Origin of the sequence: Gilliamella sp. CG13 (genome assembly GCF_046635805.1) — a bacterium.
Lineage (GTDB): Bacteria > Pseudomonadota > Gammaproteobacteria > Enterobacterales > Orbaceae > Gilliamella > Gilliamella apicola_I.
On the sequence record NZ_JBIDFM010000002.1, the window covers coordinates 1 to 57,671 of the forward strand.

The window sequence follows — 57,671 nt, forward strand, 5'->3', positions numbered from 1 at the left end:
AACATCGTTTGCATCGATAATGCACCAATAATGTAACTTTCACCACTACTTTTTATTTTTCGGATATTGCCTTCACTACAGGCTAAATCCTTCGCTATTTCACGTAAATTTTTAGGTTTGATAATTAATGTCGACGATGTTTGTGTTTTGCTTCGTTCGATATAAAGATGATCATCCACGATCATTTCGTCTCCATAATAAAATTTAATTAAGACTTTTGCTTCTTCTTTTATTTTCGTAATTTTACTGTTTTTCATCGTCGAAATAATGCCATCTATTATTAACCCGTCTTTATCTAAACAGACCTGTTTATATTCCTTTTTTTGGGATTGATATAAACTAAATACTTTGCGTTGTTGATAGGCTTCTTTTCGAGCCCAATTACCCCAACGGGTTAATACTTGAGTGATATCATAATCAGCATTCAAACTCACTTTATTAAGCCATTGTGTCGGGTTTTGATATTGTTCAACATTGATTTGTTTTGCTAGCATTATTCACCTCAAGTAGTTTCATTTTATTAACGTTAAATTAATAACTAGTAAAAGAATTAATTATCAACATGTTTTCATTCATGTTTTATCTCTCTTTCAGTATTAAAGTTATTTTTTATATCTCTATTAGCACTGATCATGACAAAGATATTCTTGAAAAATTCCTTTCAAATAACTATTATTATTAATAATAACAATAGTTATCATAAAAATCAATAACCAATGTTATTTGAATGATGATAACTTGAGTTATACAATAAAGTACTTCATTACAATGGGATAAAAAAATGACGACATTTACAGAAAGATTAAATTCAGCATTGAAACAATCTGGTATGTCTCAACATCAATTAGCTGAAAAGGTTAAAATTAGTCAGCCCGCCATTCAAAAATTACTGTCAGGAAAATCCAATACATCAAGAAAAATTGTTGAAATAGCCAACGCGTTAAATGTTGATTTATTGTGGCTGACAAAAGGCATTGGCAAAGCGAAATTAACTAAAAATAGTGCCAATGCGACAATGTTAGGTGCTATCGATGAATGGGATAGTAAAACACCACTTGATGAGGATGAAGTTGAAGTGCCATTTTACAAAGATGTTAGGCTTTCTGCAGGTAACGGATTTGCTGATGATATTGAAGATTATAACGGATACAAACTGCGATTATCACGGTCAACAATGCGAAAATACGGAATTGATAAAGACTGTGCCGTATGTTTAACTGTTTATGGAGATAGTATGGAACCTGTTTTTAGAGACGGGTCAACTGTCGGTATCAATCAAGCAGACACCAATATTCGAGATGGAAAAATATACGCAATTAATCATGACGGGTTATTAAGAATAAAAATATTGGAAAGATTGCCTGGTAATCAAGTCAAAATCCGAAGTTACAATTCAGATTATGATGATGAAACTGTTTCTTTGGATGATATCACCATTCTAGGAAGAGTCTGGTGGCAATCATCGATATTGGATTGATCGACACATAACATTTACCGCTTCGGCGGTTTATGTTCCTACCATTATACCCTAACATTTTAATTTTTTATCGTAACCTCATTTTTATTACTTTTGTTATTGACTTTTTTGATAACTTATATTATCATTATGGTTATCAAAACTAATCAACTTACCATAAAGTTAGCAATACCACGAGTTACTAATGGGGTAACAAGATTCAAGTAGCTAGCAGGGGCTTACGAACATACTGCGGTTTTGATGAGATATTCAATACAAGTTTGTGTAAACCAATTTATTGAATATCTGACAACTGGAAAGACAGTAATATTCTACACCCTTTTGCCCCGAAATCGGGGCTTTTTTAGAGGTTAATATGACGAATAGAGATTTTGTTAAGATGAAAATAAAAGATCGTTTTCATCCTGATTATCAATTAACGAATAGCGAAATCAATTTTTCTTTTATTGGTATTTTTATTTTAATCTTGTTTGGATTATTGCTTTTTTAGTTGAAATAGATAAACAGCAACGAGGTACGTGATGCATCAATTACACCGATTAGTTGAAAACGCATATGAAGCTGATTTTTGCAAAATGCTCGATAGAATTGAAAAACAAGATGCAAGAGATGAGTGGATCGATAAACGGGCTAGCGAACTTATAAAAAACTTTAGCAATGAGAATGACTGGCAACTTCTAGAATTAATTAAACTGAAACTTGATAATCACGCAGTTGATGCTGAGATTTATGATCAGTTCGTTTTGGATATTTGCTATTCTCAAGCAAGAGAAGAATCAAAAGCACAATTTAGTAACGTATAGATAATAAAAATTGATACTTTATAATCAATATCCTAAAAACTAAAATGTTGGATAACGCTGTTTTAAACGTAAAGTCCAGCAAAAATCGAGAAGAGATGGCGGTGAGGAAGGGATTCGAACCCTTGATACGTTGCCGTATACACACTTTCCAGGCGTGCTCCTTCAACCACTCGGACACCTCACCTAAATTATAAAGCCTGCTTTTTAAAAGCAGGCGCATACTATAATCGTCACAAAACAATTTTTCAAGTATTTTTAATTCATACAAACAATCACACCAAATGCAGCAATTAAACTGAGTATGGCAACTGTACTAAATAATGCATATTTTAAATTTGAACACATATTTTTATCTCCAATTTTAATTATTCTATTGATCAACCGAAATGTTTAATGGAATGACATCACTGTTTACTTGTTCTTTCGCAATTTTGGAATATTTAGGCGCAAAATCAAGCAGTATTTCAACAGCTTCATCTAAATAAGCATCGGGTCGTTTATAATCTTTTGGTAAGTCTTCTAATTTCGCAATTGGAGCCAAACCAGCACGACTCAAACGCTCATTCATGCGTTTCAAATCTCGGTCATCATCGCTCTTTTGTTCATCTTCACGATATTGTTTATTTAAAGAAACAATATAACGACTATCCTTTTTATCATTGAACCGTTTAATATCATCTTGAATGTAGATAAACTCAGGATTTTTGGCAATTCGAGCTAAATGGTTGGCTTTAAGTTCTGAAAATAAAGGTGCGATATTTGCAACTTTTGAATATTGCGCTGAAGGTATTTTATCCCATGGCAAAGCATTATCTAAATATCTTTCACCGGTTTCGTCAACATATTTTTCATTGATCATATCAATGTCAGGATCAACCCCTTTAAGTTGCGTACTCCCACCATTGATTCGATAAAATTTTTGAACAGTATATTGCACACCGCCTAATTCAGGCCAATCCGGATGTAATCTTGCATCTACCGGATAAGCTATATTTCGTGAGGTTTGCACCGTTCCTTTACCATATGTCGTTTCTCCAACAATCAACGCTCGACCATAATCTTGCATTGCGGCAGAAAAAATTTCAGAGGCAGAAGCACTGTACCGATTTATCATCACCACGATTGGCCCTGAATATTTGATACTTTCATTTTTATCATCATAAACATTGATTTTTTGTAGATTGTCACGCACTTGAACCACAGGCCCTGTATCAATAAATAGCCCAGTTAATGCAATAACTTCTGCTAAAGAACCACCGCCATTATCGCGTAAGTCGATAACAAGCCCTTGCAGATTATCTTGATTAGCTTGCGTTAATAGTGAATTGACTTTTTGAGTTAATCCTATATAAAAACTCGGAATTTCGATAACACCAACCTTCCCTCGTTGATTGTCGATAATTTTTAGTTTAGCTTCCCTGTCTTCAAAATGAATTTTATCACGTGTTAGTTCAACAATTTTAGGTTTGCTACTATTGCCTGCCGGTAAAATTTCGAGTCGGACAACAGTTCCTTTTCGCCCACGAATTTTTTCAACAACATCATCGAGACGCCAGCCAATAACATCTTCAATGGCTGAATTACCTTGTCCGACACCAATAATTTTATCACCAATGGTTAGTTGTTTACTTTTTTCAGCCGGTCCACCCGTTACAAAAGACATAATCTCGGTGTAATCATCTTTTTGACTTAAAGTGGCTCCAATACCTTCCATTGATAAATTCATCTCAGCATCGAAGTCTCGTTTCTTTCGTGGCGCCAAATAGCTGGTATGAGGATCAATTTCGCGTGCAAATGCATTCATAAACACTTGGAACGCATCTTCAGTTTTGGATTGTAACAATGTTTTTAACACACGATTGTAACGTTTAGTTAAAACTTCACGTATCTCTTTCTCATTTTTACCGGATAATGAAAGACTTAACTCATCATATTTGACTCGTTTATCCCAATAATTATCAAGCTCTTCTTCGGTGCTTGCCCATGAAATATCTTCTCTTTTAAAATCAATATTTTCATTAGTTGAAAAATCCATAGGGCGTTGTAAAACTTTTAAAGCATATTGAAATCGGTTATATCTTTTTTGAATAGAAAGATTATAAATGTCATAGGCCATTTTCAAATCGCCATCTAACAGCTCTTGACCTAACGACGCTTGTTTATCTCTAAAACTATCAATATCACGCTGAATAAAAAAAGATTTATTGCCATCTAATAGTTTAAAATAGCGGTCAAAGATTTTGGCTGAAAATGCCCCATCTAAATCAAAATTACGGTAATGGGCTTGAGTAAAATAGTTAGTTACCCTATTTGCCACAATTTGATGAATTTGATCTTGTTTAAGCGTAGGTAATTGTTCTGTAACTGACGAATTAGTCTGAACTGCTTGGCAAACGATACTTGGACTAATAACACAAAGAACAAGTAACGATTTTCTTATACCTTTAAATAAATTACTCATTGCCATTCTCTATTGATTAATTATGTGCTCTGGTTTAACTGTTAGTTGCATACCTGAACCAACCTTCACTTTGATATGTTCTTTTTCAATATCAATGATCTGCACTTTTAATGGTTTATTGCCCATCGTAACCTTAACAAAATCACCAATTTTTAAAACTCTATTTTTTTTAGGTGGAGTATAAGCTCTTTTAGGTTTCGATTTGTTTTGTTTTTTAAAGTGCTCTTTAGCTTTACTTTTGCTCTCTTTAAGCTGTTGTTGTGCATAATCCATCTGTTCTTGGGTAATGACTTCATTGAGATTACCATCTAAATCAACACGATGCGAGCCAACTTTTATACTATATAAGTAACGCCAATTATTGGTATAAACACGTAAGGCAACACGTAGTTTCGTTTTGCTTAATTCTTGGTTTCCATCAAGACGTGAAAGTATGTCCTGAAATATGCCGATTTTCAAGGGTTTTGCTTCGCCCTCAATAGTAAAACAATTAGGAAATTGTTGGGCTAAATATACAATAATTTCTTTACTATTTGTCAATTGAAACTGTTTTTCCATCTGTTCTGCCGTAATAATTAAACTGTTGGGTTGTGAATGAATTGCGTTATTGTTTACTTTGGGTTGTTCTTTAAAGGATTCTATCGTTTTTTCTTTACTTTCTATTAGTTGTTGCTTAGCAAGATTCATCTGTTCCTGAGTTATGATTTCATGGGGATTACCGTCTAAATCGATCCGATAAACCCCAATTTTTATACTTTCTAAATAATGCTGACTATTCATGTAGAAATCTAACGCATCATTGAGTTTAGCTAAGCTTAATTTAGGGTTTTCATTTAATCGGGAAATAATGTCGTAAACAATGCCCTTTTTAAAAGGTTTGACATTATTCCCAAACGCAAAAGAATCTGGAAATTGCTTAACTAAATAAGCAATAATTTCGTCATTTGTTGTTAATTGAAATTGTTTTCCCATTTACTTTTCCGTAATAACTAAATTTTATAAGCGCTAAAGTATATATCAGCTAAATTAATAACACTAATCTTCTTTATTTTGTTTATTGATGAAACTGATGAAATCTTTTATACCATTTCGCATTAGCCATGAAGAGACAATCGATTGCTCATCGGGTGTCAATTGTTCAAAAGCAGTCATCCAAAGTTGAAGAGGTTCAATGGGTGAAATTACATAGCTTGCACTCTCTTCCTCAATATATAATGCTTTTTTGACATCTGACGGTAAACTTCCAATATGATATTCGACAGCTTTACCTCGAACACCTGAACGTTTACGTGCAGTCCATTTTTCAGCTCTTGCTTTTCGATTAATACCTTGTATTGTTGTAGGCATCCCTGCAATGCTTGACAGCTCTTTAGATGAGAACCATTCTTTCATTTTAACCATCCTAATTTTAAATAACCAGAAAAAAATACAGAAATTAAAGAAATCTTGTTATACTAAATAAGAAACGAGTTATTATCACAAATTAACTTGAATAATGAAATTACTCGTTTCAGTAATTTTAGAGCATAGCATAGATAAAATAAGTTATAAACTAAGAGGGAACAAAAAATGGAAATAAAATTCAGCGATTGGCATCACGCTGATATTATAGCTGCACTAAAAAAGAAAGGGACAACACTATCTGAATTATCCCGCCGATCGGGTTTTAGTTCGTCAACTCTTGGTAATGCGCTTGTTCGACCATGGACAAAAGGGGAATTTATCATTGCTAAAGCCCTTGATTTAGATCCGTCCGAAATTTGGCCTAGTCGTTATATTGATGCAAAAACAAATCAGCCAATTAAGCGTGTTGTTTATGAAAAGAAATTAAATTTTGAATCATCCGGTTTAAATCAAGAAATGATTGAAGAAATGATAGAAAAAATAAATAAAAATAATCAGGAAACTTAAGAAATATTTCAATGAAATATATAAAGATTAAGTTCATTTGTTTCTAAATTTTATGTATTGACTGATATTTTCAACAAAATTAAAGTATTAAACTATATTAATTTTAAGTGACTTCTTATTTTGTTTAAAAATAGTTTTTTAGTTTAATTAGTGAATGAATTAGGGAGTATATGATTACTCATTTTTTTATTGTGACTTCGCAAGTTGCATCATTATTTTTAATTTAGTAAAACTAGAGATAAAAAATAGTTTAATTGAGTTTAAAAACCATTCTTTTAAACAGATATTCTTATTAGTGATGCTAAAATCATGATGCTGTGCTAGACAAAATGATACTTTACGCTATACTAATCTGCGAAATTAACCAGACAATCGCTGCTTTGTTGTAGTCCTTGTAAAAGTGGAGACAAACAGAGGGGAGGAAAGTCCGGGCTCCATAGGGCAGAGTGCCAGGTAACGCCTGGGGAATTTTGGCGTGAGCTAAAATTTACGACTAGTGCAACAGAGAGTATACCGCCGATGGCTTATAGTTAAGATCAGGTAAGGGTGAAAGGGTGCGGTAAGAGCGCACCGCGCAACTGGTAACAGTTGTGGCACGGTAAACTCCACTCGGAGCAAGGTCAAATAGGGATTCATTGGCGCGGCCCGCGTTGAATCCGGGTAGACTGCTTGAGCTAATGCGTGAGTATTAGCCTAGAGGAATGATTGTCCACGACAGAACCCGGCTTATCGGTTAATTTCAATTTTCTTCTTTTTGATTCTCAATTTCAGCGACATGCACTTGTTTCTTTTTGTTTAACCAACGTTTTAACGCCAGCCAAATAGAGAAGATCAAACCTAAAAGCAATAACAATACAGGAATTAACATTAAAAGTGACATGATCTGCTTCTCATAGGTTTTAAAAATCGGCGACAAACCGAATAGATAACCTAAAGTCACAATCAAGAAAATCCATAATGTTGCACTAATCCAATTATAAATATGAAATTTTCTACTATGTAGATTGGATAATCCAGCCATCATCGGTAATAATGTTCGTACAAAAGCAATAAATCGACCGATAAACAACGCTTGTAATCCATATTTATGGAATAAAACTTCGGATTTACGGTGATATTTTTCAGGCAGGTGTTCCATCCAACCTTTTACAATTTTGGTATTACCAAGCCAAAGCCCTTGTAAATAACCTAACCAAGTTCCCAGGGCTGCTGCTGCAATTAAGATGACATTGATTAACCCGAAATGGAAAACATCAAGACTAATTAGCACACCAGTTAAAAAGAGCAAGCTGTCACCCGGTAAAAAAGCTGCCGGTAAGACGCCATTTTCTAACAATATGATGACAAATAACATACCATATAATGTCCATAAGACATTAGGGTTTGATAGTGTTGCAACATCCATATTAATAAAAGCTTGATAAAGAGTAATGATTGTTTCCATCTATTTTAAAATCCTATTCATCTAAGTTATTGGTGATTAATAGTACCACCTACAGTTAAATTATTCACTTTCAATGTTGGTTGCCCAACACCTACCGGTACACTCTGCCCTGCTTTACCACAAGCACCCACACCAGAATCTAATTCAAGATTATTCCCGACCATTGATATTTGTTGCATGGTTTCGATACCGGAACCAATTAATGTTGCCCCTTTTACCGGCGTCGTTATTTTGCCTTTTTCGATTAAATATGCTTCTGATGTGGAGAAAACAAATTTACCAGAGGTTATATCAACTTGACCGCCAGCAAAATTTGGTGCATATAAACCATAATCAACACTACTGATAATTTCATCGAACGTTGAATTGCCTGATAACATATAGGTATTCGTCATTCGAGGCATCGGAAGACAATCATAGCTTTCACGGCGTCCATTACCTGTAGATTGAGTATTCATCAATTTTGCATTGAGTTTATCAAACATATAGCCTTTTAAAATGCCATTTTCTATAAGTACTGTTTTTTGACTTGGCGTTCCTTCGTCATCAATAGAAAGTGAACCGCGTCGATTTTCCATTGTACCGTCATCCACTATAGTACAAAGTTCTGAAGTGACTTTTTCACCTATTTTTCCTGAAAATACAGAGCTATTTTTACGATTAAAGTCACCTTCTAAGCCATGCCCCACCGCTTCATGTAATAAGACACCTGGCCAACCTGCGCCAAGAACAACTGGCATTGTTCCTGCTGGTGCTGGTTTAGCAGATAGTGAAACTAATGCTTGGCGTACGGCTTCACGTGTGTAGCTATCGGCAATGCTTTCCCCTGTTTTAGGGTGAATAGTTAAAAAGTAGTCATAACCAAAACGACCACCACCACCACTACTACCACGTTCACGCTTGCCATCTTGCTCGACAAGAACAGAAACGGATAATCTGACTAATGGTCTGATATCGGCACAATAAGTCCCATCAGTAGCCGCAATAAGGATATCTTCATAACTGCCAGTCAAACTCGCCGAGACTTCTGTAACTCGTGAATCAAGCGCACGTGCTAACTGATCGACTTGCCTTAATAAAGCTATCTTTTGATCTTGATAAAAGCCATTAATTGGATTAATTGACGGATATTTTAAGCTATTTTCCAATGTTTTAAGGGGAGTAATTTTAATTGGCGTTTGTAAAGTTGTAATGGAATTTGCCGCCAAGACACTCTGCTCTAAGCGATTTAAAGCAAGTTGATCGGTATAGGCAAACCCTGTTTTTTCGCCAATGATAGCTCTAACCCCCACACCTTGATCACGATGATAAGAAGCATTTTTGATAATACCATCTTCGATTGCCCAACTTTCATAAAAGCCCGATAAAAAGTACAAATCGCCATAATCAATTTTTCTTGAACCTAACATATCCAATAAACGCATAATATCTGAATGATTTAGGTTATTTGGACAAAGTAGTCGTTCACTTACTTCAGTTACAATCATAGATTCCTTAATTAATATTTCAACTTTAATAATTTTTAAAGTTCACTTGTTATCAATATATTGTTAATTTTTCATATCTCAAGGCTTTGAAGCTTTACATTAATACCACATCATATTGTTCTTGAATATAAAGCGGTTCAACTTTGACTTCAACACGTTTACCAACAAACACTTTCACTTCTGCTAAAGCATGTGATTCATCATTATTTAAAGCATTGGCAACCGCTGCAGACGCATAAACCAATAAGTATTCAGAACGATGTGCTTTATGAACACGGACAATTTCACGCAATATTTCATTGCATATGGTTTCTACGGATTTGACGATACCGCGACCTTTACAGGCTGGACACTCTTCACATAAAATGTGCCCCAAACTTTCACGAGTACGTTTACGCGTCATTTCCACTAAGCCTAAAGTCGAAAATGAATTTACAGTCGTTCTTGCTCTATCTTTGGCTAAAAAATCTTGTAGTGATTGGAGCACTCGTTCTCGATGGACATCTTCTTGCATATCGATAAAATCGATAATAATAATACCACCTAAATTACGTAATCGTAATTGACGCGCAATAGCAATAGTTGCTTCGATATTCGTATTAAAAATTGTCTCTTCAAGATTGCGATGCCCAACAAATGCGCCTGTATTAATATCAATTGTCGTCATGGCTTCGGTTTGATCGATAATTAAATAACCACCTGATTTTAATTTAACTTTACGATCCAGTGCTCGTTGAATTTCGTTTTCTGTATCATAGAGATCAAATATTGGCGCACTACCTCGATAGTGCGTTAGCTTATCAGTAACTTCAGGCATGAATTCTTGCGTAAATTCAACTAATAGATCATACGTTAATTTTGAATCAACCAAAATGCGCTCAATAGGATCGCCAACAAAATCACGTAATACACGCTGAGAAAGTTGTAGTTCTCCGTAAACCAGATTTTTACTGATTGGCCTAGCCATACGCTCTTGTATTTTTGACCACAGTCGTTTTAGAAAATTAGCATCTTGTTCTAATTCATGCGCACTTGCACCTTCAGCTGCCGTACGAACAATAAAACCACCTTGATCGGTAACATACTGTTCAACAATTTTTTTAAGTCTATCTCGTTCTTCTTCACTTTCAATACGTTGAGAAGTCGCCACGTGAGCTGAGTTTGGACCGGGCATTAATACTAAATAACGAGAAGGCAATGTAATATCTGTAGTTAACCTTGCCCCTTTTGTTCCCAACGGATCTTTAACGACTTGTACCATCAAGTCTTGTCCTTGGCGAACAAGTTCAGAAATATCTTTAACTTGAAATTGCTCTTGCTCAGTATCCGATACACATTCCGTATGAGGCATAATGTCTGAAGCATGTAAAAAGGCTGCTTTTTCAAGACCAATATCAACAAATGCTGCTTGCATGCCAGGTAAAATGCGGATCACTTTACCTTTGTAGATATTTCCAACAATACCACGCCGAGATTCACGATCGACATGAATTTCTTGTAATACACCATCTTCAATATAAGCGACACGAGTTTCAGAAGGTGTTACGTTCATTAATAGTTCAACTGACATAAAGATTCCTGTTAAATAGATCGCTAATTAATTGATCGCAAAGCTCCGTCTCACTAGTCGTAAAAATAGGTAAATTACTATCCATAATACTCCGTCAACAAAGCTTGATAGTAAATTTAATGGGGACATTGTTATAGTATGATAAATACTGACCTGAAATAAAAACATCAATAAATTATAACAAATTGATATGCCAAAAATAATAAAGCATTGTTGCCATAATGCTAAATTACGTATCAACTGGTATTTAAAAATCAGTAAATAAGCAATAATAGAAAAAATAAATGCATGGATACCGATTATCGTACCGGAAAAGAGATCCATAATAATGCCTAGAATAAATGCTGTCCCTATACCAACACGATGCGGAAGCGCAATTAACCAATAAGCTAAAAAGAGCATTAGTACATGTGGCTTGTATATATTATAAGATGGCGTCCAAGGTATAATTTGTAAACATAAACCTAAAAATAACGTTATCCAAATAACCAGTATTCCTCTAGGGTTTTTCATGTTGTTCTCCTTGATCGCCCCATAATAGTAATAGATAACGTAGTCGTTTTAAATCAGCAGTCGGAGTAGCTGAAATAATGGGTGATGAATCACTGATATCAATTTTAACTGAACTTACTACCGCAACAGGATAGCCTTCTGGAAATCGACCATCTAGCCCCGATGTGACAAGAACATCACCAACTTTAATATCAACATTATTCGGTAAAAAATCGAGTGTTAAATCATTATTACATCCATTACCGACAGCAACCATAGCAATATCATTTCTTTGCACTTGAACAGGTATGGCATGTTGAAAATCACAAACTAAAATAGCTCGACTCGTGTTTTGAGCTGTCTCATAAATCTGTCCAACAATACCTTTTTCATCAATCACAGGTTGCCCAACATATACTCCTTCATGTTGCCCTTTATTGATAACGATCTGATAAGCGTAAGGATTAGTATCAGCTAATAAAACTTGAGCAGCCATTTTATGCTCTTCATGCCATAAAGGTGCTTTCAATAATTCCCGTAATCGATTATTTTCGTGTCTTAAATGTGCAAGTAGTAGCAGATCAGCTTTTTTATTTAATAATTCTTCAGATAATCTTTCGTTTTCATTGACTAATTCTTCTCTGGATTTCGACATTTCATAGAGTGAATCATACGATGCTGCCGGTGAATTAGAAATGTAATAAAGTGGCGAAATAATAGTATCAAGATAATATCGAATTTCTTTAAATGGACGATAATTAACATCAAAAACTATTAAAATTAAAGCAAGTGCCATAGAAATAAATAGTTGCACACTAAGCGGTGAACGATTAGAAAAAAGTAATTTCATTGTTCAATACTTACCTGTTATATACTTAAGCGCTATTGATACAAAGATGTGACTCCGTCGACAATGTCGACGGATAAGAAAGTATGATATTGAATAATTTACCACTTTATTGCACTAAATGAAATGGTAACTAAGACAAATCTTAATCTTCACTGAAAAGATCACCACCATGCATGTCAACCATATCCAGTGCTTTTCCTCCGCCTCGTGCTACACAAGTAAGCGGATCTTCAGCGACAACAACATGGATACCCGTTTCAGCGGCTAACAATTTATCGATATTACGTAATAACGCACCACCACCTGTTAATACCATACCATGTTCAGAAATATCAGAAGCAAGCTCTGGCGGACACTGCTCTAAAGCGACCTTGACAGCACTCACGATACCACTTAATGGTTCTTGTAACGCTTCTAAAATTTCATTCGAGTTCAACGTAAAGCTACGAGGAACACCTTCTGCTAAATTTCGACCACGAACTTCAATCTCAAGAACTTCATCGCCCGGATAAGCGCTACCAATGAAATGTTTAATTTTTTCGGCTGTTGCTTCTCCAATGAGAGCACCATAATTACGACGAACATAGTTGATAATAGCTTCATCAAATCGGTCACCACCTATTCGAGCAGAAGCAGAATAAACCACACCATTAAGGGAAATCACCGCAACTTCTGTTGTTCCGCCGCCGATATCAACCACCATCGATCCCGTTGGTGACGAGACGGGTAAGTCTGCACCGATAGCGGCTGCCATTGGTTCTTCAATTAAATAGACTTCACGGGCACCTGCCCCTAATGCCGATTCCCGAATAGCACGACGTTCAACCTGTGTTGCCCCAACAGGCACACAAACAAGAACACGCGGGCTAGGTCTTAAAAAACTATGGCTGTGCACTTGGCGAATAAAATACTGTAACATTTTTTCTGTGACAGAAAAGTCAGCGATAACACCATCTTTCATTGGTCTAATAGCTGCAATATTACCTGGAGTACGCCCTAACATCTGTTTCGCAGCCTGTCCGACAGCAGCAACACTTTTCGGTGTTCCAGAACGATCTTGTCGAATGGCAACAACGGAAGGTTCGTTTAATACGATCCCTTGCCCTTTTACATAAATAAGTGTATTGGCTGTACCTAAATCAATAGATAAATCATTTGAAAACAAGCCGCGAACTTTTTTGAACATAATAAAAACTTTTCCTAGAATTAATCTTGTTTAAGTATATTTAGAGTTTGAAGCAAGCTAATTATAAAATATAATTTTCTTGTAAAATCGGTCAAAATAATATCTTATTTAGTCTGTCAATTCCATAGCAAGCCTCAATAATAATTGAGTTATAATATTGTATCGCAATTATAAAATAATACCTAGAAAATAGTATAGCAATAGATTGTAAAGGAGATATATAATGACAAATTATATTTTACAGTGTATCCTGCGGCGTTAATGTTGAGTTACTGCCTTATTATCACGTTAAAAGATTTCTTTTAAGATATTAAGGATGCATTAATTAATTGTTACTTATATCAAATAAACACGGTGTAATTCATGGATATACGCAAAATTAAAAAATTAATTGAGTTAGTTGAAGAGTCAGGTATTTCAGAACTTGAAATCTCTGAAGGTGAAGAATCAGTACGTATTAGCCGTTCAGTGGCAACAACAAGCTATTCTGCGCCTGTACAAAATATTCAAATTCCTCAAGCTGCTCCTGTTGTAGTAACATCAGCTTCTTCTAATGGAGAAGTGGCTAATGAAGTCGAGCCTGTTGCTGTTTCTGGAACAATAATAAAATCCCCAATGGTTGGTACTTTTTATCGTACACCTAGCCCTGAATCAAAAGCGTTTGTTGAAGTTGGGCAAACAGTGAATGTGGGCGATGTACTTTGCATTGTCGAAGCGATGAAAATGATGAATCAAATTGAATCAGAAAAAGCTGGGACTATTAAAGCTATTTTAGTTGAAAATGGTCAACCCGTTGAATTTGATCAACCATTATTCATTATTGAATAATCAGAATTTATTAATTAATTTTTACGATTAAGAGATTGAATATGCTTGATAAAATTCTTATTGCTAATCGCGGTGAAATTGCGCTACGTATATTACGTGCATGTAAAGAACTTGGCATTAAAACTGTTGCTGTTCATTCTTTGGCAGATAAAGATTTAAAACATGTCTTACTTGCAGACGAAACTGTCTGTATCGGTCCTGCAGCGTCTGCCAAAAGCTATCTTAATATACCGGCATTAATTTCAGCGGCCGAAGTTACCGGTGCAGCTGCGATTCATCCTGGATATGGATTCTTATCAGAAAATGCTGATTTTGCAGAGCAAGTTGAACGTTCTGGTTTTATTTTTGTCGGTCCAAAACCAGACACGATTCGTTTAATGGGTGATAAAGTATCTGCGATTGAAGCCATGAAAAAAGCAGGTGTGCCTTGTGTACCTGGTTCTGATGGTCCATTGAGCAATAATATTGATACAAATAAACAGATAGCCAAAAAAATAGGTTATCCCGTCATTATTAAAGCCTCAGGTGGCGGTGGTGGTCGTGGTATGCGTATTGTTCGTGATGAGAAAGATCTAGAACAATCCATTAAAATGACCAAATTAGAAGCCAAAACTGCTTTCAATAATGATATGGTTTATATGGAAAAATTCCTTGAAAATCCACGTCATATTGAAATACAAGTGCTTTCTGATGGTCAAGGTAATGCAGTTTATTTAGGTGAGCGCGATTGTTCAATGCAAAGACGTCACCAAAAAGTGGTAGAAGAAGCTCCTGCTGTTGGTATTACGCCTAAAATGCGTAAATTTATCGGGGAACGTTGCGTTAATGCTTGTATTGAGATTGGTTATCGTGGCGCAGGTACATTTGAGTTTTTATTTGAAGATGGCGAGTTTTACTTCATTGAAATGAACACGCGTATTCAAGTAGAACATCCTGTAACTGAAATGATAACTGGCGTTGATTTGATTCGAGAACAAATTTTAATTGCCGCTGGCAAACCACTTTCAATCAAACAGAGTGATATTCATATTAAAGGTCACGCGATTGAGTGTAGAATTAACGCAGAAGATCCAAAAACATTTATGCCATCACCGGGTAAAATTACTCGTTTTCATGCGCCGGGTGGGTTTGGTATTCGTTGGGAATCTCATATCTACGCTGGTTATACCGTACCACCATATTATGATTCAATGATTGGTAAATTAATTGCCTATGGTGAAACTCGTGAAGTGGCGATCGCTCGTATGAAAAATGCGTTAGCTGAACTCGTTATCGATGGTATCAAAACCAATATTGATCTTCACATTGAAATTATGAATGATAAAAACTTCCAAAAAGGTGGAACAAATATCCATTACTTAGAGAAAAAACTAGGTATTTATGAGTAGTCCATTAATGTCTAATCTCGACAATAATATTGTTATTTTAGCGTGTTAATTGCTTGATTTGTCCAATCATTAACATAAAACTTAACGGTTCTACTTATCCGCCGACTTATGTCGGCGGTGTTATTTTTACTGCTTAACTTCTTAATCCTTTACCACTTTCAATCAAACGCCATACAGCGATATATAAAATCACCACAAACAAGATAAGCATTGAAAAAGTGATCCATAGTGAAACATCTGTGGTACCAAGAAAACCATAACGAAAACCATTAATCATATAGACAATAGGATTTAATTTAGATACCCATTGCCAAAATGTTGGCAGTAACGTGATTGAATAAAATACCCCCCCAAGATAAGTTAACGGCGTTAACACAAATGTTGGCACAATACTAATATCATCAAATGTTTTAGCATAAACTGCATTTAACAGTCCAGCTAACGAGAATAGTATTGAAGTTAATAGTAGTGTGAAAATAACGAATACCCAAGAATGAACTTCATAAGTCACAAAAAAAAGGGATACCATTGTCACTAAAGCACCAGTTAAAATACCTCGAATAACGCCACCACCAACAAATCCCCAAATTAAGATATGTGTTGGTACAGGTGCAACTAAAAGTTCTTCGATATTACGTTGAAATTTAGCACTAAAAAATGATGAACAAACATTTGTATAAGAGTTGGTAATTACCGACATCATAATTAATCCCGGTACAATAAATGCCATATAACTATGACCACCCATATTGCCAACTCGTGACCCAATTAAATTGCCAAAGATAATAAAGTAAAGCGACATAGTTATAACAGGAGGAATTAAGGTTTGAATCCAAATTCTTAAAAATCGTATCACCTCTTTACGCCAGATACTTTTTAGGGCTATCCAGTATAAATTATTCATCATCGGCTCCTTTTGTTTGAGTATCATTACGCACTAAATTAACAAATAACTCTTCAAGTCGATTGGTTTTATTGCGCATACTGATAACTTTGATTTGTTGTTGATTAAGTTGCTCAAACAATTGATTTAATCCATGCTGTTTATCGACTTTAACTTCCAACACGCCTGGCTCTACATTGGTAAATGCATAATCGTTTAAAACTATAGGCTGATTGGTTGGTAAATAATCGATAATAATCGTTTCAGATTGACTATTCGCCAGTAAATCACGCATAGAGGAATTAGCAATGAGTTCACCATGTTGAATAATACCAATATGCCGACATAACATTTCTGCTTCTTCTAAATAATGTGTGGTCAAAATAATCGTAATACCCTGACGATTGATTTCTCTTAAAAAATCCCACATAGAACGTCGTAATTCAATATCAACCCCCGCCGTTGGTTCATCAAGAATTAATAATTTAGGTTCATGAACTAATGCTCTTGCTATCATGAGTCGTCTTTTCATGCCACCTGATAACATACCTGCTCGGCTATTACGCTTATCCCAAAGATCTAAAATACGTAAATATTTTTCAGCACGTTCAAGTGCTAATTTACGGGGTAATCCGTAATATCCACCTTGGTTTGCAACAATTTGCAGTACTTCTTCAAACTGATTGAAATTAAATTCTTGAGGCACTAACCCTAACTGCCTTTTGGCGTTGACAATATCTTTATCTAAATCAAATCCAAAAATTTTAACTTGACCCGATGTTTTGGTAACCAAAGAACTTATGATTCCAATCGTAGTGGATTTTCCAGCACCATTAGGCCCAAGCAGTGCATAAAAATCACCAGCTTGTACAGTTAAATTAATACCTTTTAATGCTTCTACACCATTTTTATAAATTTTTTTGAGTTCAATTAACTCAAGTGCAGGAATAGATGACATGAATGTATCCTAATTGAATATTTTATAATTAAATTGCTATAAAATCCTATTTGATGTGAATTAATATTGACAATATAATTATTCATTGTAAAGCGCTTTTTAGCATTATTTGAATTGATTATATGGCACCCCATTAACAAAACATAAAAAAGATTAATGTTTGTTTAAATCAACTCACTTACGCTTAAACTAAATTAAGTTAAAATAAATCATTAAGTAAGGAAAGAATATTATGATTAAGATTGGGTTGGTTTCGGTATCAGACCGTGCATTTAATGGTGTATATGAAGATGAAGGAATTCCATCTTTGATTACCTGGTTAACAAAAACATTAAAAACCCCGTTTGAAACCCTACCGCGTATTATCCCTGATGAACAACCGTTAATTGAACAAACCTTATGCGATTTGGTGGATAAATTACATTGTGATTTAATACTGACAACTGGCGGAACAGGGCCAGCTTTAAGAGACGTCACACCCGATGCAACAATAGCGATAGCCGATCGTATTTTACCTGGCTTTGGTGAACAAATGCGTCAAATTAGTTTGCATTTTGTGCCCACTGCAATTCTATCCAGACAAATCGGTGCAATACGAAACAAATGTTTAATTCTGAATCTACCTGGCAGACCTAAATCTATTCAAGAAACATTAGAAGGTGTGAAAGATAATGCTGGGAATGTGATTGTAAATGGTATTTTTGCCAGTGTGCCTTACTGTATTGAGCTATTAGAAGGACCATACATCGAAACACATGAACATGTTGTTAAAGCTTTTCGACCGAATAAACCTGTAAAATAGAAACTTTAGTTTTATGCAACTTTGATGCATAATTATCTAATAAAATAAACTGCTTTTATTTCTCCATTCGATAAAAGTTTTTGTGCAATAAAAGATAACTTCTGACTTCTATATTGTTATATCTGATTGATTTTAAAATTTTAAGCAATGTTTATAAATAAAATTGAATGTCAAAACAGTAAAACATTTAATCCAAAGGAACACTATGAAACAAGATGATTTCACTCGCGTATTTAAAGAGATGCTAAGTCAAGAAAAATTCAGTTCACAAGTTGAAATTGTTCAAGCTCTTCAAGATCAAGGTTTTGACAATATTAATCAATCTAAAGTATCAAGAATGTTAACTAAATTTGGTGCCGTGAGAACACGAAATGCCAAATCGGAAATGGTTTATTGTTTACCCGCTGAAATCAGTGTTCCAACGACAAGCAGCCCATTAAAAAATTTGGTTTTAGACATTGATTATAATAGTTCAATGGTCGTCATTCGAACTAGCCCAGGCGCTGCGCAACTTATCGCAAGATTACTTGATTCAATCGGAAAATCAGAAGGTATTTTAGGTTCCATTGCTGGCGATGATACAATTTTCAGTACACCAACGAAAGGATGTACGGTGAAAAAATTATATCAAATTATTCTTGAGCTATTTGAACAGGAATTATAAAAACTGATCAGTTAACTTTTTTGTTATTATTTGAATTTTTAATATTTAACCTATTGACACAATTAACAGAATCGTTAATTCTATACATACTGATTTTGTAATTTAAATCACAAGAACGAAGAGGCGCATTACTCAGGTAGATTATTTTAGGGGCTGGAACCGTTAATAAATGATTGAGGGGATGTAATGCCGAGATTTAATTGATAATCCAGAACTCAGTTAGATCGACTGCAAGGGCTGAATCCCTTGGGTTGTCACCCTAACAGGTGGAGCGCTTCAGGGTTTTACTCATTTTCCTTAACGGTAAATAAGTCATGACCTCGCTCTAACTCTGTTAAAAATAATAATTTTTAATATGAGGAATTCATGGAAACATCATTTGTAATTGCTAAATTTGGTGGTACCAGTGTTGCCGATTACCAATCTATGGTAAACAGTGCAAATATCGTTGTCACCAATCCGAATGTCAAAGTTGTGGTATTATCTGCCTCTGCAGGTATTACAAATTTATTAGTAGCTTTAGCTGAAGGGCGAGATGCTGAAGTAAGAGCACAACACATCGCGAAAATTCAATCTATTCAATATAGTATTTTAGAACAACTTCCTCAAAATCCTACATTACGTGCTGAGATAGATCAGATAATTGCTAATATTGCCTCTTTATCAGAAGCCGCTAGTCTCGCTACATCATCCGCCCTAACCGACGAACTTGTCAGTCATGGCGAAATTATGTCTTCTAAACTTTTTGTAGAAATATTGAAAGAAAAACAGAAAAATGTGTTATGGTTCGATGTGCGTAAAGTCATGCGGACGGATAATAAGTTTGGTAAAGCCACACCAATAATTGAAGATATTAAACAACTCTGTTGTGCACATTTAAAATCATTGTATGCCAATAACATTATTGTTACACAAGGATTTATTGGTTCTGAAAGCACCGGTAAAACCACTACCTTAGGTCGAGGTGGTAGCGATTATACTGCCGCTTTGCTTGGTGAAGCATTAAATGCAACACAAATCGATATTTGGACAGATGTTGCAGGTATCTATACTACCGATCCTCGAATTGCGCCATCCGCTAAACGCATTGACGAAATTTCTTTTGCTGAAGCGGCTGAAATGGCAACATTTGGCGCTAAAGTGTTACATCCTGCAACACTGGTGCCAGCTGTTCGAAGCAATATCCCTGTATTTGTCGGGTCGAGTAAAGCGCCACAAGCAGGCGGAACAATTGTTTATAATACCAACAGTATCAAATCCGATCTGCCATCATTTAGAGCATTAGCATTGCGCCGCAAACAAACCTTACTTACGTTAACTAGTTTAAATATGTTACATGCACAAGGCTTTTTAGCGAATGTGTTTACAATACTGGCTAAACATAATATTTCGGTTGATTTAGTCACAACGTCAGAAGTCAGCATTGCATTAACCATTGATACGACAGGAACCAACACCAATGGCACCAGTTTATTAACTAAAGCACTATTTGATGAGCTTTCCACACTTTGCCATGTCGATGTTGAAGAAGATTTAGCTCTAATTGCCATTATTGGTAATAAACTGACTTCAACCAAAGGTATAGCCAAAGAAGTATTTGGTGTCTTAGATGATTTTATCATTCGACTTTGCTGTTACGGTGCTAGCACGCATAACCTTTGTTTATTATCAAGAAGTAATGATGCGGAAGACATCATTAAAATTCTCCACAAAACAATTTTTGAATAATACTCTCTATGAGGAAGATAATCTCTTCCTCTTTATCTGCTAGTTCAAGATAAAATCCATACTAAGCTAAAAAATAAATTGTAAAGCTTAATAAAATATCTAAACATTTAATAAAAAAAATTATAGAATATAGCTAAATTATTTTATGCCGTACGTTCATAAAACTGTTCTCTATTTATCAATTGTCATCAATCTTCATCTAGTTTTGTTATTAGTAATTTATACGTTTAAAAAGTGTATTACTTTTTTTAATTCAATTTACTACATCTGTAAACTAACATTAAATACAACAAAATAAGGGTAAATTATCATGGGTATTATAAGTTGGATTATTCTAGGATTAATTGCCGGTTGGATTGCTAAATTTTTCATGCCTCTAGGCAGTGTTGGGGTGGTGAAAACCATTCTACTCGGTATCGCGGGAGCCTTGGTAGGAGGATATATAAGTACTTTCTTCGGCTGGGGAAGCGTCACTGGATTCAATTTCCCAAGTTTGTTTATCTCAGTATTAGGGGCGATTTTATTAATCTATCTTTATCGTCTTTTCAGATAAAAAATTCGTTTCAAATCAAAATTGGCGGATTTCTTCCGCCAATTAATTAATGCAATTATCAAAATAATTCTTATCGATAATTCAATGAATTTTATTTTTTGGTTTAGCATCAGTTACCATACTCACCGCTTTTAAACCTACGCTTGTAGCATCAAAAAACCGAATGACATAAATTAGATTCCTTTCATTTTCGTTGTAAAGATGTGAATAAGTAATTTCGTCGTATGGCGATTTTTGTTATATTAATCTCCAAAATCACTTATTAATAAATAGTAAACTAGAATGCTTAAAATATTCAATACATTATCTCGAGAAAAAGAAGTATTTCAATCCATTACCCCCAATAAAGTCGGGCTTTATGTCTGTGGTGTGACGATTTACGATCTTTGTCATATTGGTCATGGGCGCACTTTTGTCGCATTTGATGTTGTTTCTCGTTATCTGCGTTTTTTAGGTTATGACTTAACTTATGTCCGTAACATTACCGATATTGATGATAAAATCATTAAAAGAGCCCTTGAAAATGGCGAAACCTGTGAACAATTGACCGAACGTATGTTACAAGAGATGTATGCTGATTTTGATGCATTGAATATTAAACGTCCTGACGTTGAACCTCGTGCAACTCAACATATGCAACAAATTATTGAATTGGTTGAAGAGTTAATAAAAAAAGACCATGCTTATATTGCTGATAATGGCGATGTAATGTTTTCCGTCGATAGTGATCCTAATTATGGTATTTTATCTCGTCAAAATTTAGAACAGCTACAAGCGGGTGCCCGTGTTGATGTTGTTGATGTAAAACGCAATCCAATGGACTTTGTGTTATGGAAAATGTCTAAACCAAACGAACCAAGTTGGGATTCACCATGGGGTAAAGGTCGTCCTGGTTGGCATATTGAATGTTCAGCAATGAATAGTTACCAATTGGGTAATCATTTTGATATTCATGGTGGTGGGTCTGATTTGATGTTCCCACACCACGAAAATGAAATTGCTCAATCAACTTGTGCTCATGATGGACAATATGTAAATTATTGGATGCATTCGGGTATGGTAATGATTGACCAAGAAAAAATGTCAAAATCACTAAATAACTTTTTCACGATTCGTGATGTATTAAAGCATTATGATGCAGAAACAGTTCGCTATTTCTTATTGTCAGGTCACTATCGCAGTCAACTCAACTATAGTGAAGAAAATCTAAAACAAGCCAGAATGGCACTAGAGCGTTTATATACAGCTTTACGGGATACCGATCCTAATCATCCTCATAACACACCAGACAGTGATTATTACCGTCAATTCTGTCAAGCAATGAATGATGACTTTAATACACCTGAAGCCTATTCCACACTATTTGATCTCGCGCGTGAAATTAATAAAGCAAAAGCGGAAAATGATATGGCGCATGCCAATGAATTGGCAGCCGAATTACGCTATTTATCCGCTGTTCTAGGTTTATTAGAACAAGATCCAGTCAAATTTTTACAAGGCGAATCACAAGACGATGTTGATAGCACCTTAATTGATGCTTTGATTCAACAACGTAATGAAGCCCGCGCCAGTAAAAATTGGGCGTTAGCCGATGAAGCCCGAGATAAACTAAATGCTATGAATATCGTGCTTGAAGATGGTGCGAATGGCACGACTTGGCGCAAAAAAAGTTGATGATATAAGCTAAAACACCCATTTAAAAATGGGTGTTGATAATCATCTATCTTAATTTTTTATCCACTGACGTTAAAATACCCCGTAAAATATTTAACTCTTGTTGCTCAATCCGTGCGCGAGTAAATAACCGACGTAAGCGCCCCATAATTTGACCGGGGTGATTAGCATTAATAAATTCAGTTTTCAACAAAGTTTGTTCTAAATGCTGATAGAAACGTTCGATGTCTTCATCTTTGGGAAACTCAATACTATTTATATCAGCCTCTTGTTCAGTTAAAACAGAACCAATATTTAACATCGACATTCGTATTTCATAACAAAGCACTTGTACTGACATCGCCAAATTCAATGAGCTATAAGCTGGATTTGCAGGAATCCCAACATGATAATGGCACTTTTGCAACTCCTCATTAGTTAATCCCACTCGTTCACGACCAAAAACCAAAGCAACATTTGCATCATTATTAGATGCTTCTTGAATAATTTTATCACCACACTCTTTTGGTGTTAAATTCGGCCACTGTAAACTGCGAGGACGAGCACTAGTCCCGATCACTAACCGACAATCTGCAATCGCCTCATCCAAAGATGAAAAAATTTGGGCTTGTTTTATAATATCACTCGCTCCAGCTGCTAAAGAAATAGATTGAGAATCTGGTTTTATTACTGGGTTAACCAAACAAAGATGCGTTAATCCCATTGTTTTCATTGCTCTAGCGGCTGAACCCATATTACCAGTATGCGAAGTTTCAACTAAAACAATCTTCACGTTATCTAAATAATTCACAATATCCTCATTAAAAAGTATCGAGTTCCTATTAGAACCAAATAGTTAACAGTATATAGGAAAAAGATGGCAAAATGCAGATTTGAAATCTGATTGATTAAAATCAGCAGAAATTATTTTGAATGTTAATCACAAAATTTACAGAATAAATAAATAACTGATTGACGAAACTGCAATAATTTGCCAATGTAGAGGTAGAAATCCCCCATTGAGTTAGCTCAATTTGTTAGCGAATTTTTTAGTAAACTTTTTAGTAAACATAGTGGAGGTCAATCATGACGTTAAGTATTACCAGTAAACAAATGGACATTACTCCTGCAATTCGTCGTTATCTTGAAGATAAGTTTTCGAAACTAGATAAATGGAGAGCACTGTTAATCAACCCTCACTTTATATTATCGAAGGAACCTGATGGATTTATTATTGATGCCACCATTGCAACCAAAGGCACACCGTTAGTTGCTTCAGCTAAACACATTGATATGTATGCAGCAATTAATGATCTTATTGGAAAACTCGAAAAACAACTCAATAAGATTCAGCATAAAGGGGAATCTCGCAGAGCCTTTGATAGCATCAAAGGAGCCGTACTGGAAGAGCAAGTTTAGAAAATAGATGATCACAAATAAATTAAAAGGCACTTTGATAGTGCCTTTATTTTTTTGCTTGTTATAATATTACACATCTATTTTTTACTTAATTAAGCCAAATGACTGTTAATCCTTTACTACCCTTGCGAGATAAAATTAATGAAATTGATGCGAAATTATTAGAGCTTGTAGCTAAACGTCGCCAAATTTCAACACAAGTCATTCAAACAAAAATTGAAGCCAACATTCCTGTGCGTGATTTAGAACGTGAACGCTCATTAATCAATTCACTTATTCATCAAGGAAAAGACTATCATCTTGATGATATTTTAATAAAACGTCTATATCAGGTTATTATTGAAGATTCCGTTCTACTACAACAAAAGATCTTACAAGAAAAACTTAATCACAACACCATAGCGACGGCAAAAGTTGCTTTTTTAGGGCCCAAAGGCTCTTACTCCCACTCTGCTGCGCGACGTTATGCGAGTGCTCACTTTGAAGAAATGACGGAATCTAGTTGTTCAACCTTTAAAGATGTTTTTGAGCAAGTCGAAAAAGGAGTGGTGGATTTTGGTATTTTACCTATCGAAAATTCAAGCTCTGGTTCGATTAATGAAGTTTATGATCTTTTACAAAAAACCAATTTACATATCATTGGTGAACTTTCATTACCTATAGATCACTGCGTACTTGCTATTGCTGATGCCAAACTGGAGCAAATTGACACTATTTATAGTCATCCACAACCATTTCAACAATGCAGTAACTTTTTAGAAAAATCACCTCATTGGAAAATTGTCTATTGCGACAGTACCTCATCAGCTATGGAGATGGTAGCAAGCCTCAATAAGCCAAATGTTGCAGCAATGGGTAACAAAGATGGCGGTGAATTATATGGACTACAAGTACTTGAACATGATTTTGCTAATCAAAAAGAAAATATAACTCGCTTTATTGTGTTAGCTCGACAACCTGTTGACGTTTCAAATCAGATACCTGCTAAAACAACTATCCTAATGAAAACAGGTCAACAAGCAGGGGCTTTAGTTGATGCATTACTAGTATTGCGCAATCACAACATTGTCATGACGAAGTTGGAGTCTCGACCAATTCATGGTACGCCATGGGAAGAGATGTTTTATATCGATCTACAAGGTAATCTAAATTCTCATGAAATGCAAACTGCGCTCAAGGAACTCTCAGCTATTACCTTATACACCAAAGTGCTTGGCTGCTATCCAAGTGATTCCATTTCTTCTCTCATGTAATATATTATTGACATTATGCAAAAATTTTCAAATGCCGTGCTCAAGTGGTATGAACAGTACGGCAGAAAAACGTTACCATGGCAAATTGAAAAAAGTTCTTACCATGTTTGGTTGTCTGAAGTGATGCTCCAACAAACTCAAGTTGCAACTGTCATCCCCTACTTCAATCGTTTTATTGAGCATTTTCCGAAGATAACCGATTTAGCACACGCCCCGATTGATGATGTGTTACATTTGTGGACTGGATTGGGTTACTATGCTCGAGCCCGTAATTTACATAAAGCGGCGAAAATGGTTACTGACAAGTTTAAAGGTCACTTCCCTACTTTATTTGATGATGTCGTTGCCTTACCCGGGGTTGGGCGGTCAACTGCTGGCGCAATTTTGTCGCTATCTCAAAACCAACATTACCCTATTTTAGACGGTAATGTAAAACGGGTTTTAACACGCTTTTTTGCTGTTGAAGGTTGGACTGGCAATAAAAGCATTGAAAACAGACTTTGGCAATTGAGCGAACAGGTCACACCAAAGCATGATGTAGCAAAATTTAATCAAGCGATGATGGATATAGGCGCAATGGTTTGCACTCGCACCAAACCTAAATGTAACTTATGCCCACTACAAAGTGATTGTATCGCTTATCAAACAAACAGTTGGCAACAATATCCTACCAAAAAAACGAAAACAACAACTCCTGAAAAATCGGCTTATTTTTTGATGCTAGAATACAACCAGAGTATATGGCTTGAAAAACGACCGCCATCGGGTATCTGGGGCGGTTTATATTGCCCACCACAATTTGCTACAAAGCAAACATTAATCAATTGGCTAAACGATTGTGGAATTCAAACAACTCCACCACAACAATTGATTTCTTTTCGCCATACTTTTAGCCATTTTCATTTAGATATCATACCGATTCATTGCATCATGGTTAACAACACGAAATGTTTAGATGAAAGTAATGGCTATTGGTATAACTTAACAACAGAAAATGCGAAAATTGGCTTAGCTACACCCATTTACAATTTATTGAAGCAATTGAATTCATGATTGATTAAATGAGCTTAAAATTGATCGGTTGGTTAACTATCGGTTAAATTAGCGATATTATAGCTTAATTATTCTTCACAAAAAGTTGAGAATCTATTGTTCACCAATAATTTAAGGAATTCTATATGGCTAAAATATCTTATTTAAATACACCTTTTACGATTAAAAAATTATCATTAAAAAATCGTATTCTTATGCCTCCAATGTGTCAATATCAAGCTAAAGATGGTTTACCAAATGATTGGCATTTTGTTCATTACGTTTCAAGAGCTGTTGGGGGCGTTGGTTTAATTATTGTTGAAATGACGAATGTTGCACCAAATGGACGAATCTCGCCAAATTGTCTAGGCTTATGGAATGATGAACAACGTGATCAGTTTAAACGCATTGTTGATGCCGTTCACGCCCAAAATGGTAAAATAGCCATTCAAATTGCCCATGCAGGTCGAAAAGCGTTGGGAGCTGATGATGTGGTATCTTGCTCTCCTCTTCTTTATGACGGCACTAACGAGGCAAATAAACAGTGGCAATATCAAATGCCAAGAGAATTATCAAAAAATGAAATCGCTGACATTATTCAAAAATTTAAAGAATCAACCCAACGGGCCGTTGAAGCTGGTTTCGATGCAATTGAAATCCATGGCGCACATGGTTACTTAATACATCAATTCAGTTCACCTAAAACCAATTTACGAACCGATGAATATGGTCAAGATAAGTTACTCTTTGGAGAACAAGTTATTAAAGCCGCTAAATCGGTTATGCCACCTGACATGCCGTTAATTATTCGGTTTTCAGCGCAAGAATATGGTAAAGATGGATATAGTATTGATTATGGATGCAAAATAGCTAAACGTTTTGCAGATGCGGGCGCTGACGTTTTAGATGTGAGTGGTGGCGGTGACGGACAACTTGATCCAGCTCACACCCCTGATTTTCATGCCGGTTATCAAGTTTACTTGGCTAGCGCTATCAGACAATCGATAGATTTGCCAATAATAGCTGTTGGTATGCTTGAGGATCATTACTTAGCCGATTACGTTTTAAGCCGAGGTGATGCAGATTTGATAGCGATTGGTCGAGGCTTACTCAATGATCCTTATTGGCCTTTGCGTATCCCTTCATCGCCATTTGTTCCAGCATCTTATCAAATCGCCTTTAAATAACTTAAGCTAAAATTTTACCTCCTGTAGCACACGCTACAGGATAATAAACATCAGCAAATTTATATCTTCATGGCATATTTAATTAACTGTTTTTTTAATGGAGAACAATAATCAATAGTATTCATGCCTACCGTTCTTAGTGCCTTCTTGAATAAATTATCCCCATTAAACATATCTTGAATAGTTTGCATTGCAGTTAACATCACCACCGCATCTTTACAACGCGTAAACTGAAATGATTTTAGATTACTGACTAAACCAATATCCTGATTTGCATCAATTAATTTTTTTATTGTCGATACTAACAAGGCCGAATCTTGAAAACCTAAGTTGACTCCTTGCCCGGCTAAAGGATGAATTGTGTGCGCTGCATCGCCAACTAAAACTAAACGATGTTTAATAAACTGCTTGGCAAAGCGTGCTTTTAATGGAAAAATCATTCTTGGGTTAATTAACTGACAGTGGCCTACTTTATCACCTGTTAATTGAAATAATTGATGAGAAAAGTCGGTTTCAGATAACAAAGCTAAATTAGCTGCATTATCAGGTTTAGTTGACCATACTAAACAACTTTTATTAGGATGATAAAGCGGAAGAAAGGCAACAATACCATTGGGATAAAAAATTTGTTTTGCACAAGCATGATGGGGATATTCGGTTTCAACGGTTGTAATTAATGCGTGATGAATATAATTACGTTCTAAAACAGAAATGTTTTCATGCTGACGAATCCATGAATTTGCACCATCTGCACCAATAATAAGTTTCGCTGGTAAAGTAACCTGATCTGCCAAGGTCAAAAAAGCACTATAATCATCGAATACACTATCTATCACTTCTTGACTATAAATCGTTATGTTGTTACTAGCTAAAGCATAGTGATATAAATAATGAGACATAACGTGATTTTCAATGATATAACCTAAATTTTGATAACCATAATCCTTAGCCTGTGCTGATAAATGAGCCTGCCCATTCTTTTCCCACACATCAATTTCGGCAAACTCTTGCACACGACCACTTAAGCAAAGTGCATCCCATACACCAATTTGAGCAAAATAGCGCTGGCTAGCACTATTTAGCGCTGAAGCTCTGACCCCAATCTTATCCTTTGGCAAACTTTCACGTTGGTGAATATTTTTATCAATAATGGCAATTTTCAAATCATAATGACTTAAAGCACAAGCCGTTGCCAAACCTACTAAGCCACCCCCAACAATGGCGACATCAAATTGAATACTCATAGCTCAATTATTTATTATCTAATTTAGGATCATTCTTAGATTCAATATCTTCACTCATCTCCTTTTTAAACCCTTTCAGCGCAGAACCTAAATCAGATCCTAAGTTTCGTAGTTTTTTAGTACCAAATAACAAGACGACAACAGCAAGAAAGACTAAAAGATGTGGGATACTAAATGACATAATAAAATCCTCTTTATTAAATTTTATTAATTCGTCTAACAATAGAATTGTAAACAAATGGTATATATATTTATACATTATACCTTTTAAGGGATGATTTCATAAGAAGTTTAAGCAAAAAAAAAGACCTGCATATAAATATACAGGCCAACATGAAATATAAGGAATATAAGGAAAGAAAACAATGAAAAATCCTTACACTGCTTATTATCCATTTTTTTTCGTTTCAGTCAACGTTTTTATTTGTTTTTTTATTTATTTTAAATTTTAAAAGAAAAAGGTCAAAAACAAGAATTAAATCTTTTAAAATCAATAAATAAATAAATTTAACGTAAGTAACTCATGAAAATAAATTAATTTGACATATATCAAATATAAAATAAAAAACATTTAAAAAGCAGACAAAAATCTTTTTTTCTCGTGGAAATAAACAAAATTCCAACAGAAAAACAAAAATAAAATATTTTTTTAAAAACACTATATTTTGATTTTTTAATACGCAAATTGATATAATTAACTTGCTATAAAACGAACAATTCAGACAAAATTACAAAAAATTACTTTTTTATATTAGCTTTTCATTTAATGTTGTATGTAAAACTTATAAAATATCTACTATAATTTGAAAAACGGATGTAATAGGAGAAACAAATCAGAAATGAATATGATTAAAAATAAAAATGTAAAAACATTTAAAGAAAGATTACATAGCTCAATGCAAGGTTTATCTGTCTCCGCCTTCGCTAAAAAATGTGATATGTCTGAAACAGTGATCAGAGATTATTTATCAGGAAAAACTTATCCATCTTTGACACGTCTAGAAGTGATTGCTGAAAAATGCAATGTTTCATATAACTGGCTGGCAACAGGCTATAAATTAGAAGTTTTAGATCCTAAAGAAGATGAAGCAGATGTCTACAACGAGAATATATACCGTATTCCCGTCTATAAAAAACAGTTACCAACCAAAGAAGAGGCGCAATCACAACGATATATTCGAGAAACACCTCCTGTCATGAACTATCCCGTTGTTGAAGGTTGGGCTTCTCATCGAGGATTAGATATCAAAAAATTAATCATTTATTGGGCTAAAGGGGATCTCATGTCGCCTGAAATCAACAATAATAATGGTTTAATTATTAATACGGAAATCGTTGAAATTATTGATGGAGCAATCTATTTAGTTGAATATGAAGATATTACCTTTTTACGTAAAGTTCGATTAACGCAAAATGGATGGGTTTTAATTTGTAACAATAACCAATTCCCTACCATTGAAGTCTCTAAAGAAAATTTTGATAAGTACCATTTTGTGGGTCGAGTTGTACAAATTATTAAAGATATTTTTTAGTCAAAAAATAGGCAAATATCGTTATTCAAGATATAATTGAAAAGCAAGAAAGAATAAAAAATGAACTCTTTCTTGCTTTAGTTTTTAATATTTTTAGAATCTGCAATAATAGGTAGTAAAATGTTGTTAAATTTCATAACTATCCATCAGTTTTAGGATATCTAACTCTATTCATTCTACTCGCAATGTTAATATCAACGATTCAATTTAATGAAAAATAGCAAATAATTAGGTCAATTATGTATCGATTTTTTGAAAAATTGGTGTCACCTTATCCTAAAAGTGAACCGCAACCAGCAGCTAAAAATTTTCTAGGTTTTATATGGCAATCAACCCAAGGCACTCGAATATTCATGCTGCTTTTAATTATATTTAGTGCACTCAGTGGCGCATTTGAAGCTTTTCTATTCGCTGCCCTTGGCAAAGTGGTGGATTGGCTTGCGATTGTCGAACCTAATGAGCTTTGGCAAAAAGAAAAAACTTCGCTATTAATCTTAACCTTAATCATTTTATCCAGCACTTTGATTATTGGATTACAAACAATCATCAAGCATCAATGTTTAGCGGGAAATTTTCCAATGCGAATGCGTTGGAATTTACATCGACTAGTGCTTAATCAAAGTATGCGTTTTTTTCAAGATGAGTTTGCCGGAAGAATATCGGCAAAAGTTATGCAAACTGCATTAGCCGTTAGAGATACCTGCTTTCTTGTTGCTGATATCTTAATATTTGTGTTGATTTCGTTCATTACTATGGCTGCGGTAATCGGTCAATTAGCCCCTTGGCTATTGCTGCCATTCTTTGGGTGGTGTGTCCTTTATGGCTTAGCCATGTACTATTTTATTCCTCGCTTAAGTAAAGTTGCAAGTATGCAAGCAGATGCTCGTTCTACCATGACTGGACGTGTAACGGATGCTTATACAAACATTATGACGGTTAAACTGTTTTCTCATGCCGGTAATGAAGCAAAGTATGCCCAAGAGTCTATGGATGAGTTTTTGATTACTGTCAATAAACAAATGCGACTAGTCAGCAGTTTTGAAATCGTGAATCATTTACTATCTATTCTACTTATTTTATCAACGACTGGTGTTGCCTTGCTGTTATGGACAAATCAATTAGTTGGAATCGGTGCTATTGCAACAACCACAGCATTAGCGCTTCGTTTAAACGGTTTATCACATTGGATTATGTGGGAGCTTGCAGCTTTATTTGAAAATATTGGGGTTGTGAAAGATGGTATGAATACATTTTCAACTGCAACAACCATTGTTGATAAACCCAATGCCAAAAATCTAAATGTGACTGATGGAAAAATCGAGTTTAAAAATATTTATTTCACTTACGATGAAAAGATTCGAAATTCGGTAATTAACGATCTCAATTTAACTATTAAGCCCGGTCAAAAAATAGGGTTAGTTGGACGTTCTGGCGCCGGAAAATCCACATTAATTAATCTGTTATTACGTTTTTATGACTTACAACAAGGTAAAATTCTTATTGACGGACAAGACATTACCGAGATTAATCAAGAAAGCTTACGGGCGCAAATTGGTATGGTTACACAAGACACGTCCTTGTTACATCGAACTGTTCGGGAAAATTTACTTTATGGTAATAATCAAGCTACTGAACAAGAGATGATAGATGCGGCTAAAAAAGCCCATGCAGATAAATTTATTCAAACATTAATCGATGCTAATGGTAGAACCGGTTATGATGCTCATGTTGGTGAACGAGGTATAAAACTATCGGGTGGTCAAAGGCAACGCATTGCCATTGCTAGGGTGATCTTAAAAAATGCACCAATATTATTACTTGATGAAGCAACCAGTGCATTAGATTCAGAAATTGAACAAGCTATTCAAGAAAGTTTATATGCACTAATGGAAGGCAAAACTGTTATCGCTATAGCTCATCGTTTATCAACTATTGCCGCAATGGATAAACTGGTTGTTTTGGATGAAGGAAAAATTATCGAACAAGGTACACATCAAGAATTACTGGATAAAAATGGTTTATACGCTCAACTTTGGAAACATCAAAGCGGTGGTTTTTTACCAGATAGTCTATAAGTGCGTTTAACGGTTTGGCACCTTTGTTCTAGGTGCCAATATCATTTTTTATTCACCAATCACAAATTTTTTATAAAATTCAGATTCGAAACGCATTATTGCACTATTTTTAGGCTCATCCCTTCTTTCAGGATGATACCCCGAAAGTAACTGAACAAAAGCGATAATTTTTCCATCTGACTTCTCAATAAATCCAGCTAAATTATAGCTGCCTTGTATATATCCCGTTTTTGCTCGTATGGTTTCTATAAAAGGCGGTTGATTAAAGCTTTTGCGATATTGTAATGTTCCATCCTTCCCTGCAACAGGAAGTTTTTCAATAATTTTGAGATCGCGATCATGAGCTGAAATATATTGCAGAATTTCCATCATTTTGTCTGCACTGACAAGATTCAATCTAGACAAACCTGAACCGTCAACAATCACCAAATTTTCGAGATCAATACCAGCTTTTTTAAGTAAAATTTGTTTAACCGCATCCCCACTATTTCGCCATGTACCTGGAATTTTAAAGTAATGAGCCCCAATTGTTCTAAAGATAGCATCAGCGTACAGATTGTTCGATTTTTTCAACATTACGGTTAACAATTCTGATAGCGGTGCAGACTGGCTTGAAATTAATAATGAAAGTTTGCTATTTATTGGCTCATTACGTGCTGAAATCGCACCATTAAACGAAATTTTCTGTTGTTTTAACTCATTTTTCAAAACACTTGAAAAATAATCCACACCATTAAGTACAGCAAATTTTAATGCTATTTTATCCGATCCTGACGCAATACATCCGGATAATTGATAGCGATTTTTGTCAGTATAACTGGCATCAAGCTCACAGTATTTATCATTCAGATCTTTACTGTTTTTAGCTATTGTTTTAACATTACCTGTCACCGTGACAGGAATATTTGAGGAAACAGAAATAGAGGCTTTAGCACCGACCTTACCCGGTTTGATTGTCACATAAAAACAATTATCATCGATAATTGCAGCTGACGGCGGTGCATTGTAACAAGCGGTTAAATTATTCCAAGACCAACCTTCTGCTTTATCGTGACTGGTAAATATAGAAGTATCTAAAATGACTTTTCCTGTTATTTTTTCAATCCCTTTCCCACGTAAACTTGCCAGCATATTTTTTAACTGTCCACGCGTAAAAGTTGGATCACCACTCAGTTGAATAATCAAATCACCATTTAATTGTTTATTGGCAATTGAACCATTAGTTAACATTTTAGTTTCAAATCTAAAATCCGCTCCTAATTCAAGTTCTGCTGCAAGTGCAGTGATCACTTTTTGGGTACTGGCTGGCTGTTTAAATTGATCGCTTTTATATTTAGCTAATGTTCTTGGTTTGTCATCAACAGATTGAACTAAAATTGATATATCACTACCTTTGGGTAACGAAGATACATAAGACTCAACTGACTGAGCTTGCAATATAGCGGAAAAAAAAGAAATAATAAAAAAACTTACTACTTTGAAATTTTTCATCAAAATCAGCTCAAAATTATTTTAATTAATGGGAAGGGATATTGAAAACAAATATATCTTTTTTTGTTATTGCTATCAATATATACTCAACTACTTTTATATATATGTTCTGTAAAAATAGTTAAATTTTGTTATTAAAAGATCATGACATAACTACATATTAGGCGATAAATTATGATTCACAACTCATTAGGCTTTCCAATTGAAACGGTCATCGTTTTTATTGTATTAGCATTAACAGCTATTGTTATTGATTTATATGCACATCATAACGATAAACCCATAAATTTAAAAAATGCTGTATTATGGTCACTATTTTGGATTGCTGTAGCTTTAGGATTTACTCTTTATCTATATCTTCATCATGGTAGTGCAATAGCGAGCTTATTTATCACTGGTTATGTACTTGAAAAGGCTCTCTCTGTTGATAATTTATTTGTGATTATGGCTATCTTTTCATGGTTTTCTGTACCTGAAAATTATCGTCATCGCTTGCTTTATTGGGGAGTAATAGGCGCCATCATATTCCGTGCTATTTTTGTTATCATTGGGACGGGTTTATTAGCTTTAGGGCCTTGGATGGAACTCGTTTTTTCCGTTATTGTTGCTTTTACCGGTTTGATGATGTTAAAAAATCAAGGTGAAAATGAAGAAATAAAAGATTATTCAAACCATTTCGCTTATCGAATAGCAAAACGTATTTTTCCCGCTTATCCTAAAATTGTCGGGCATCATTTTTTATTAACCTCTAAACAGTTAGATCAAGAACTTGCAAAACCAGAAAACAGTAACTTAATTGGCAAATTACCTAAAAGAGCTTTATACGCAACCCCGCTTTTTTTATGTATTACTGTAATTGAACTTAGCGATGTGATGTTTGCCTTTGATTCTGTTCCTGCTGTCATCGCGGTTAGCCAAGAACCACTCATCGTTTATAGTGCCATGATTTTTGCAATTTTAGGTCTCAGAACCATGTATTTTGTTTTAGAAGCCATGAAACAATACTTAGTTCACTTAGGAAAAGCGGTTATTTGTTTACTGTTTTTTATAGCAATCAAATTAGCATTAAATGCAAGTAACCATTTATTTGGGCATGGTATTGATATTAGTCCTATAACAAGCCTTTATATCGTATTAGGCATTTTAGCTATCGGTATTATTGCCAGTATCATTTGGCCTGAAAAAGATCACCACAAAGCCGATTAATCATCAGACAATGAGTAGGAATTCATCCTACTCATTATAGTAATAATTATTGACGTTTTAGCGAACGTATAAAATAGCTTATCCCTAAAATTACAAACCAAATTGGTGTTGCAATCAATGCTTGACGAGTATCTTTTTCAAAAGTAAGTAAGACAATAACAAATATAAAAAACATCAAGCTAACCAAGCACATCAAATTACCACCTGGCATCTTAAATTGAGATTGTTCGTGCAAATTCACTTTTTTACGTCGATAAGCCATATACGATATCAAAATCATCGACCAAATAAACATAAATAATATGGCGGAAATCGTCGTTACTATGGTGAAAGCTTCCATCACATTAGGAACTAAATAAATCAGAACTACACCACCGAATAAACAAGTACATGAAAAGAGCAAACCATTGGCAGGAACTGAACGACGTGATAATTTTCCAAAAGGCTCTGGTGCATCTTGTTTTTTAGCCAAACCAAATAACATTCGGCTGGTAGAATAGATACCACTATTAGCCGACGAAGCAGCCGATGTTAATACCACAAAATTAATAATGCTTGCTGCCGCTGGTAAACCAATTAGGGTAAATAACTCAACAAATGGACTCTTATTTGGTGAAATAAATGACCATGGTGTCACACTCATAATGATAATTAATGCAAACACGTAAAAGAAGATAATACGTGCAGGCACAGAATTAATGGCTCGAGGTAAATTTTTATTTGGATCGACTGTTTCAGCGGCGGTAGTACCAACCAGTTCAATTCCCACAAAAGCAAAAATAGCTATCTGAAAACCGGCAAAGAATCCCATAAAACCATGAGGAAAAAATCCGCCATAATCCCAAAGATTCGAAAATGCAGCTGTGGTATTCGTTTGATCTGAGTGGTATGCTGTGAAAATTAATCCTAATCCAATACCAATCAAAGCTAAAATCGCAATAATTTTAATCATTGAAAACCAAAATTCGGTTTCGCCAAACATTTTTACTGTTAATAAATTAAGTGTTAACAGTAAAACGACGGTTAATAACATCGGGATCCAAGATTGCAAATCAGGAAACCAATGCTGTGCATAACCGGCAATAGCAACCACATCAGCAATACCTGTTACCACCCAACAAAACCAATAAGTCCAACCAGTAAAAAAACCTGCCCAAGGGCCGAGTAGATCATTGGCAAAATCACTAAACGACTTATATTTCAAGTTTGAAAGCAAGATTTCACCCATTGCTCGCATAACAAAAAATAAGATAAAACCAATAATCATGTAAACAAAGATGATCGACGGTCCAGCAAGGCTAATTGTTTTTCCTGATCCCATAAATAAGCCTGTACCAATTGCACCACTGATTGCAATTAACTGAATATGCCGATTAGAAAGGTTTCGTTTTAGGTCATTGTTTGAGGATGTATTGCTCATCACTATTATTACCTTTTATTCCGTAATTTTCGATTTTTAAGGAATATAGGACTATAAATTCAATATTGCTAAATCGCAAGCTGATTTTTTATGAAAACTTTTTATTGTCCGTTAATAATTATGAGTAGTTTCTTATAATATAATTGTGTAGCATATTCAATACTGTTTATTATTGATAATAACTAATTAGATGAAAAAAAAACTTAATCATTATCTTTTCATTGTTTTTATTGCCTTTTTTACACTTTCGCTGTTAACCAGCTGTCAAGATAGACCCATTAAACAGGGTCAACAATACTCGGACGGGCGATTACCCTTATCACTTAATATCAGCTATCCAAATTTAGATACGCCTGTAAACATAACAGACTACATTATGCAGGTGGAACAAATAAAAACCGCATCGCCCGCATTATACAAACAAAATGAACATATTTATAAAGCTGTTGATGATTGGATTAATGGCTTGCTTGCTTCTAATGAATTTCACAAAGTAGGATTAAATAGTTATGAAATGGCAGGTCAAGATGGATTTGGAAACGTGCACTTAACTGGTTATTATACCCCAATTATTAAAGCCAGACATAAACCTACTAAAGAATTTAAATATCCTATTTATAAAATGCCGGTTAACTACAAAGGTCAATTACCAAGTCGACAACAGATTTATAAAGGCGCTTTAGCTGGCAAAGGACTTGAAATTGCTTATAGTAATTCATTAATTGAAAACTTCATTATGGAAGTTCAAGGTAGTGCCTATATCGATTTTGAAGACGGTGAACCTTTGGTCTTTTTCAGCTATGGCGGTAAAAATGGACATGGCTATTCCAGCATTGGAAGAATTTTAATTGAACAAGGTGAAATTGAAAAAGAAAAGATATCGTTACAAGCAATTAGAGATTGGGCTACAACTAAAACTGAAAAACAGCTCAAAGCCTTGCTAACCGAAAACCGTTCCTTTGTCTTTTTTAAGCCCCAATACAATGCTGATGTCAAAGGAGCAGCAACTGTACCTTTGGTTGCTAATGCATCGGTAGCATCAGATAAGTTACTTGTCCCTCTTGGTTCGGTGGTGTTAATGGATTTACCATTACTCGATGAGGATGGTCAATATAGTGGTAGACGAGAAACTCGTCTAATGGTTGCGCTCGATGTTGGAGGCGCCATAAAAGGCCATCATTTTGACCTTTATCTTGGCGTTGGAAATGACGCAGGTAAACTTGCTGGATACTACAATCATTATGGTCGGGCATGGGTAATTAAACCTTAATTTACGAACATCGACGGCATAACAAGAAACTGTTAAAATAGCAGGATAGAGGCTCAATTAAGGATAACTCATGAGATTATGCGATCGAGATATTGAAGCATATTTACAAAACGGTAAATTAAAAATAACACCTCAACCAGCACCAAGTTCAATAAATGGCGCAACAGTTGATGTCAGGTTAGGTAATCAATTTCGGACTTTCCGAGAACATACAACTCCCTATATCGATTTAAGTGGACCCAAAGAAGAAGTTTCCGCAGTATTAGAACGTGTAATGAGTGATGAAATAGTACTATCTGAAGGTCATGTTTTTTACCTTCATCCAGGAGAACTTGCATTAGCCGTTACACTTGAATCTGTGACGATTCCTGATGATTTAGTTGGCTGGCTTGATGGACGTTCTTCATTAGCCAGACTTGGTCTTATGGTGCATGTAACTGCACACCGTATTGATCCAGGTTGGCAAGGACAAATTGTCTTAGAGTTTTTTAATTCTGGAAAAATCCCATTAGCACTTAGACCTGGGATGACTATCGGAGCCCTAAGTTTTGAGACTTTAACAGGGCGAGCGGCGAGACCTTACAATCGTCGACAAGATGCAAAATATAAAGACCAACATGGCGCTGTAGCCAGTCGTATTGATAAAGACTAAATCAGCATATAACCTTACTATAGGAACACTAATATGATAAAAAAAATATTGGTTACTCTTTTTATTTTAATTCTGATTATAGCTATTGGGATCATTTCACTGATTGTTTTTGTCGATCCTAATAATTTCCGAGGATTTATTTCTGATAAAGTAAGAGATAAAACAGGTTATGAATTAACTATTGAGGGTGATTTACGTTGGCATATTTGGCCACAAGTCAGTATATTAACCGATTCGGTAAAACTGAATGATACCGGTGCGCAAAAACCTATTTTGACCGCAGACAATATGCGACTAGATGTTGAACTGCTACCACTTTTTTCGAAAAAGTTGGTAGTAAAAAATGTTTTTGTTAAGTCGGCTGTCATCAATATTACCGATGATAGCAAAGGTGAAATGGCACATAAAAAAAACGCCAACAATATACCTCATAAACCTAATGAAGATAAACAAAAGAATGGAGAGCAAAGCAAATCAAGTTGGCAATTCACATTGAACAAATTTGAAGTTGCAGATAGCACTTTAGTACTACAACAAAAAGATACGCTAATCAATTTTAGGAACATTAACTTAACGGTTGAACAAAAAGCGGATAAAAATCTCAATGTTGATTTCAAAGGAAATGTTGATAAAAATCAACAGGATTTATTTTATGTTGCAAATGCCAATATTGATTTAAGTCAATACCCTGAACAGGCGACAATCGATCTGAAAAAATTTGATTATACGTTAACAGGTATCGGCATCCCTAGTGGCGAAATAAAAGGTAATTTGAAAACTGTTTTACATTATCAAAAAAATCCGCAAAGCGTGAACACGCAAGATCTTCTATTATCAGTTAATGGTAATACATTTACAGGCAACGTTAGTCTCAATTTAGCTAACAAGCCTTATTTAGCGTTAGATCTCAATGCTGATAAATTAAATTTAGATCCGTTTATTACGGCCAAAGAGAAGCCTAGCGATAATGAAAGTAGTCCATCACAGCAAACTACACCTGTTGTATCGACAGTTCAAAAAACTAATAATGAACTTGATTTCCTAAATAGTTTTAATGCGAAAGCTAAGTTAAATATTGGGCAAATCATTGCTAATCAAATAACACTTGATAATGTTCATGCTGATATCAGTAATAATGATGGTATTGCAACGTTTAATAACCTGAATTTTGATTTTGCCAAAGGGCATATTACGGCAAATGGTTATGCCAGCGGCAAACAAAAGAATGCATTAATTAAACTGAGCAGTAAAATCAGTAATATCGATTTAAATGAATTCTTTAATCAAATCAATACACCAAATGATTTAGTAGGCGTATTTAATGCAAACGGAGAATTAGAAGCAAGCACCATTTCCACGGCTAACTTGTTATCCAGTTTACGAGGAAACGTTGCTATCAACATAGCTAATGCTAGATTGGATAATATTAATATTCAAAATATCATTCAAAATGCGGCAGCGAAGTATAGTAAAGATGTGCTGACAACCGAAAATCAACAAAAATTCACCGAGTTTCATCAAATTTCTGCTAATGGTAATATAAATAATGGTAATTTGGATGTCACGACATTAACCGCTAATTCAGAAACATTAGATATTATAAATGGTTCGGGAAGAGTAGGACTAGTTCAAAAAGACCTCGATATCAATTTAAATGTCAAAATGCTAGGTGGTTGGAATGGAAAAAGTGAAACCATTGCCAAATTACAACAATTAACGATTCCACTACGAATTTATGGTGAATTTACAAAACTTCATTATCAAATTGATATTAGCCAAGTCTTTAAAGATGTTCTTAATGATAAACTACAACAAGGATTAGATAAACTTCGAGAAAAACTCGAAAATCGAAATTCAAAAGATGATTCTAAATCAAAATCGAAGCAAAAAGCGACCGATATCTTAGGTCAGTTATTTAAAAAATAGTGCTTGATCTGCACGTTAAATTGATTGTTGTGACGATCAATGATGTTAATAAAAAAGGTGAGATTAACTCACCTTTTTTTATTCGATAAAGAACATTTATTTATAGAATAAATTTACTTAAATCTTCATCAGCAACCAGTTTATCTAAGTGATCGCCTACATATTTAGCATCAATAGTAATAGTTTGACCACCTAACTCACTTGCATCAAACGAAACTTCTTCCATTAATCGTTCTAACACAGTATGCAAACGACGAGCGCCTATATTTTCATTTTGTTCATTCACCTGCCAAGCAGATTCAGCTATTTTACGGATACCATCAGGCGTAAATTCGATATTGACACCTTCTGTTGCCATTAATGCTTTGTATTGTACTGTAAGCGAGGCATTTGGCTCAGTTAAAATTCGCTCAAAATCTTCAGTTGTTAACGCCTGTAATTCAACCCTTATAGGTAAACGCCCTTGAAGTTCAGGGATTAAATCAGATGGATTAGCTGTTTGGAAAGCCCCCGAAGCAATAAATAAAATATGGTCGGTTTTTACTGCACCATGTTTAGTAGAAACAGTACATCCCTCAACAAGTGGTAATAGATCACGCTGTACACCTTCACGTGAAACATCAGGACCTGACGAATTACCTCGTTTACAGACTTTATCAATTTCATCAATAAATACGATCCCATTTTGTTCCACCGCTTCGATAGCTTCATGTTTAAGATCGTCAGGGTTAACCAATTTAGCAGCTTCTTCTTCAATCAACTGTTTAAATGCATCTTTAATTTTCATCTTACGTGGTTTGGTTTTTTGTCCACCTAGATTTTGAAACATTGATTGTAATTGATTAGTCATCTCTTCCATACCCGGAGGAGCCATAATTTCGACACCAATATTAACGCCAGCAACTTCAATCTCTATCTCTTTCTCGTCAAGCGTACCTTCACGTAATTTTTTTCGAAATGCTTGTCTTGCTGTAGAATCATTATTGTTTTCAACTTGTCCCCAGCCATCTTTAGCCGGTGGGACAAGTACATCTAAAATCCGTTCTTCAGCTAGTTCTTCAGCACGATTACGATTTCTTTCCATCGCTTCTTGTCGAATCATTTTTACCGCTGAATCCGTCAAATCACGAATAATGGAATCGACTTCCTTACCAACGTAACCTACTTCAGTAAATTTCGTCGCTTCAACTTTGATAAAAGGTGCATGAGCTAATTTCGCTAAGCGCCTTGCAATTTCTGTTTTACCAACACCAGTTGGACCAATCATTAATATATTTTTTGGAGTGACTTCGTGACGGAGTGCTTCATCTAGTTGCATACGACGCCAACGATTACGTAACGCTATTGCAACAGAACGTTTAGCTTTATCTTGTCCAATAATATGTTGGTTTAGTTCGCTTACAATTTCGCGAGGAGTCATTTCAGACATAATATAATTCTCTTAAATCAGTTAAATTAATAATTAAGTTCTTCAATCGTTTGGAAATTATTGGTATACACACAAATATCGCCGGCAATCGATAATGATTTTTGTACAATATCATGTGCAGATAAAGAAGTATTATCCAGCAAAGCTCTTGCCGCAGCTTGAGCATAAGGTCCACCAGAACCAATTGCAATTAAATCATCTTCTGGTTGAATTACATCCCCTGTACCAGTAATAATTAGTGAAGCACTTTCATCAGCAACAGCAAGTAAAGCTTCTAATTTGCGTAACATTCTGTCTGTTCGCCAATCTTTAGCTAGTTCAACAGCGGCCTTCGTCAAATGACCTTGATGCATTTCTAATTTACGCTCAAATAATTCAAAAAGTGTAAAAGCATCAGCAGTACCACCAGCAAAACCTGCAATCACTTTGTTATTATAAAGACGACGAACTTTACGTGCATTTCCTTTCATAATAATACGTTCGCCTAGTGTGACTTGACCGTCTCCACCGATTACAACTTGCCCTTCTCGACGGACACTGACAATTGTTGTCATATTCTGCTCCTTCTCTTACATAAATATCTTAATTTGGAATGAATAGGTTATATATTGGGATGATAAATTGGTTTTCAACATCTTTTATACAAAGATGTTGTCAATTTATTGAATGAATGGATAATCGAGATTCACATCACATTGTAAAATCAATTGAAAATCCATATTTACTATGGTTCAAAGTTGATTATCATCTTTTTAACTTCAGGATAAAGTATTTGAGAAGGTTCCGGAATTACGGCTAACAATGTAGCAGCAACGGCTTCACGGCATAATGCATCATCGCCGCTCAACACTTTATGGTCCAACAATAGACCATCCGGTGCGATTTGAATTTGTAATTGGCAACGCTGTCCTACATAAAGTCGATTTGGATTAATAAATTTATTACTTATAGCGGTTTTAACTAAAAATTTATATTTATCTAATTCGCCGTTAGAAACACCCTTTCTTGTTGCTGGTGCGCTTGATCCACCTGTCGTAAGTTCACCTAATAGATCATTAACAGCTTTATCATTTGCTGCCTTTTGTTGCGCAGCTCGTTTAGCAGCTTCTTTTTTTTCGCGTGCCGCTTTTTCTTCAGCAGCTTTTTTTTCTGCTTCTTGCTTTTCTCGTGTTGCTTTTTCTGCAGCAGCTCTTTTTTCTGCTTCTAACTTTTCTCGTGCTGCTTTTTCTTCAGCTGCTCGCTTTTCAGCTTCTTGCTTTTCTCGTGCTGCTTTTTCTTCGGCGGCTCGCTTTTCAGCTTCTTGCTTTTCTCGTGCTGCTTTTTCCTCAGCGGCTCGCTTTTCAGCCTCTAGCTTTTCTTGTGCTGCTTTTTTCTCAGCTTCAAGCTGTTCTTGTTTAAGTTTTTCAGCAAGTTTTAAACGCTCTTTTTCTAAATCCTTTAAATACTGTTGCTGTTCCAGTTGCTTTTGCTGCAACAACTGATTCTGTTTTGTAATTTGCTCATCAACCTGTTGCCTTAATTGCTGTTGATTTTTTTGACTTTGTGATTGCCTTTTATATTGTTCAGATATAATAGATGGATCAACCATAATTGCATCAATCGATTGACCATTGACCGTACCGTAATTATCACTATCATCTTGTATAGCTTTATAACATAAAAAAATTATCAATAGCACATGAAACAGGATTGATAAAATTATGGCTAAACTGAATTTTGAATTTGATTTTTTAGACATTGCTGACATTTTAATGTGTTTTATTCTAGTTTACATTGGTTGTGTCATTAAACCAACAGATTTAACACCTGCAGATTGTAATAAGTTTAAAGCTTTTATAATTTCTTCATAAGGTACATTTTTAGCTCCACCGACTAAAAAAACCGCCTTTTCATTCAATGCTAATAACTGCTTAACTTCAGCAATGATCTGTTCTTGCTGTAAGCTTTCTTGTGGCACACCATCGATTCTGAGTGTATAAACCCCAACATCTGCCACTTCTAATATTATGGTTTTATTTTCAGAAGCTGAAACCGTCTTAGATTCGGTTGATTCAGGCAGATCGACTTCAACGCTTTGGCTAATAATGGGGGCTGTTGCCATAAAAATAAGTACCAATACTAACAGTACATCAAGCAATGGTACAATGTTAATCTCTGATTTAGTTGAAAAACGTGAACTTCTACGCATAGTTTATTTCCTGACAGCCACAGCTTGACGCTGTAAAATAGCTGAAAATTCATCAATAAAGTTGAGATAACTTTGCTCAATACGGCTGACTTTCAACGATAAACGATTAAATGCCATAACCGCTGGAATTGCAGCAAATAAACCAATTGCTGTTGCAATTAAAGCTTCAGCTATACCTGGCGCAACAAGTTTTAATGTCGCTTGTTTAGCTGCGCCAAGAGAAATGAAAGCATGCATGATTCCCCAAACGGTCCCAAATAACCCAATATAAGGACTAATAGAACCTACCGTACCTAAGAAAGGAATATGCTGTTCAAGATTATCAAGTTCTCGATTCATAGCAAGGCGCATAGAACGAGATGCACCGTCTAAAGCGGCCTCTGGCATATTTGGATTGATTTGATATAGACGGGTAAATTCTTTAAAACCTGAATAAAAAATATGTTCTGTACCTGTAATTTCATCTTTGTTGGATTTTGCTTTCTCAAATAAAACATTCAACTCGTCAGCTGCCCAAAAACGATTATCAAATTGTTCAATTTGCTTTTTGGCTTGCCTTAAAACCTTAGTTCTCTGAAAAATAATTGCCCATGACATAATTGAAAACATCAATAATAACAACATAACACATTGCACTAAAAGACCTGCTTGTAAGAACAGATTAACAATATTCAGATTTTCCACTTATATAAACTCCAAAACTAGTGACTTTGGAAGCCCACATGGCTTCATTTTAGTGATATCAACACAAGCAATAATAACATCAGCACTGCTAATCACTTGATTGTTCTCATTAATAATAGTTTGCTTAAAAATTATAGATGCCTTGCGAATTTGATCAACTTTACTATTAATAGTTAACAGGTCATCCAAACGAGCGGGGAAGTGATAGCTAATATCCATCTTTTTAACAACAAAAGCAATACTTTCTTGTAATAGCTTATGTTGACTGATTCCAAGTTGTCTTAGCAATTCTGTTCTCGCTCGCTCATAAAAAGCAAGATACCTGGCATGATATACGACACCACCAGCATCAGTATCTTCATAATAAACTCTGGCACTCCAATTAAATTCTTTCATATTTGTATTTACATATTTTAAAAGCAATATGTTTTATTATATCTAAATCTTAAATATGCTGCACTATGATATAGAATTACTCAAATGAAAACAATTATCATTTGTAACATATTAATGATTTAAATTAACGATGAATGAAAAAGGTGACGATTGTCACCTTTAAAAATATAGAGATGCTTATTAATTGTTATTTTTGGGTTCTTTTTCGCTGTTTGTTTGTTCAACCCAAAGTCCTGTAACAACGGCAAGCATACAAGCTGCAATAAGACCGATAAACCATAAAAAGTAATACATAATTATACCTTAATAAAGTGAATGTTTGTTATTTTCGATATGATTTTTATCAAGTCGTCCGAACATTTTAATATATGACCAAGTAGTATAGAAAAGGATAATGGGTAAAAATATCACTACTACAAAGAACATAATATTAAGTGTTAATTGGCTTGATGTTGAATCCCACATTGTTAAACTCGCATTAGGCATAATGCTTGATGGTATAATGAATGGGAACGTTGCTATGCCATAAGTTAATAACACACACGCAATAGTTAACGTTGATAAAATAAATGATAAAGCATTTTTATTTAACCCAGAACAAACAATGTTGAGTAAAGGTAAAACAACACCGAGTACAGGAACAATCCATAAAATTGGATAATTCATATAATTTCTAAGCCATGTTGATTCGGTGGATACCACTTTATTTAATGGCTGTGACGTGACACTATGATCTATCGTGCTGACCACTTCATAACCATGCATACCAAACATGACCCAAATACCCGCTAAAATAAATGTAATGACTAAAATTAAGCAAGATATTTGAGTTGCTTTTCGGGCTCTTAAATATAATTCTCCAGAGGTCTTCATTTGCAACCAAGTGCCGCCATGAGCAACAAACAACATCAAACTCACCACACCGGTTAATAAAGCAAACGGATTAAGCAAACCAAAGAAGTTTCCATCATAGAAGACACGATAAGAATTATCAAATCTAAATGGAACGCCTTCTAATAAATTACCAAAAGCCACCCCAAAAACAAGAGCAGGCACAAAGCTACCAATAAAGATTGCTATATCCCATAAACCACGCCATTTTGAATTTTCAAGTTTACTTCGATAATCAAAGCCTATTGGTCTAAAAAATAATGCACATAGAACCAAAATCATTGCGATGTAAAAGCCCGAAAACGACACAGCATAAGCAAATGGCCATGCAGCAAAAATCCCAGCTCCAGCCGTAATTAGCCAAACCTGATTACCATCCCAATGAGGCGCAATAGCATTTATCATAATTCGGCGTTCAGTATCTGTTTTACCTATGAAAGGGAGTAAAATACCAACCCCCATATCAAAACCATCAGTGATAACAAAACCAATCAAGATAACACTAATTAGCAACCACCAAATAGCTCGTAGAATTTCGTAATCAATCATTGTGTTTACTCCCTTTGTCCTATTCTGTAGTTGGTTGCGTTTTTTCGTAATGATATTTGCCTGTCCCCAAAGAACTTGGTCCAAGACGTGCAAATTTAAACATTAAGAACATTTCAGCAACTAAGAACAGAGTATAAAGTCCACAAATTAGTATCATAGTAAATAATACTTCACCTGGAGTTAACGACGAATTAGCCACACCTGTTGGTAAAATATCTTGTATTGCCCATGGTTGTCGACCGTATTCAGCAACAAACCAACCACATTCACATGCTATCCATGGAAAAGGTAAGAACACTAATAATAAACGGTGAAGCCAACGTTTTTCACCTATTTTATTTTTATAAGTAGTCCATAATGCAAGACCAGTTCCTAAGATCATTAAAACACCAAGACCAACCATGATTCTAAATGACCAGAATAGTGGCCAAACAGTAGGAATAGAATCTTCTGTGGCAGCTTTAATGTGCGCTTCCGTCGCTTCCGGAATCGTTAAATTATCTCGATCAGTAAAACGTTTGACTAAATAACCATAACCTAAATCAGCTTTGTTATTTTCAAACAATTTAAGCACCTCGGGATCTTGATTTCCTTGTTGGATTTTTTCAAGATTTGTATAAGCTAAAATACCGTTACGAATTCGCATTTCGTTAGTGGCTAAAATGTCTTTTAACCCTGTTACTTGCTTATCCAATGAACGTGTTGTCATAATGCCCATTGCATAAGGTATTTCAATCGCAAATAAATTTTCTTTATCTTTTTGAGAAGGAAAAGCAATAACATTAAATGATGCAGGGGCGGGTTGAGTTTCCCATTCGGCTTCGATAGCAGCAAGTTTAGCTGGCTGAACGGTTGTCATTTCGTGACCGGCTTCATCCCCCATAATCGCGACAACAATAGATACAATGAAACCAAACATAGCTGCCACGGCAAAAGAGCGTTTAGCAAATTCGCTATCACGTTTTTTAAGTAAGTAATAAGAACTGATACTTAAGACAAAAATCGCACCTGTTAGATAACCCGCTGCGACAGTGTGCACAAATTTGTATTGTGCAACAGAGTTGGTGATCAGATCATAAAAACTTGCCATTTCCATGCGAGAGTTGATTGGATTGAAATCTGAACCGATTGGGAACTGCATCCAACCGTTAGCAACGAGAATCCATAGTGCAGAAAAATTCGACCCGAATGCCACGCACCATGTCACAAGAAGATGTTTACCGCGACTTAATCTATCCCAACCAAAAAAGAATAACCCTACCATTGTTGATTCTAGAAAAAAGGCCATTAACCCTTCTATTGCCAATGGTGCCCCAAAAATATCGCCGACGTAATGCGAATAATAAGACCAGTTAGTACCAAACTGAAATTCCATTGTTAAACCTGTTGCTACACCAACAGCGAAGTTAATAGCAAACAGTTTTCCCCAGAATTTAGTCATATCTTTCCAGACTTGCTTACCACTAACAACATATACCGTTTCCATAATTGCTAGCATAAACGCTAAACCTAGCGTTAATGGTACAAAAATAAAATGATACATTGCCGTGAGTGCAAACTGGAGACGCGATAGTTCTACTATATCTAACATAATTGCTCCCTGTTCCTTTAATATGCCCACAAAGTGTATAAAGATATATCGCAATATTGTACATCAATATTTAAAGAATAAAAATTGATTAATGTCAAAAAAAACACTGTTTAAACTGCTTTTTTTACCGCATTACCAATTTCAGCAAGACTACTAACTACAACTACACCAGCAGCAGTTAATGCTTTTACCTTTTCTTCAGCAGTACCTTTATTACCCGAGATAATTGCTCCTGCATGCCCCATGCGTTTGCCGGCTGGTGCCGACATACCGGCAATATAGGCTATAACTGGTTTGCTAACATGTTTTTTAATGTATTCAGCAGCTTCTTCTTCCGCACTACCACCAATTTCGCCAATCATCACAATTGCTTTAGTCTTCGGATCTTGCTCAAGTAATGCTAAAATAGAAATAAAATCACTGCCTGGAATGGGATCACCACCAATACCAATACAAACAGATTGACCTAGTCCAATATCAGTAGTTTGTTTGACTGCTTCATAAGTCAAAGTCCCTGATCGAGAAACAATACCGATATCACCAGCTAGATGAATATGCGCAGGCATAATGCCAATTTTACATTCATCAGGCACAATAATACCCGGACAATTAGGACCAATCATAATTGTATCACTCTGTTTTAGCTTTTCTTTGACAATAAGCATATCCAAAGTAGGAATACCTTCAGTGATACAAACAATTAATTTAATACCTGCTTCTATTGCTTCGAGTATCGAATCTTTACCAAATGCCGCAGGAACATAAATCACACTTGCCGTTGCCCCCGTCGCTTCAACAGCTTCTTTGACAGTATTAAAAACCGGCAATCCGAGATGAGTTGTTCCCCCTTTACCGGGTGTAACCCCACCAACCAATTGAGTTCCATATTCAATCGCTTGTTGTGAATGAAAGGTACCTTGGCTACCCGTAAATCCCTGACAAATGACTTTCGTTGCGTTATTGATTAAAATTGACATAATTATTGTTCCTCACTCTTCCTATTATTATGCGACCGCAACAATTTTTTGTGCAGCATCAGTCAAACTTTCGGCTGTAGTAACATTTAATTGGCTTTCAATTAAAATTTCTCTGGCAAGCAGAGCATTATTACCTTCAAGACGAACAACAACAGGAACAGTTAGCCCAATTTCTTTAATAGCGCTGATAATACCATCGGCAATTAGATCACATCGAACAATACCACCAAAAATATTGACCAATATCGCTTTGACATTTTTATCTGATAAAATCAATTTGAACGCTTCAGCGACTCGCTCTTTGGTTGTACCGCCGCCTACATCGAGAAAATTGGCCGGTTTTCCACCATAAAGTTTGATCATATCCATGGTTGCCATTGCCAAACCTGCCCCATTAACCATACAACCGATATTGCCATCTAACGAAACATAACTAATCCCTTGTTTGGCGGCAATAGATTCACGTTTATCTTCTTGTGTGGTATCTCTTAAAATAGTTAAGTCAGGGTGTCTAAACATTGCGTTATCATCTAAAACGACTTTAGCATCTAAGCAAACGAATTCATCGGCATCGGTAATAACCAAAGGATTGACTTCTGCTAATGACACATCATTTTTTAAGAAAAACTGCGCAAAATTAACAAATAGTTTGGCAAATTGGTTAATAAGTTTACCCGTTAACCCTAATTTAAAGGCAAGTTCTCTACCTTGAAAAGCACAAGGACCGGTTAAAGGATCAAGTGCAATTTTATGTATTAAATGTGGTGATTTTTCAGCGACACTTTCAATATCAACGCCGCCTTCAGTTGAAGCCATGATGACCACACGTTGAATACTACGATCTATTACTGCCCCTAAATAAAGTTCTTTCTGTATATTGGAAGCTTTTTCAATTAAGATTTGATTAACAAGTTGACCTTCTGATGTGGTTTGATAAGTGACAAGATGCTGACCTAGCCATTTTTCAGCAAAAAGTTTAATTTGATTAAGATCATTAGTACAAATTACACCACCAGCCTTTCCTCTGCCCCCTGCATGAACTTGACATTTAGCAACCCAAGCACCTGAATCAGACTTAGATGCTAATTCAGCTAAAGTATCTTGTACTTCATCCATTGAGTTACATACAAACCCTTCTGGTACGGGTAAGTTGTATTGCTTGAAAAGATATTTGGATTGATATTCATGCAAGTTCATAAACAAATTCCACAACTTAAGTTAATATTAAAAATAGCCTCAATTCTAATCCAAGATTAATCAATTGTGTAGTAAATAATATCTTATAGGTATTGTAATTGAGAATTATTGCTGATAATAAGTGACAATGATATACTCATTAGCTAAATTAATATCGTAATAATTGTAAAGGTAAAAAAATGAAACAAGTTGGTATTTTTTTTGGAAGTGATACAGGCAATACAGAAAATGTTGCCAAACAAATCCAACTCATTTTGGGTAACGATAAAGCCGATCTTTTAGATATTCGAGAAGCCACCAAAGAGCATATCGAACAATATGCTTACCTTATTTTCGGTATTCCAACTTGGTATTATGGTGATCCACAAGCAGATTGGGAAGACTTCTTTCCTAATTTAGAGCAAATCGATTTTAACGGAAAAACTGTTGCTATTTTTGGCTGCGGAGATCAAGAAGACTATTCAGAATTCTTCTGCAGTGCAATGGGAACAATACGCGATATTATCGAACCGAAAGGCGCCAAAATTGTTGGGCATTGGCCAACTGAAGGTTATAACTTTGAAGCATCTAAAGGTTTAGTTGATGATACACATTTTGTTGGTTTGGCAATTGACGAAGATCGTCAACCAGAATTAACAGAAGAACGCATTTCTACTTGGGTTGAACAAGTAAAAACAGAAATGAATATTTAATCTATTTTAATGATTTAATGTATTTTTCGTTCATCATATTTTATAATCATTAATTTATATCAACTATATTGGGATGTAATATGACAAATCATGATAGAGATAATAATGCAGCGCTGAAAAGTGCTGGTTTAAAAGTTACATTACCTCGTTTAAAAATTTTAGAGTTACTACGTGATCCTTCATGCCAACATATTACTGTAGAAGATCTCTATAAAAAACTTCTTGATATGGGAGAAGAAATTGGACTTGCAACAGTTTATCGAGTTTTAAACCAATTTGATGACGCAGGTATCGTAACCCGACACAATTTTGAGGGTGGTAAAGCCGTATTTGAACTTGCAACACAACAACATCATGATCATCTAATTTGTTTAGATTGTGGTGAAGTATTTGAATTTCGTGATGAAATTATTAATACCCGACAAAAAGAAATTGCAGAACAATATGGCGTAAAATTAACTTTCCATAGTTTGTATCTTTATGGTCATTGTGATTCCGGTAATTGCAAAAAACACCCAGAACTTCATACCAAAAAATAAGCCTATTTTATAGGCTTTTTTTACTTTTCAAATTATCGTAATTCTTCTTTTAGGTTAGTAATTAAAATGAAACAGCTTTTAAACTTTGTCCCACTTGTTGTCTTTTTTGTCTTTTTGACAATGTATGATATTTTTGTTGGTGTTCAAGCCTTAATGATTGCATCATGTGTATCACTTGTTATTGGAATGATTTTATACAAAAAAATTGATAAAGTAGAATTAATTTCCTTTTTGATGGTGATGATTTTTGGTGGTATTACGCTCGCCACAAAAGAAGCGATATTCATAAAATGGAAAGTAACAATTATTAATTTTTTATTTGCATCTGTTCTATTAATCAGTCAATCTATATTTAAGAAAAACTTAATTCAAAAAATGTTAGGCAAAGAGTTACAATTAGATGACATTATTTGGAATAAACTGAATTTAATATGGATAGTCTTTTTTATACTTTGTGGAACGTTCAGTTTGATTGCAACTTATTATATGTCTGATAACTTTTTTTGGAAATTTAAGGTTTTTATTTTACCCATTGCATCATTGTTATTATCCTTAATTTCTGGTATTTATATCTATAAAAATCTTAATAAAGATTTAGAAAGTAAATAAATAGCATAGGTAGGAGTAATTTTAGTGATGAAACAAACAACTGACAATCCCAAGGGACAACTAGTACTCAGAACGCTTGCTATGCCTTCAGACACCAACCCACATGGACACATATTTGGTGGTTGGATCATGTCTCAAATGGATCTTGCAGGTGGTATTTTATCAAAAGAGATTGCTAAAAACAGAGTCGTGACTGTTAATGCCAGTAGCATTACTTTTCATAAACCCGCTATGGTTGGCGATGTAGTTTGCTGCTATGCTCGTTGTATAAAAACAGGAAGAACCTCAATGACAATTGCTATTGAAGTTTGGATCAAAAAATTAATTGATACTGATGATACAACACAGCGTTTTTGTATTACTGATGCGGTATTTACCTATGTGTCTGTCGATAAGCATAATAATCCAAAACCTTTACCAGAAATATTTCAAAACTTCGATTGCGACAAAGACCCGATTAGCAAATTAAATCTTAACAATAGTTGAGCAATATGCAATTATACTCATTCCATACTCTAATTAGTTCGTTGATCTTTCTAACTTATTGGTTGCTTATTGTAGCAACCTCATTGCGTATTGTTTTCAAACGCAGGCCGACAACCTACGTTATTGCATGGATGTTAATAATCTATATTTTACCAATTGTTGGAATCATACTCTACTTTGCCATAGGGGAAGCCCATTTAGGTCAACAACGTGTAAAACGTGCGCAACAAATGCGTCCTACAATTGCTAAATTTATTAATCGACTTGAAGATTTTCCTGATATTTTTACCCGTAATGTTAGTCAAGTCAGTAAACCGATTTTTCAACTTTGTAAGCACCAAACCGGCCTCGATGGTATTAATGGTAACCATATAGAGTTACTTAGCGAAACAGATGAGATATTCGATCGTTTAATCGATGATATCAATCATGCAACATCCAATATTGAAATGGTTTTTTATATCTGGAACGAAGGCGGTAGAGCGGATGATGTTGAGAATGCATTGATTGCCGCAACCAAACGAGGCGTAACCTGTCGTTTAATGGTTGATTCCGCAGGTAGTCGCCATTTTATCAGAACCAAAGCAAGTAAAAGAATGCGTGACGCAGGCATTACAATTATCGAAGCCTTAAAAGTAAATCTGTTACGTTTTATGTTCCGACGTCTTGACCTACGTCAACATCGCAAAGTTGCCATTATTGATAATTATATTTCTTATACTGGCAGTATGAATATCGTGGATCCTCGCTATTTTAAACAAAATAAACACATTGGCGAATGGGTAGATATCATGGTAAGAATGAATGGGCCAGTGACAACGTTAATGGGTGCAATTTATGCAAGTGATTGGGAGCTTGAAACGGGGAAATACTTAGCATTACCGCAAATTACTGAGTTTGCCGAACCGCCCGAAGAGAAAAAACACATAATGCAATTAATTGCTTCAGGGCCGGGTTATACTGAAAATATGATTCATCAAGTGCTGTTAACCGCAATATACTCAGCGCAAGAACAAATTATTTTTACTACCCCTTATTTAGTGCCTAGCGATGATATATTACACGCTGTTGTGACAGCTGCTCAGCGAGGTGTTGAAGTGATTATTATTGTTCCTAAAAAAAATGATTCACTTATGGTCAAATGGGCTAGTCGAGCATTTTTCTCTGAATTACTAGAAGGTGGTGTCAAACTTTATCAATTTAATGATAATTTATTACATACCAAAAGTGTGTTAATTGATAATCAACTTAGTTTAGTGGGTACCGTAAATTTAGACATGCGTAGTTTATGGCTCAATTTTGAAATCACTACAGTTATTGATGATGCTGAATTTGCTAAATCATTATCTCAGCTTTTACATAAATACTTATCTAACTCAGATATCGTAAATATCGATGAATGGAAAAAACGCCCAATTTGGCAACGTGTTATTGAACGACTTTTTTATTTTTTTGCGCCGTTGCTATAAAAAATTAATTTTTTAAAACTAATGTTATAATCGGATCTAATTCAATAGCCATTTTGTGACATATCTGGTTGAAAACAATTGTCAGCAATACGATGAACCTTGGATTGAATTGTTCCATCTATTGAAAGCTTGATTTCTCGCCATCCTGGTGCTTCATAGGATAATTTAAAATCATAAGATTTTGGCATAAATTGTACGCAAGTGGAAGGTGTAGAAAACGCTTTGCAGCCGTGCCAAATATATTCCAGACTTTGATGAATATGTCCCCAAGCTACGCCTTTTATATTGGGTTGATGCTTAATAATTTCTTCTAGTTCATGTTTGTTTTTTAATATGTGTTGATCTAACCAGTGACAACCTGACTCAATAGCATGATGATGCAAAAACACAAAAGCATAACGATCATCATGACTTGTTAATGTGCATTGCAAAAATTCAAGTTCTGACTGGGGTAAAAAACCATAAGCTTGATCCACAACCTGACTATTAAGCAACACTAAAAGCCATTTATCCCCTAGAAGAACAATTTTATTTTCAGCGAGTTGATAGTCAGCAAAAATTTCATGCATATCATGATAATTGTCATGGTTGCCTGCTAACCAAACACAAGGTAAATTAAATTTTTGTATTTGCTCGGCAAAAAGACGATAAGCTTGTTTTGATCCATCTTGAACAAAATCACCTGTTGCCACTATTAAGTCAAACGGGCTTTTTCTATTTTCTATTTCTCTTATCACTGTTCGAAAACTAGCATTTGAATCAATACCTAATAATTTACTCTGGTCATTAGCAAAAAGATGTGTATCGGTAATATGTAAAATATTACTGTAATTTCTATTTATGATTGGAAGCGTTAAAAATGACCCCAAAATTGACCTCAACATTTTATCAAAATACACGATTAGAGATAATCAAATCCCCAAAATAAGGATAGCAAAGCTGGCTAGACTAAATATTTTTTATTATAAATTCAAGTAGATTTATAAAGTGTAAAATGGATCACATTTTTATGAAAGAAAAACTTAAATGTGATCATTGCCATTGATTATATCCATTCATCTTTTAATGATTTATAGTTGAGCTGTAACCATTGAAGCGAAATAATTGATGCCGCATTATTAATCACGCCTTCTTGAACCCACTGATAAGCTTGCTTGCGGCTAATTACATGCACTTTGATATCTTCGTTTTCTTCTGCCAATCCATGAATTCCCATAGCAGTTGAGGAATCTACTTCACCAACTAATATATGAAGTTTTTCCGTTAATCCGCCCGGTGATGCCAAATAACTTACAATCGGCTTACAACGTCCAACTGTTATACCAGCCTCTTCCATCGCTTCTCGCCTTGCAACCTCTTCATAAGATTCATTTTCATGATCCATCATGCCAGCAATAAGTTCTAATAACCACGGACTATCCTGAGTTTCGATAGCAGCAATACGAATCTGTTCTATCATGACTACGTTATCAAGTTTAACATCGTAAGCTAATAACACGACAGCATGTCCCCGCTCCAAAATTTCTCGCGTTACGACATCGCTTTTGGTGCCGTCAAATTTACGGTATTGAAAACGGTATTCAATTAAAGAAAAAAAGCCTTTATACAAAACGCGTTTAGTCAAATTAAACACATCTTTCTTGTTAAACACAACAGGATCATTATTAATTTTCATAGAAACTCTCAATTTTAGTCTTAATTTTAATAAAAAGTGCGAATAGTTAACAAACTATGCTTACTATATCCTATTTATCTGTTAAAATTATGCAAATTAAAATACTATTATATTTGAATGTTTTAAAGAGAAAATTGATGAAAAAAACTTTAACCTTTCTAATCGGCTTAGCGCTAAGCCACTCTGTATTTGCCGAAAATTTGGTTCAGGTTTATGAACAAGCTAAGGAAACGAATCCTGATTTAAGCAGTTCATTAGCTGAAAAAGAAAAGGCATATTCAGCAATTTCTGGATCACGAGCAAGCTTATTACCACAAATTGGTTTAAGTGCTTCTTATGGTGTAACTCATGGGCGTCGTGATACCAGTGGTGTAAAATCCAAAAGTGGGAACCTTTATCAAGTAAGCTTATCACAAAGTATTTTTAATTATTCTAATTGGAAAGCTTTAGATATCACTAAAAAGCAAGCTAGTATTGCTGATATAGCTTATCAATATCAAGGACAAACGCTTATATTAAATACCTCTGTTGCGTATTTTAATGTACTTAAAGCACTTGAGGCATTAAACTTTATCGATGCACAGAAAAAAGCAATTGGTCGTCAATTACAACAAACCAAACAACAACATCAAGTTGGTTTGGTAGCAATTACCGATGTGCAAAATGCGCAAGCAAATTATGACCTTACGCTTGCTCAACAAGTTAATGCATTAAACGATTTGAATAACGCTATCGAAAACTTACGTCAGGTCAGTGGTCGATTCTATTCAAATTTAGCAACCATTAATACCAAAATGTTTAAAACCGAAGCGCCAATTTCTATTAATTCGTTGTTAAAACAATCTGAAGTGTCTAATCTTAATTTATTAACAATGAAATTAAACCAAGAAATAGCTCGTGATCAAATCAAGTTATCACAAGCAGGACACCTACCGACAGCAAGTTTAGATGCATCAACAAATCTAAATAAAACCGATAGATATGGGGATAATTTTGCAACTAATGGGGGTCATAGAGGAAAATCTTATTCGGGTAATAACTATGTTGGATTAAGTTTAAATTTACCTATCTTCTCAGGTGGCGCTACGCAATCTAAAGTTGAGCAAGCTCAACACAACTACGTTAGTTCGAGTGAAAAGCTTGAAAGTACTAATCGCAGTGTAATCAATCAAGTCCGTTCTTCTTATAACAATATTTCTTCGTCAATTAGTGCGATTAAAGCTTATCAACAAGCGGTTGTTTCAGCTGAAAGCTCATTAGAAGCGACGAATTCAGGTTATCAAGTAGGAACTCGAACTATTGTTGATGTATTGAATGCAACTACTCAACTTTATAGCTCTAAACGAAATTTATCAGATGCGAAATATAACTATCTAATAAATTTACTACAACTTAAATATGCTGTTGGTACATTAACCGCAGACGATTTAGTCTATCTAAATAATATGCTTGGT

General features: G+C 35.0%; 58 protein-coding genes, 1 tRNA gene, 1 other RNA gene and 1 riboswitch (1 of these 61 running past the window's edge). Of the genes, 28 read left to right on the forward strand and 32 right to left on the reverse strand.

The genetic code is table 11. The features are described 5' to 3' along the window. Positions 1 to 494, reverse strand: a 494-nt coding sequence (locus ACGH6R_RS03935; protein WP_411598969.1) for an antiterminator Q family protein, incomplete at its 3' end; no start/stop codon positions are given. 287 nt (positions 495 to 781) lie between these two features. On the opposite strand from ACGH6R_RS03935, the gene ACGH6R_RS03940 reads away from it, so the two are divergent. The 3 genes from ACGH6R_RS03940 (at position 782) to ACGH6R_RS03950 (ending at position 2,280) form a co-directional block, all read left to right on the forward strand. After that, entirely contained in the window at positions 782 to 1,477 is a 696-nt protein-coding gene (locus ACGH6R_RS03940) for an XRE family transcriptional regulator (protein ID WP_065558733.1), read from the forward strand. Positions 1,478 to 1,832: 355 nt separating this feature from the next. Beyond that, positions 1,833 to 1,967: a hypothetical protein gene (locus ACGH6R_RS03945; protein WP_411598970.1), complete on the forward strand. Its 135-nt coding sequence runs from the start codon at positions 1,833 to 1,835 to the stop codon at positions 1,965 to 1,967. Positions 1,968 to 1,998: 31 nt separating this feature from the next. Then, positions 1,999 to 2,280, forward strand: coding sequence for a hypothetical protein (locus ACGH6R_RS03950; protein ID WP_411598971.1), 282 nt, complete (start codon positions 1,999 to 2,001; stop codon positions 2,278 to 2,280). 96 nt (positions 2,281 to 2,376) lie between these two features. On the opposite strand, the gene ACGH6R_RS03955 is transcribed toward ACGH6R_RS03950, so the two are convergent. The 5 genes from ACGH6R_RS03955 to ACGH6R_RS03975 all read right to left on the reverse strand — a co-directional run bounded on the left by ACGH6R_RS03955 (position 2,377) and on the right by ACGH6R_RS03975 (position 6,133). Then, positions 2,377 to 2,464: transfer RNA gene (locus ACGH6R_RS03955), tRNA-Ser, on the reverse strand. Positions 2,465 to 2,535: 71 nt separating this feature from the next. Further along, positions 2,536 to 2,625, reverse strand: a complete 90-nt coding sequence (locus tag ACGH6R_RS03960) for a YnhF family membrane protein (protein WP_143425968.1) — start codon at positions 2,623 to 2,625, stop codon at positions 2,536 to 2,538. A 25-nt stretch (positions 2,626 to 2,650) separates the two neighbouring features. Continuing rightward, positions 2,651 to 4,741, reverse strand: a complete 2,091-nt coding sequence (gene prc, locus ACGH6R_RS03965; RefSeq protein ID WP_267349685.1) for a carboxy terminal-processing peptidase — start codon at positions 4,739 to 4,741, stop codon at positions 2,651 to 2,653. Between the two features lie 9 nt (positions 4,742 to 4,750). Continuing rightward, the gene (proQ, locus tag ACGH6R_RS03970) at positions 4,751 to 5,713 is read right to left on the reverse strand and encodes an RNA chaperone ProQ (RefSeq protein WP_267349687.1); all 963 of its coding nucleotides are present in this window, start codon (positions 5,711 to 5,713) and stop codon (positions 4,751 to 4,753) included. Between the two features lie 63 nt (positions 5,714 to 5,776). Continuing rightward, positions 5,777 to 6,133 (reverse strand): DNA-binding protein, encoded by a 357-nt coding sequence (locus ACGH6R_RS03975; protein WP_065558735.1) that lies wholly within the window; start codon positions 6,131 to 6,133, stop codon positions 5,777 to 5,779. 177 nt (positions 6,134 to 6,310) lie between these two features. Between ACGH6R_RS03975 and ACGH6R_RS03980 the strand changes: the two genes are divergently transcribed. Both ACGH6R_RS03980 and rnpB read left to right on the forward strand, forming a co-directional pair. After that, entirely contained in the window at positions 6,311 to 6,652 is a 342-nt protein-coding gene (locus ACGH6R_RS03980; protein WP_411598972.1) for a helix-turn-helix domain-containing protein, read from the forward strand. Positions 6,653 to 7,008: 356 nt separating this feature from the next. Further along, an RNA gene (gene rnpB, locus ACGH6R_RS03985) (RNase P RNA component class A) lies at positions 7,009 to 7,397 on the forward strand. Here rnpB and ACGH6R_RS03990 read toward each other — a convergent pair. The 6 genes from ACGH6R_RS03990 to ACGH6R_RS04015 form a co-directional block, all read right to left on the reverse strand. Beyond that, a complete protein-coding gene (locus ACGH6R_RS03990) occupies positions 7,392 to 8,096 on the reverse strand; it encodes a DedA family protein (protein WP_267349689.1) in 705 nt (234 codons plus the stop codon). The genes rnpB and ACGH6R_RS03990 overlap by 6 nt on opposite strands. Before the next feature lie 26 nt (positions 8,097 to 8,122). Then, positions 8,123 to 9,583, reverse strand: a complete 1,461-nt coding sequence (tldD, locus tag ACGH6R_RS03995; protein WP_267349690.1) for a metalloprotease TldD — start codon at positions 9,581 to 9,583, stop codon at positions 8,123 to 8,125. A 94-nt stretch (positions 9,584 to 9,677) separates the two neighbouring features. After that, positions 9,678 to 11,153, reverse strand: a complete 1,476-nt coding sequence (gene rng / locus ACGH6R_RS04000) for a ribonuclease G (RefSeq protein ID WP_411598973.1) — start codon at positions 11,151 to 11,153, stop codon at positions 9,678 to 9,680. Positions 11,154 to 11,180: 27 nt separating this feature from the next. Further along, on the reverse strand, positions 11,181 to 11,666 hold the full coding sequence (gene mreD / locus ACGH6R_RS04005) for a rod shape-determining protein MreD (RefSeq protein ID WP_267349693.1): 486 nt from the start codon (positions 11,664 to 11,666) through the stop codon (positions 11,181 to 11,183). Further along, a complete protein-coding gene (gene mreC, locus ACGH6R_RS04010; RefSeq protein ID WP_065558741.1) occupies positions 11,653 to 12,495 on the reverse strand; it encodes a rod shape-determining protein MreC in 843 nt (280 codons plus the stop codon). Before mreC ends, mreD begins: the two co-directional genes overlap by 14 nt. A 142-nt stretch (positions 12,496 to 12,637) precedes the next feature. Next, on the reverse strand, positions 12,638 to 13,681 hold the full coding sequence (locus ACGH6R_RS04015) for a rod shape-determining protein (RefSeq protein ID WP_065558742.1): 1,044 nt from the start codon (positions 13,679 to 13,681) through the stop codon (positions 12,638 to 12,640). Between the two features lie 363 nt (positions 13,682 to 14,044). On the opposite strand from ACGH6R_RS04015, the gene accB reads away from it, so the two are divergent. Further along, positions 14,045 to 14,509, forward strand: a complete 465-nt coding sequence (gene accB, locus ACGH6R_RS04020; protein WP_411598974.1) for an acetyl-CoA carboxylase biotin carboxyl carrier protein — start codon at positions 14,045 to 14,047, stop codon at positions 14,507 to 14,509. A 41-nt stretch (positions 14,510 to 14,550) separates the two neighbouring features. After that, complete coding sequence (gene accC, locus ACGH6R_RS04025; RefSeq protein WP_065558744.1) at positions 14,551 to 15,897, forward strand: acetyl-CoA carboxylase biotin carboxylase subunit; 1,347 nt, start codon at positions 14,551 to 14,553, stop codon at positions 15,895 to 15,897. A 133-nt stretch (positions 15,898 to 16,030) separates the two neighbouring features. Here accC and ACGH6R_RS04030 read toward each other — a convergent pair whose 3' ends face one another. Together ACGH6R_RS04030 and ACGH6R_RS04035 are read right to left on the reverse strand one after the other, a co-directional pair. After that, positions 16,031 to 16,801 carry an ABC transporter permease gene (locus ACGH6R_RS04030; protein ID WP_267349698.1) on the reverse strand — a complete coding sequence of 257 codons (771 nt, stop codon included), beginning with the start codon at positions 16,799 to 16,801 and terminating at the stop codon, positions 16,031 to 16,033. After that, complete coding sequence (locus tag ACGH6R_RS04035; RefSeq protein ID WP_411598975.1) at positions 16,794 to 17,738, reverse strand: ABC transporter ATP-binding protein; 945 nt, start codon at positions 17,736 to 17,738, stop codon at positions 16,794 to 16,796. The genes ACGH6R_RS04030 and ACGH6R_RS04035 overlap by 8 nt, the downstream gene beginning before the upstream one ends. A 232-nt stretch (positions 17,739 to 17,970) precedes the next feature. On the opposite strand from ACGH6R_RS04035, the gene mog reads away from it, so the two are divergent. The 5 genes from mog to cysS all read left to right on the forward strand — a co-directional run bounded on the left by mog (position 17,971) and on the right by cysS (position 23,159). Continuing rightward, a complete protein-coding gene (mog, locus tag ACGH6R_RS04040; RefSeq protein ID WP_267359471.1) occupies positions 17,971 to 18,540 on the forward strand; it encodes a molybdopterin adenylyltransferase in 570 nt (189 codons plus the stop codon). 205 nt (positions 18,541 to 18,745) lie between these two features. Continuing rightward, positions 18,746 to 19,204, forward strand: coding sequence for a transcriptional regulator ArgR (gene argR / locus ACGH6R_RS04045; RefSeq protein WP_267359469.1), 459 nt, complete (start codon positions 18,746 to 18,748; stop codon positions 19,202 to 19,204). Positions 19,205 to 19,314: 110 nt separating this feature from the next. After that, positions 19,315 to 19,489, forward strand: a riboswitch (Lysine riboswitch). Positions 19,490 to 19,570: 81 nt separating this feature from the next. Continuing rightward, complete coding sequence (gene lysC / locus ACGH6R_RS04050) at positions 19,571 to 20,932, forward strand: lysine-sensitive aspartokinase 3 (RefSeq protein ID WP_267359467.1); 1,362 nt, start codon at positions 19,571 to 19,573, stop codon at positions 20,930 to 20,932. Between the two features lie 310 nt (positions 20,933 to 21,242). Then, on the forward strand, positions 21,243 to 21,485 hold the full coding sequence (locus ACGH6R_RS04055; RefSeq protein ID WP_065558750.1) for a GlsB/YeaQ/YmgE family stress response membrane protein: 243 nt from the start codon (positions 21,243 to 21,245) through the stop codon (positions 21,483 to 21,485). Between the two features lie 282 nt (positions 21,486 to 21,767). Then, a complete protein-coding gene (gene cysS, locus ACGH6R_RS04060; protein WP_411590969.1) occupies positions 21,768 to 23,159 on the forward strand; it encodes a cysteine--tRNA ligase in 1,392 nt (463 codons plus the stop codon). Between the two features lie 46 nt (positions 23,160 to 23,205). Here the strand turns inward: cysS and trmJ are convergent, their stop codons facing one another. Further along, on the reverse strand, positions 23,206 to 23,892 hold the full coding sequence (gene trmJ, locus ACGH6R_RS04065) for a tRNA (cytosine(32)/uridine(32)-2'-O)-methyltransferase TrmJ (RefSeq protein WP_411590978.1): 687 nt from the start codon (positions 23,890 to 23,892) through the stop codon (positions 23,206 to 23,208). Between the two features lie 332 nt (positions 23,893 to 24,224). Between trmJ and raiA the strand changes: the two genes are divergently transcribed. The 4 genes from raiA to ACGH6R_RS04085 all read left to right on the forward strand — a co-directional run bounded on the left by raiA (position 24,225) and on the right by ACGH6R_RS04085 (position 28,029). Then, a complete protein-coding gene (gene raiA / locus ACGH6R_RS04070) occupies positions 24,225 to 24,557 on the forward strand; it encodes a ribosome-associated translation inhibitor RaiA (RefSeq protein WP_065558752.1) in 333 nt (110 codons plus the stop codon). A 101-nt stretch (positions 24,558 to 24,658) separates the two neighbouring features. Continuing rightward, positions 24,659 to 25,810: a bifunctional chorismate mutase/prephenate dehydratase gene (gene pheA / locus ACGH6R_RS04075; RefSeq protein WP_411598976.1), complete on the forward strand. Its 1,152-nt coding sequence runs from the start codon at positions 24,659 to 24,661 to the stop codon at positions 25,808 to 25,810. Between the two features lie 15 nt (positions 25,811 to 25,825). After that, positions 25,826 to 26,863, forward strand: coding sequence for an A/G-specific adenine glycosylase (mutY, locus tag ACGH6R_RS04080; protein WP_411598977.1), 1,038 nt, complete (start codon positions 25,826 to 25,828; stop codon positions 26,861 to 26,863). Positions 26,864 to 26,988: 125 nt separating this feature from the next. Next, positions 26,989 to 28,029, forward strand: a complete 1,041-nt coding sequence (locus ACGH6R_RS04085) for an NADH:flavin oxidoreductase/NADH oxidase (RefSeq protein ID WP_411598978.1) — start codon at positions 26,989 to 26,991, stop codon at positions 28,027 to 28,029. 59 nt (positions 28,030 to 28,088) lie between these two features. Here ACGH6R_RS04085 and ACGH6R_RS04090 read toward each other — a convergent pair whose 3' ends face one another. Together ACGH6R_RS04090 and tatA are read right to left on the reverse strand one after the other, a co-directional pair. After that, on the reverse strand, positions 28,089 to 29,273 hold the full coding sequence (locus ACGH6R_RS04090) for an FAD-dependent monooxygenase (RefSeq protein WP_411598979.1): 1,185 nt from the start codon (positions 29,271 to 29,273) through the stop codon (positions 28,089 to 28,091). 7 nt (positions 29,274 to 29,280) lie between these two features. Further along, positions 29,281 to 29,454 (reverse strand): twin-arginine translocase TatA/TatE family subunit, encoded by a 174-nt coding sequence (gene tatA / locus ACGH6R_RS04095; RefSeq protein ID WP_411590960.1) that lies wholly within the window; start codon positions 29,452 to 29,454, stop codon positions 29,281 to 29,283. Between the two features lie 664 nt (positions 29,455 to 30,118). Here tatA and ACGH6R_RS04100 point away from each other — a divergent pair. Both ACGH6R_RS04100 and ACGH6R_RS04105 read left to right on the forward strand, forming a co-directional pair. Next, on the forward strand, positions 30,119 to 30,805 hold the full coding sequence (locus tag ACGH6R_RS04100) for a helix-turn-helix transcriptional regulator (RefSeq protein WP_267359456.1): 687 nt from the start codon (positions 30,119 to 30,121) through the stop codon (positions 30,803 to 30,805). 239 nt (positions 30,806 to 31,044) lie between these two features. Then, a complete protein-coding gene (locus ACGH6R_RS04105; protein ID WP_411596540.1) occupies positions 31,045 to 32,880 on the forward strand; it encodes an ABC transporter ATP-binding protein in 1,836 nt (611 codons plus the stop codon). 48 nt (positions 32,881 to 32,928) lie between these two features. On the opposite strand, the gene dacB is transcribed toward ACGH6R_RS04105, so the two are convergent. Then, entirely contained in the window at positions 32,929 to 34,371 is a 1,443-nt protein-coding gene (dacB, locus tag ACGH6R_RS04110) for a serine-type D-Ala-D-Ala carboxypeptidase (protein WP_411598980.1), read from the reverse strand. 174 nt (positions 34,372 to 34,545) lie between these two features. Here dacB and ACGH6R_RS04115 point away from each other — a divergent pair, with 174 nt between their 5' ends. Beyond that, positions 34,546 to 35,577 (forward strand): TerC/Alx family metal homeostasis membrane protein, encoded by a 1,032-nt coding sequence (locus ACGH6R_RS04115; RefSeq protein WP_411598981.1) that lies wholly within the window; start codon positions 34,546 to 34,548, stop codon positions 35,575 to 35,577. Positions 35,578 to 35,623: 46 nt separating this feature from the next. Here ACGH6R_RS04115 and cycA read toward each other — a convergent pair whose 3' ends face one another. Then, positions 35,624 to 36,997, reverse strand: coding sequence for a D-serine/D-alanine/glycine transporter (gene cycA, locus ACGH6R_RS04120; RefSeq protein ID WP_267349717.1), 1,374 nt, complete (start codon positions 36,995 to 36,997; stop codon positions 35,624 to 35,626). Between the two features lie 190 nt (positions 36,998 to 37,187). On the opposite strand from cycA, the gene mltA reads away from it, so the two are divergent. From mltA to asmA, 3 genes are all read left to right on the forward strand, one after another. Continuing rightward, positions 37,188 to 38,267, forward strand: a complete 1,080-nt coding sequence (mltA, locus tag ACGH6R_RS04125; protein WP_411598982.1) for a murein transglycosylase A — start codon at positions 37,188 to 37,190, stop codon at positions 38,265 to 38,267. A 70-nt stretch (positions 38,268 to 38,337) separates the two neighbouring features. Next, positions 38,338 to 38,919, forward strand: a complete 582-nt coding sequence (gene dcd, locus ACGH6R_RS04130; RefSeq protein ID WP_065558762.1) for a dCTP deaminase — start codon at positions 38,338 to 38,340, stop codon at positions 38,917 to 38,919. Between the two features lie 33 nt (positions 38,920 to 38,952). Beyond that, entirely contained in the window at positions 38,953 to 40,845 is a 1,893-nt protein-coding gene (gene asmA / locus ACGH6R_RS04135) for an outer membrane assembly protein AsmA (RefSeq protein WP_411598983.1), read from the forward strand. Between the two features lie 100 nt (positions 40,846 to 40,945). Here the strand turns inward: asmA and hslU are convergent, their stop codons facing one another. From hslU to sucC, 11 genes are all read right to left on the reverse strand, one after another. Continuing rightward, on the reverse strand, positions 40,946 to 42,274 hold the full coding sequence (hslU, locus tag ACGH6R_RS04140) for an HslU--HslV peptidase ATPase subunit (protein ID WP_267349720.1): 1,329 nt from the start codon (positions 42,272 to 42,274) through the stop codon (positions 40,946 to 40,948). A 26-nt stretch (positions 42,275 to 42,300) separates the two neighbouring features. Next, positions 42,301 to 42,828, reverse strand: a complete 528-nt coding sequence (gene hslV, locus ACGH6R_RS04145; RefSeq protein ID WP_025316169.1) for an ATP-dependent protease subunit HslV — start codon at positions 42,826 to 42,828, stop codon at positions 42,301 to 42,303. Between the two features lie 170 nt (positions 42,829 to 42,998). Further along, positions 42,999 to 44,012 carry a cell envelope integrity protein TolA gene (tolA, locus tag ACGH6R_RS04150; RefSeq protein ID WP_411598984.1) on the reverse strand — a complete coding sequence of 338 codons (1,014 nt, stop codon included), beginning with the start codon at positions 44,010 to 44,012 and terminating at the stop codon, positions 42,999 to 43,001. Positions 44,013 to 44,042: 30 nt separating this feature from the next. Further along, the gene (gene tolR, locus ACGH6R_RS04155; protein ID WP_267349722.1) at positions 44,043 to 44,462 is read right to left on the reverse strand and encodes a colicin uptake protein TolR; all 420 of its coding nucleotides are present in this window, start codon (positions 44,460 to 44,462) and stop codon (positions 44,043 to 44,045) included. A gap of 3 nt (positions 44,463 to 44,465) precedes the next feature. Further along, entirely contained in the window at positions 44,466 to 45,137 is a 672-nt protein-coding gene (tolQ, locus tag ACGH6R_RS04160; protein ID WP_218837365.1) for a protein TolQ, read from the reverse strand. Between the two features lie 9 nt (positions 45,138 to 45,146). Next, positions 45,147 to 45,542, reverse strand: a complete 396-nt coding sequence (gene ybgC, locus ACGH6R_RS04165) for a tol-pal system-associated acyl-CoA thioesterase (protein ID WP_267359440.1) — start codon at positions 45,540 to 45,542, stop codon at positions 45,147 to 45,149. A gap of 180 nt (positions 45,543 to 45,722) precedes the next feature. Next, positions 45,723 to 45,836 (reverse strand): cytochrome bd-I oxidase subunit CydX, encoded by a 114-nt coding sequence (cydX, locus tag ACGH6R_RS04170; RefSeq protein ID WP_065558768.1) that lies wholly within the window; start codon positions 45,834 to 45,836, stop codon positions 45,723 to 45,725. Positions 45,837 to 45,845: 9 nt separating this feature from the next. Further along, positions 45,846 to 46,982 carry a cytochrome d ubiquinol oxidase subunit II gene (gene cydB / locus ACGH6R_RS04175; protein WP_267349724.1) on the reverse strand — a complete coding sequence of 379 codons (1,137 nt, stop codon included), beginning with the start codon at positions 46,980 to 46,982 and terminating at the stop codon, positions 45,846 to 45,848. A 19-nt stretch (positions 46,983 to 47,001) separates the two neighbouring features. Then, positions 47,002 to 48,573, reverse strand: coding sequence for a cytochrome ubiquinol oxidase subunit I (locus tag ACGH6R_RS04180; RefSeq protein ID WP_267380800.1), 1,572 nt, complete (start codon positions 48,571 to 48,573; stop codon positions 47,002 to 47,004). Positions 48,574 to 48,683: 110 nt separating this feature from the next. Continuing rightward, positions 48,684 to 49,550: a succinate--CoA ligase subunit alpha gene (sucD, locus tag ACGH6R_RS04185; protein WP_267349726.1), complete on the reverse strand. Its 867-nt coding sequence runs from the start codon at positions 49,548 to 49,550 to the stop codon at positions 48,684 to 48,686. Between the two features lie 27 nt (positions 49,551 to 49,577). Beyond that, positions 49,578 to 50,747: an ADP-forming succinate--CoA ligase subunit beta gene (sucC, locus tag ACGH6R_RS04190; protein ID WP_411598985.1), complete on the reverse strand. Its 1,170-nt coding sequence runs from the start codon at positions 50,745 to 50,747 to the stop codon at positions 49,578 to 49,580. A gap of 179 nt (positions 50,748 to 50,926) precedes the next feature. On the opposite strand from sucC, the gene fldA reads away from it, so the two are divergent. The 5 genes from fldA to cls all read left to right on the forward strand — a co-directional run bounded on the left by fldA (position 50,927) and on the right by cls (position 54,542). Next, complete coding sequence (gene fldA, locus ACGH6R_RS04195; protein ID WP_267349728.1) at positions 50,927 to 51,439, forward strand: flavodoxin FldA; 513 nt, start codon at positions 50,927 to 50,929, stop codon at positions 51,437 to 51,439. An 80-nt stretch (positions 51,440 to 51,519) separates the two neighbouring features. Continuing rightward, positions 51,520 to 51,978 carry a ferric iron uptake transcriptional regulator gene (gene fur / locus ACGH6R_RS04200; protein ID WP_065558774.1) on the forward strand — a complete coding sequence of 153 codons (459 nt, stop codon included), beginning with the start codon at positions 51,520 to 51,522 and terminating at the stop codon, positions 51,976 to 51,978. A gap of 66 nt (positions 51,979 to 52,044) precedes the next feature. Next, complete coding sequence (locus tag ACGH6R_RS04205; RefSeq protein ID WP_267380804.1) at positions 52,045 to 52,587, forward strand: septation protein A; 543 nt, start codon at positions 52,045 to 52,047, stop codon at positions 52,585 to 52,587. Positions 52,588 to 52,614: 27 nt separating this feature from the next. Further along, positions 52,615 to 53,073 (forward strand): acyl-CoA thioester hydrolase YciA, encoded by a 459-nt coding sequence (gene yciA / locus ACGH6R_RS04210; RefSeq protein ID WP_267359429.1) that lies wholly within the window; start codon positions 52,615 to 52,617, stop codon positions 53,071 to 53,073. Positions 53,074 to 53,078: 5 nt separating this feature from the next. Beyond that, a complete protein-coding gene (cls, locus tag ACGH6R_RS04215) occupies positions 53,079 to 54,542 on the forward strand; it encodes a cardiolipin synthase (protein ID WP_065558777.1) in 1,464 nt (487 codons plus the stop codon). 41 nt (positions 54,543 to 54,583) lie between these two features. Here the strand turns inward: cls and cpdA are convergent, their stop codons facing one another. Further along, positions 54,584 to 55,411, reverse strand: a complete 828-nt coding sequence (gene cpdA / locus ACGH6R_RS04220; RefSeq protein ID WP_267359427.1) for a 3',5'-cyclic-AMP phosphodiesterase — start codon at positions 55,409 to 55,411, stop codon at positions 54,584 to 54,586. A 176-nt stretch (positions 55,412 to 55,587) separates the two neighbouring features. After that, positions 55,588 to 56,217 (reverse strand): ADP-ribose diphosphatase, encoded by a 630-nt coding sequence (nudF, locus tag ACGH6R_RS04225; protein WP_411598986.1) that lies wholly within the window; start codon positions 56,215 to 56,217, stop codon positions 55,588 to 55,590. Positions 56,218 to 56,354: 137 nt separating this feature from the next. On the opposite strand from nudF, the gene tolC reads away from it, so the two are divergent. Further along, positions 56,355 to 57,671, forward strand: partial view of an outer membrane channel protein TolC gene (tolC, locus tag ACGH6R_RS04230; protein WP_267349733.1) — the 5' portion only. It continues 33 nt past the right edge of the window; 1,317 of the gene's 1,350 nt are visible here — the first part of the coding sequence; it begins with the start codon at positions 56,355 to 56,357; its stop codon lies off the right edge, out of view.

Coding starts and splice junctions, on each gene's coding strand:
- ACGH6R_RS03940 (WP_065558733.1), top strand. CDS start 782: ATGACGACATTTACAGAAAGATTAAATTCAGCATTGAAACAATCTGGT.
- ACGH6R_RS03945 (WP_411598970.1), top strand. CDS start 1,833: ATGACGAATAGAGATTTTGTTAAGATGAAAATAAAAGATCGTTTTCAT.
- ACGH6R_RS03950 (WP_411598971.1), top strand. CDS start 1,999: ATGCATCAATTACACCGATTAGTTGAAAACGCATATGAAGCTGATTTT.
- ACGH6R_RS03960 (WP_143425968.1), bottom strand. CDS start 2,625: ATGTGTTCAAATTTAAAATATGCATTATTTAGTACAGTTGCCATACTC.
- prc (WP_267349685.1), bottom strand. CDS start 4,741: ATGAGTAATTTATTTAAAGGTATAAGAAAATCGTTACTTGTTCTTTGT.
- proQ (WP_267349687.1), bottom strand. CDS start 5,713: ATGGGAAAACAATTTCAATTAACAACAAATGACGAAATTATTGCTTAT.
- ACGH6R_RS03975 (WP_065558735.1), bottom strand. CDS start 6,133: ATGAAAGAATGGTTCTCATCTAAAGAGCTGTCAAGCATTGCAGGGATG.
- ACGH6R_RS03980 (WP_411598972.1), top strand. CDS start 6,311: ATGGAAATAAAATTCAGCGATTGGCATCACGCTGATATTATAGCTGCA.
- ACGH6R_RS03990 (WP_267349689.1), bottom strand. CDS start 8,096: ATGGAAACAATCATTACTCTTTATCAAGCTTTTATTAATATGGATGTT.
- tldD (WP_267349690.1), bottom strand. CDS start 9,583: ATGATTGTAACTGAAGTAAGTGAACGACTACTTTGTCCAAATAACCTA.
- rng (WP_411598973.1), bottom strand. CDS start 11,153: ATGTCAGTTGAACTATTAATGAACGTAACACCTTCTGAAACTCGTGTC.
- mreD (WP_267349693.1), bottom strand. CDS start 11,666: ATGAAAAACCCTAGAGGAATACTGGTTATTTGGATAACGTTATTTTTA.
- mreC (WP_065558741.1), bottom strand. CDS start 12,495: ATGAAATTACTTTTTTCTAATCGTTCACCGCTTAGTGTGCAACTATTT.
- ACGH6R_RS04015 (WP_065558742.1), bottom strand. CDS start 13,681: ATGTTCAAAAAAGTTCGCGGCTTGTTTTCAAATGATTTATCTATTGAT.
- accB (WP_411598974.1), top strand. CDS start 14,045: ATGGATATACGCAAAATTAAAAAATTAATTGAGTTAGTTGAAGAGTCA.
- accC (WP_065558744.1), top strand. CDS start 14,551: ATGCTTGATAAAATTCTTATTGCTAATCGCGGTGAAATTGCGCTACGT.
- ACGH6R_RS04030 (WP_267349698.1), bottom strand. CDS start 16,801: ATGAATAATTTATACTGGATAGCCCTAAAAAGTATCTGGCGTAAAGAG.
- ACGH6R_RS04035 (WP_411598975.1), bottom strand. CDS start 17,738: ATGTCATCTATTCCTGCACTTGAGTTAATTGAACTCAAAAAAATTTAT.
- mog (WP_267359471.1), top strand. CDS start 17,971: ATGATTAAGATTGGGTTGGTTTCGGTATCAGACCGTGCATTTAATGGT.
- argR (WP_267359469.1), top strand. CDS start 18,746: ATGAAACAAGATGATTTCACTCGCGTATTTAAAGAGATGCTAAGTCAA.
- lysC (WP_267359467.1), top strand. CDS start 19,571: ATGGAAACATCATTTGTAATTGCTAAATTTGGTGGTACCAGTGTTGCC.
- ACGH6R_RS04055 (WP_065558750.1), top strand. CDS start 21,243: ATGGGTATTATAAGTTGGATTATTCTAGGATTAATTGCCGGTTGGATT.
- cysS (WP_411590969.1), top strand. CDS start 21,768: ATGCTTAAAATATTCAATACATTATCTCGAGAAAAAGAAGTATTTCAA.
- trmJ (WP_411590978.1), bottom strand. CDS start 23,892: ATGGGTTCAGCCGCTAGAGCAATGAAAACAATGGGATTAACGCATCTT.
- raiA (WP_065558752.1), top strand. CDS start 24,225: ATGACGTTAAGTATTACCAGTAAACAAATGGACATTACTCCTGCAATT.
- pheA (WP_411598976.1), top strand. CDS start 24,659: ATGACTGTTAATCCTTTACTACCCTTGCGAGATAAAATTAATGAAATT.
- mutY (WP_411598977.1), top strand. CDS start 25,826: ATGCAAAAATTTTCAAATGCCGTGCTCAAGTGGTATGAACAGTACGGC.
- ACGH6R_RS04085 (WP_411598978.1), top strand. CDS start 26,989: ATGGCTAAAATATCTTATTTAAATACACCTTTTACGATTAAAAAATTA.
- ACGH6R_RS04090 (WP_411598979.1), bottom strand. CDS start 29,273: ATGAGTATTCAATTTGATGTCGCCATTGTTGGGGGTGGCTTAGTAGGT.
- tatA (WP_411590960.1), bottom strand. CDS start 29,454: ATGTCATTTAGTATCCCACATCTTTTAGTCTTTCTTGCTGTTGTCGTC.
- ACGH6R_RS04100 (WP_267359456.1), top strand. CDS start 30,119: ATGATTAAAAATAAAAATGTAAAAACATTTAAAGAAAGATTACATAGC.
- ACGH6R_RS04105 (WP_411596540.1), top strand. CDS start 31,045: ATGTATCGATTTTTTGAAAAATTGGTGTCACCTTATCCTAAAAGTGAA.
- dacB (WP_411598980.1), bottom strand. CDS start 34,371: ATGAAAAATTTCAAAGTAGTAAGTTTTTTTATTATTTCTTTTTTTTCC.
- ACGH6R_RS04115 (WP_411598981.1), top strand. CDS start 34,546: ATGATTCACAACTCATTAGGCTTTCCAATTGAAACGGTCATCGTTTTT.
- cycA (WP_267349717.1), bottom strand. CDS start 36,997: ATGAGCAATACATCCTCAAACAATGACCTAAAACGAAACCTTTCTAAT.
- mltA (WP_411598982.1), top strand. CDS start 37,188: ATGAAAAAAAAACTTAATCATTATCTTTTCATTGTTTTTATTGCCTTT.
- dcd (WP_065558762.1), top strand. CDS start 38,338: ATGAGATTATGCGATCGAGATATTGAAGCATATTTACAAAACGGTAAA.
- asmA (WP_411598983.1), top strand. CDS start 38,953: ATGATAAAAAAAATATTGGTTACTCTTTTTATTTTAATTCTGATTATA.
- hslU (WP_267349720.1), bottom strand. CDS start 42,274: ATGTCTGAAATGACTCCTCGCGAAATTGTAAGCGAACTAAACCAACAT.
- hslV (WP_025316169.1), bottom strand. CDS start 42,828: ATGACAACAATTGTCAGTGTCCGTCGAGAAGGGCAAGTTGTAATCGGT.
- tolA (WP_411598984.1), bottom strand. CDS start 44,012: ATGTCTAAAAAATCAAATTCAAAATTCAGTTTAGCCATAATTTTATCA.
- tolR (WP_267349722.1), bottom strand. CDS start 44,462: ATGCGTAGAAGTTCACGTTTTTCAACTAAATCAGAGATTAACATTGTA.
- ybgC (WP_267359440.1), bottom strand. CDS start 45,542: ATGAAAGAATTTAATTGGAGTGCCAGAGTTTATTATGAAGATACTGAT.
- cydX (WP_065558768.1), bottom strand. CDS start 45,836: ATGTATTACTTTTTATGGTTTATCGGTCTTATTGCAGCTTGTATGCTT.
- cydB (WP_267349724.1), bottom strand. CDS start 46,982: ATGATTGATTACGAAATTCTACGAGCTATTTGGTGGTTGCTAATTAGT.
- ACGH6R_RS04180 (WP_267380800.1), bottom strand. CDS start 48,573: ATGTTAGATATAGTAGAACTATCGCGTCTCCAGTTTGCACTCACGGCA.
- sucD (WP_267349726.1), bottom strand. CDS start 49,550: ATGTCAATTTTAATCAATAACGCAACGAAAGTCATTTGTCAGGGATTT.
- sucC (WP_411598985.1), bottom strand. CDS start 50,747: ATGAACTTGCATGAATATCAATCCAAATATCTTTTCAAGCAATACAAC.
- fldA (WP_267349728.1), top strand. CDS start 50,927: ATGAAACAAGTTGGTATTTTTTTTGGAAGTGATACAGGCAATACAGAA.
- fur (WP_065558774.1), top strand. CDS start 51,520: ATGACAAATCATGATAGAGATAATAATGCAGCGCTGAAAAGTGCTGGT.
- ACGH6R_RS04205 (WP_267380804.1), top strand. CDS start 52,045: ATGAAACAGCTTTTAAACTTTGTCCCACTTGTTGTCTTTTTTGTCTTT.
- yciA (WP_267359429.1), top strand. CDS start 52,615: ATGAAACAAACAACTGACAATCCCAAGGGACAACTAGTACTCAGAACG.
- cls (WP_065558777.1), top strand. CDS start 53,079: ATGCAATTATACTCATTCCATACTCTAATTAGTTCGTTGATCTTTCTA.
- nudF (WP_411598986.1), bottom strand. CDS start 56,217: ATGAAAATTAATAATGATCCTGTTGTGTTTAACAAGAAAGATGTGTTT.